This window comes from Nevskia sp. (genome assembly GCF_021732705.1).
Lineage (GTDB): Bacteria > Pseudomonadota > Gammaproteobacteria > Nevskiales > Nevskiaceae > Nevskia.
On record NZ_JAKFUM010000003.1, the window covers coordinates 55,999 to 113,669 of the forward strand.

Below are 57,671 nucleotides of genomic sequence, written 5' to 3' on the forward strand. Positions count from 1 at the left end.
AACGGCCAGACCTGGCTGTCGACGCCGCCGGTGCGCGAAGTCCGCGCGGCCGATGGCAGGACGCAGCAGCGTCCGGCCGGTCCGGAAGAAATCACCAATGTTGAATGGCAGGTGCGCGAACCGCTGAAGGTGGGTTCGACGCAGGCCTATCGGTACCGCGTCAAGGTGCTGGCCGTGCCGGGCTGAGCCGGGCCCGAGCACCGGGGTCCCACGAACAAGAACAGGCGCGCCGCGCGAGCGGTGCTCCCGCCCGAGTCAGGGCAATGGGTAGTCAAGAAGAGCTAGGGAAGGGAATGATGGGCATTTCAGCGTTTGCTGCTGCGGGTTTCCGCGCGTCCCGCGTCATGCTGGTTGGTGCTGCACTGCTGGCCGGGTTGTCGCTCACGGCGGACGCTGCTCCGCGCGCCGGTGCGGTGATCGGCAACCAGGCGACGGCGACCTACGTCGACCAGAACGGCGTGCCGCAGACGACCACGTCGAACCTCGTCGAGACGCTCGTCGCGCAGGTTGCCGGCGTCGACATCGAAGCCAATCAGACCCAGACGTCCGCGCCAGGCGCGACGATCTATTTCCCGCACACGGTGACCAACACCGGCAACGGCAACGACACCTACACGCTGACCACGGTCAACAACACCGGCACCTTCGATTTCACCAACATCGTCATCTACGCCGACGCCAACCAGGACGGCGTGCCTGACAACTTCACGCCGATCACGGTCACGCCGAGCCTGATCCCGGGTGGCGTCTACGGCATCATCGTCGCCGTCACGGTGCCGGGCACGGCCACGGCCGGCCAGACCGACAACGTCACGATCCGCTCGACCAGCGTGTTCAACGGCACCATCACCGATGCCAATACCGACACCGTCACGGTCACCAACAACGCCGTGATCGCGGTCACCAAGGCCGAAGACATCACCAGCGGCCCTCCGGGCACCGCACCGGTCACGATCACCCTGACCTACACCAACACCGGCAACACCGCGGCCACCGTCGTCAGCCTGACCGACGCGCTGCCGACCAACATGCTGTACGTGCCGGGCAGCGGTCGCTGGAGCGTGACCAACCCGGCGCCGTTGACCGACGCCGTCGGTGGTGATGCGGCCGGCATCGACTACTCGGTCACCGGCAACACCATCACCGCGGTCATCGCGACCGTGGGCCCGGGCCAGTCCGGCTTCATCCGCTTCCAGGTCTCGATCTCGCCGACGGCACCGGCCGGCCCGCTGCTGAACACGGCGGCGATCAGCTATGTCGACGGCGGTGGCAACACCGTGCCGGACAACACCAATACGGTCGTCTTCACGGTCACGCCGAATGTCGCGGTCGATCTGTCGGACACCGGCTCGACCACCGACAACGATGGCGCCAACAACGACATCATCACCCAGGGTCCGGTGCCGCAGGGCTCGACCTTGCGCTTCGACAACCGCGTGACCAACAACGGCAATGGCGTCGATACCTTCGACATCACGTTTGCCAACGGCACCTTCCCGGCGGGGACCAGCTTCCAGCTGCTGCAGGCCGATGGCCAGACGCCGCTGACCGATTCCAACGGCAACGGCATTCCGGATACCGGTCCGCTGAATCCGGGTGCGACGATCAGCGTGTTCCTCCGCGTGACGCTGCCATCCGGCGCCACCGGTGTCGGCCCGTTTGACGTGATCAAGACCGCGACCTCGGTCACCGACCCGACGGTCTCGAACACGACGACCGACCGCCTGACCGCGATCGCCACCAGCACGGTCGACCTGACCAACACCAGCGCCGGTGCCGGCGCGCCAGGTGCCGGCATCGGCCCTGAAGCGGCACCGGTCACCGCCGTCACCGTCACGCCGGGTGGCACCGCGACGTTTTCGCTGTTCGCCAACAACACCAGCGCCGTGCCGGACAGCTATCTGATCGCGGCCAGCACCGATCCGACGTTCGCGACCATCGCCCTGCCGCCGGGCTGGACCGTGACCTTCCGCAACGCGTCGAACGGCGTCATCACCAACACGCCGACGATCCTGGCCGGCGGCAACTTCGCATTCACTGCGCAGGTCACCGTGCCGGCGGGCAGCGCCCCGATCGCGGCGCCGGGCCAGAGCATCTATTTCCGCCTGGCGTCCGGCACCAGCGGCGCGCTCGACGTCAAGAACGATGCGGTGATCGTGGCCACCGTGCGCGAATTGGTGATCACTCCGAACAACACCGGGCAGGGTTTCCCGGGCGGCACGGTGCTGTACACGCACACGCTGACCATCGGCTCGAACGTGGCTGAAACCAATGCGCCGCTGACCACGACCAACAGCACGGCGCTGTGGACGTCGGTCATCTACTACGACGCCAACGGCAACGGCCAGATCGATCCGACCGATCCGGTGATCACCGACATCGCCGACATCGATGCGCTGGTTCCAGGCGCGGGACTGCCGCCGGGTTCGAGCTACCCGATCCTCGTGCAGGTGTTCGTGCCGGCTGGCGCCAGCCCGTCGTCGACCAACACCACGACGGTGACGGTCACGCCGGTTGCAGGCGAAATCAATGTTGCCAACAACACCGCCAACGACGTGACCACGGTTGTGACCGGCGACATCCGCCTGCTGAAGACCCAGGCGCTCGATGCCGCCTGCGACGGCGCGGCCGATGGCGCGTTCGTCACCACCCCGCTGGCCAATGCCGCACCGGGTGCCTGCATCGTCTACCGCGTGGTCGCGACCAACGCCGGCGCGACGCCGGTCACGGCACTGGTGATTTCCGACACCACGCCGGCGCTGACCACGTACACCACCTGTGCCGGGGCCTGCGCGGCCACGGCGACGGTCGGCACGGTCACGGCACCCGTCAGCGGCTCGACTGGGCAGGTCGTCAACACGGTCGGCCCGCTCGCGGCGGGCGGCACCGCGACGCTGACCTTCACGGTCCAGATCAACCAGTAAGCACGGACAACGGGAGGGCCTGCACGCGCCTCCCGAACCGGCCCGATCCCTGCGATGACCTTCTTCGAACCGACCGCTGACCGATGCCCGTCTCGCACGTCCACCCGTGCGGGCTGGCGCGTCGGCGTCGCTGCGCTGCGTCGGCTGCCGCTGGTGCTGGGCCTGTTGCTCGCGACGTTCGCGGCAGACGCCCAGATCGGTAACCCGCCGCCTGCCGGCAGCACCATCAGCAACACGGCGACCGCGACCTATCGCAACGACGCGGCCGGCATCACCGAGACCGTCACCTCGAACACGACGGTGATCACCGTGGCCCCGGTCGAAGGGATCGCGCTGGTTCCGAATCTCACCGTGTTCGTGCCGCCGGGCGGCACGGCGACATTCCCGCACACGCTGACCAACACCGGCAACGTCACCGAAACGGTGACTCTGACGCTGACCCCGCAGGCCGGTGACAACTACGACCTGAACAGCCTGCGTCTGTTCCTCGACGCCAACGGCAACGGCGTGATCGATCCGGGTGAGCAGGAAATCCCGAACGGTGGAACCGTCGTGCTGGCGCCCGGGCAGAGCATTTCGCTGATCGTCACCGGTGTCGTACCGTCGGTCGTGCTGCCGGATACGCAGGCGGTACAGATCCTCACGGCCACCACGGCGGGCGGCGCCACGGCGCGGGTCACCGACATCGCGATCACCCGCAGCGGCGGCGAACTGCAGCTCACCAAGAGCGTCGACAATCCGCTGGCCCGTGCCGGCGATACGGTGACCTACACGCTGTCGGCCGTGAACATCGGCAATACGCCGGTCGCACCGACGACGGTCACCGTCGACGGCGCGCTGCGCAACTTCGTGGTCATTCGCGACGTCATTCCGGTCAACACCCGCTTCGTCGGCGTCACGCAGACCGCGGGCGGCGTCGCGCTGTATCACCTGGTCGGGCAGGGGCTGCAGATCTACACGACGGTCGCGCCGGCCGACCTCGGTCAGGTCGATGCGATTGCCTTCGGCTACGGCGCAGTGCCGCCGTCCGGACGTCTCGAACCGTCGTTCCGCGTGCTGATCAACGCCATTGCCGGTGGCCGCATCACCAACGTCGCGGAGGTCTACGCTGACGATGGCAACGGCACCGAAACCCGCGTGATCTCGAATCCGGTGTCGATCGATCTGCCAGCGACCCCGGCGACGATCGACTACTACAACAACGCCAACTTCGGCACCGTCATCGGCGCCACGAGCGCCGGCAATCCGCTGTTCCTGCAGGCCTTTGCCGCGTCGTGCAACGTCGATTCGACGGTTGCCGAACGCTATCCGATCCGGCTGACCACGCAGAACTCGAACGACCTCGAAACCGGGTTCACCATCAGCGAGACCGGCGCGAACAGCGGCGTGTTCACCATCACCGGCATCCCGACGGCGCCGTGGCCGCAGAACGCGCAGGTCACGAACGACCAGATCGTGCAGGCCGGGCAGAGCGATGTCGTCACCGCTACGCTGATCTGCGGCGGCGCCACGCTGACCACGCAGATCATCATCGACCCGTCCGGCGTCGTGTACGACTCGCAGACCAACGTGCCGATCGCCGGCGCGACGGTGCAACTGTTCATCGTCAATGCCGACGGCTCGCTGACGCCGGCCACCGTGCTCGATGTCAACGGCAATCCGCGCCCGAACACCGTCGTCACCGGTGCCGACGGCGTCTTCCAGTTCCCGCAGCTCCCAGCGGGCAACTACCGGATCGTGGTCACGCCGCCAACTGGTTACAACTTCCCGTCGCAGTTCTCGCCGGCGCAGCAGCCGATCGGTCGTCGCATCAACGACGGCTCGTATGGCCGCAATTTCACGGTTTCGGCCGGCGGTGCCGTGGTGCTCGATGTGCCGCTCGATCCGGCCGCCGCTGCCGGTGCGTTCGCGCTCGAGAAGACCGCGTCGTCGACCTCGATCGGCATCGGCGAATCGCTGCGCTACACGCTGCGACTGCGCAATGACGCCGGCTTCCCGCTGACCAACACCCGCGTGCAGGACACGCTGCCGCGCGGCTTCCGCTACATCGCCGACAGCGTCCGCTACAACGGCGGTCCGGCGCCGGCACCGTCCGGCGCGCCGGGACCGAATCTGGTCTTCACCGTCGGCACCGTGAACGCGGGCCAGGTGTTCGAGATCACGTATCTGGTGACGGCCGGCGTCGGCTCGTCGGGCCGGGCGGTCAACTCCGCGCAGGCGATCAGCGATCAGGCGACGACCAATGTCGCCACCGCCACGGTCACGATCGATCCGGACGTGTTCCGCGACGAAGCCTTCATCCTCGGCAAGGTGTACACCGACTGCAATCACAGCCGGCTGCAGGATCCGGAAGAACTCGGCATCCCGGGGGTGCGCCTGTACCTCGACGACGGCACGTTCGCGATCACCGACGCCGAAGGCAAGTTCAGCTTCTACGGCGTGTCGCCGCGTACCCACGTGCTGAAGATCGATCCGATCACGCTGCCGCCGGGTTCGGAGTTGATCAATCTGGCCAATCGCAATGCCGGTGATCCGCACAGCCGCTTCATCGACCTGAAGCGGGGCGAACTGCACCGCGCCGACTTTGCCGAAGGCTCATGCAGCACCGACATCATCAAGGACGTCAAGGCGCGTCGCGCCAAGGGCGAAGTGTTCGGCGCCGAGATCCAGAAGCGTCTCGATGACCCGCTGAATCTCGATAGCTTGCGCATAGATCCGCGCACGCAGCCGGCCGCTGGCATCGTCGACCGCGATGGTCGCGTCTCGGCCTACACGCCGCTGCTGTTCGATCGTCCGGAGAACCGGGTGGACGGCCTGCCGTCGCTCGGAGCCACCGCGCGCAGCGCGCCGTCGCTGAGCCTGGAAACACAGCTGCCGAAGGAAACCAGCAACGAATTCGGGTTCATGGACCTGAATGACGGCGACACCGTGGCCGCGCGTGACGTGTCAGTGCGGCTGGTGGGTCGGGCTGGCGCCGAGTTCTCGTTGTCGGTCAACGGCGAGGAAATTCCGAAGGCGCGGGTCGGCCAGAAGGCCGTGCTGGCTTCGCGCGAGCTGCAGGCCTGGGAATACATCGCGGTTCGCCTGAAGCCGGGTGCGAACAAGCTGCGCGCCACCGCGGTCGACAATTTCGGCAACCCGCGCGGTACGGCCGAGATCACGTTGATCGCCCCGGGCGACCTCGGCGTGCTGAAGATCATTCCGCCACCAAGCGGCGCGGTTGCCGATGGACTGACGCCGGCACGGGTCATCGTCCGGCTCACCGACGACAAGGGCGTGAAGGTCACGGCACGCACGCCGGTGACGCTGGAAACCTCGATCGGGCGCTGGGATGCGACCGACCTCGATCCCAAGGAACCCGGTCTTCAGATCTTCGTCGAAGGCGGCGAAGCGCTGGTCGATCTGGTGCCGCTGTCCGAGCCGGGCGAAGCGCGTCTGCGCGCGACCAGCGGCCGACTGAAGGACGAGGTCAAGCTGCCGTTCCTGCCGTATCTGCGGCCGCTGATCGCATCCGGCGTGCTCGAAGGCGCATTCAATTTCTCGAAACTGAAGGCCGACGGCGTGCAGCCGGTGACGGCGGAAGACGGCTTCGAGGACGCCATCAAGGAAATCAATTTCGGCGGTGGCAGCTCGCAGGGCGGTATCCGCGGCTCGGCGTTCCTGAAGGGCAAGGTCAAGGGCAACCTGCTGCTGACCCTCGCCTATGACAGCGACAAAGACACCCGCGACCGGCTGTTCCGCGATATCGATCCGGAAAGCTTCTATCCGGTCTACGGCGATTCCGGCATCAAGGGCTTCGATGCGCAGTCGACGTCGAAGCTCTACGTGCGTGTCGACAAGGGTCGGTCGTACCTGCTGTACGGCGATTTCAACACCAACGGCAATTATCTGACCGGCGGCTCCGGCTACAACGCCAGCGGTGCCGGTGACGCCTCGGTGCTCGAGCGCCGTCTGGCGAACTACAACCGCAGCCTGACCGGTGCGCGCTATCACTACGAGAACGACCGAGCGAGCATCAGTCTGTTCGCCAGCTACGACCGCCGCCGTCAGCGCGTCGTCGAGCTGCCGGGTCAGGGCATTTCCGGCCCGTATCCGCTGAATGTGCTGGGTTTCGTGCGCAACAGCGAAAAGATCGAAGTGCTGACGCGTGACCGCAATCAGCCGTCGTTCATCATTTCGACCGTGGCGCTGACGCGGTTCACCGATTACTCGGTCAACGAGATCGATGGTTCGATCCTGTTCGGCCGGCCCATCCCGAGTGTTGACGGCAACTTGAACCCGGTGTCGATCCGGATCACGTTCGAGCTGGATACCGGCGGCGAGCGATTCTGGGTCTACGGTGCCGATGGCCAGTACAAGCTGACGGACTTCCTCGAAGTCGGCGCCAGTGTCGCCCGCGATGACGACCCGACTAATGCCTACAGCCTGTACGGCCTGAATGCCAACGTGAAGCTCGGCGCCGGCACGCACCTGGCACTGGAAGGCGCACGCTCGGAAAGCGACCTCAACGGCACCGGCTATGCCACGCGGGCCGAGCTGGTCCATCGTTCGACGACCGCGGAAGGCCGCGTCTTCTACGGCCAGACCGACGACAACTTCGAGAATGCCAACGCGGCAATCACGGCCGGCCGGCGAGAAGCCGGATTCAAGGGTGTGCTGAAGCTGACCGAGCGTCTGCGCGCCGGCGCGGAGGGCATCTACTCGAACGACCGCAGCGCCACCATTTCGGCGCGCAAGGGTGTGCTCGGCTACATCCAGTACTCGCTGACGCCGCAACTGGTGCTGGAAACCGGTTTGCGCCGCTCCGTCGGCGAAGAGTCCGGCACCGTCAACAACACGCCGACCACGCGCGAGATCAACAGCACCGCCGCGCGCGCCAAGCTCACCTACACGCCGGGCTTCCTGGCCAAGGCCAGCGTTTTCGGCGAGTACGAACAGGACATTCGCGATGCCGATCTTCGTCGTGCAGCCGTCGGCGGCGACTATCAGATCGGATCGCGTTCGCGCCTGTATGCGCGGCATGAATTCATCACCAGCCTGAATGGCGTCTACAACCTCGCCGAAAATTCCCGTGACCAGAATTCGACGGTCTTCGGCATCGACTGGGGCTACATCGACTCCGGCAGCGTGTTCAGCGAATACCGGGTGCGCGATGCCCTGAGTGGCCGCGAAGCGCAGGCGGCGCTGGGCCTGCGCAACACCTGGCACCCGGCCGACGACTTCAAGCTGTTCACGACCTTCGAGCGGATTCAGCCGGTCAACGACATCGGTCAGGAAACGACGGCAGCGACGATCGGCGGCGAGTACCTGATCAGCCCGCTGACGAAGGCCGCGGCGCGCATCGAGTACCGCACCAGCCAGTCGGAAGATTCGATCCTCAACACGCTGGCACTGGCGCGCAAGCTGAACCTCGACTGGACCGTGCTCGGCAAGAACACCATCGCCTGGAGCGACCGTGACGGCACCGGCCTGCTGGTCCGCGATCGCATCCGCCTGGGCTTCGCCTATCGCGACACCGATACCAACCGCTGGATCTGGCTCGGTCGCTACGAAGCGCGCTATGACCGCGACGAAGGGCAGGGCAGCCGCCGTCTGGTCCACATCGTGTCGACGAACCTGAACTACCAGCCGGTCAAGTCGCTGGTGCTGGCCGGCCGCTGGGCCTCGAAGTTCGTCGACGAGCGGTTCACCGAGCTGTCGGCCGACAGCAACACGCATCTGGTGTCGGCCCGCGCGACGTTCGATGTGACGGAAAAGATCGATATCGGGCTGCAGGCCTCGAACCTGTTCAGCGGTGGATTCGGCAGCAACCAGTACGGCGTCGGGGCGGAAGCGGGGTATCTGCTGACGTCGAACCTGTGGCTGTCCGGCGGTTACAACTTCTTCGGCTTCCGGGATGACGATCTGGAGGATCAGGACTACACGCGTCAGGGGCCGTACGTGCGTCTGCGCTTCAAGTTCGACGAAGACCTGTTCAAGTTCCTGGAGTGATGCACATGACCTGCGAAGACCGCCACAAGCCGCATTGGCCGCTCGCGCTGGCCTGTGCCGCCGTGCTCGCCCTGAGCGCCTGCGCGCGGACCATTGATGTTCAGGATCCGAAGACGCCAACCGGTGTCGAGCCAGTCAAGTCACGCATCACCGATCAGGTGATCGCGGCCGATCTGAGCTACATCCAGTCGCTGCGCGCCAGACTGAAAAAGCTCAACGACGCCGGCCGCCCGCTCGACGAGTACTCGATGTGCAAGGCGCAGGCCTGGGTCGATTTCGGGTACTCGGAATACACCGACAATGATCGCGGCGGCATCGTCGAGGAAGCGCTGGCGCAGGCCGCTGGCCTGATCGAGAAGATGGAAGCCGGCGGTGCCTACGGCTACTCCGACACGCCGGTGACTCCGCACAGCCAGCGGCTGCGCGAAGACCTGTGGACCTTCATTGCCGACACCAAGGAGAAGGTGCCGGTGGGCAGCAAGGACGAGCCCGGCTGTTCGGCCTGCGCGCTGGCCAAGCTCGAAGTCCAACTGGTCTGGATCGGCAACGAATATCGCGACCTCGGCTGGCGCCACGCCGATTCCGAGATCCGCGCGGCCGAGCGCTATCAGCGCACGGTGATCGACGACATCGCCAGCTGTCCGTACCGCGGGCCGAAGGCGCCGGATTCGCCGCTGTCGTGCCCGCCGGTGGAGCCGCAGAAGGCCTGCCCCGATGTCTCGGGGCCGCGCGGCCCGCTGGTCTTGCCGGTCACGGTCCACTTCGCGTTCGATCGGAGCGCCATCGCCAACAAGTCGGGCGCGATCCTGTCGCGGATTGCCGACGTGCTGCGCGAGCATCCGGAAGTCAGGGTGACCCTGGTCGGCAATACCGACGTCCGCGGCACCACCGAATACAACAAAGGGCTGTCGCGGCGGCGCGCCGAAGCGGTCAAGGTCTATCTGATGGCGGCTGGCATCGAAGGCGAACGTCTCAGCACCAAGGCCGCGGGCGAATATCCGTGGCCGGAACAGGGCCTGAAGCCGATCGACGCCTATGCGCGCGCCCGGCGCGTGACCTTCGTGTTCGAGAATCTGCCGGACATCAAGACCGAGCAGCAGCTGATCGACCTGCAGCCGGACCACTGAACCATTCCGCCACCACCGTCAAAGCCCCAGGACCGCCGCCTCGTCTGACATGACCTCGATCCACGCCACTCGCCGCATCGCCCGGAATTCCGTTGCCCTTCGGCTGCGGAAGCTCGCGGGACTGTGCGCACTGGCGCTGGGCCTTGGCGGCTTCGCGCTGCCCGCGAACGCGACGCTCGACGTCAACAAGTCGTTCCAGCCGATCAACATCAACCCGGGTCAAACCTCGGTGTTGCAGGTCGACCTGTTCAACAACGAGAACGTTGCCCTGACGGCCACGCAGTTCACCGACCTGCTTCCGGCCGGCATCACGATCGTCGCGCTGCCGGCGCCGACGACGACCTGCGGCGGGATCGTCACGGCGCCAGCGGGCGGCACCAGTTTCAGCCTTGCCAACGGCACCGTACCGGCCGGCAACGGCGTGATTTCGGGCACCTGCAACGTTCGGCTGACCGTCACCGGCAGCCTGTCCGGCACTTTCGTCAACACCATTCCCGTCGGCGGAGCCACCGGCGACAGCGGCCCCAACGGCGGTCTTGGTCCTCAAAGCAACCAGCAGCCCGCCAGCGCCACGTTGACCATCAGCCCGTATGTGCCGCTGACCGGCAACAAGACCTTCCCGAATGCCGACCCCGACTTCGTCAAGGGTGGCGGGGCGGTGCCGTTCAGCATCACGCTGAACAACCCGAACCTGTCGCCGGTGACCGGCGTCGCCTTTGTCGACAACTTCCCGGCTCGATTGCTCGCTAACGGTGTCGTCGTTTCGAACACCTGCGGCGGCACCCTGACCGATGCGGCTGGCAGTGCCATCAACGATGGCGATACCGGCATCCGCCTGACCGGCGGCACGATCGCGGCCAACGGCAGCTGCACGATCACGGCACAGGTTCGACCGGCCGCCCCGAACGATGCCTACAACGACGTCCAGACCAACACCATCGCGACCGGTGCCGTCACCAGCGTTCAGGGCGCCAGCAACTCGGCACCGCTGTCGGCGAGCATCGTGGTCCAGACGGGCGGCAGCATCGTCAAATCGTTCGATCTGCCTGCCGTCCTGAGCGACGGTGCCGAAGCGTCGACGCTGACCCTGCGACTGCGCAACTTCAATGTCACCGCGATCAACGGTGCTTCGCTGACCGACGCCTTGCCGGCCGGCGTCACCGTGGCGGCCGTCCCGAACATCACCGCGACCAACTGCGGTGCGCCGGCGATCACGGCCGCCCCGGGTGCAACCAGCATCAACATCGCCGGCGCCACGATTCCAGCCGCCGCCAATGCCATCGACGCCGCCGGCGAGTGCGTGGTGACCGTCGACGTGGTGACCACGGTGAACGGCAATGCGACGAACACGATTCCGGACGGCAGCTACGGCGCCGGCTTGCCGAGCTACACCGGCACCAGTGCCGCACTGTTCGGCAACAACTTCGCCGTGTCGGCAGACAAGGCGTTCTCGCCCAATGTCGTGCAGCGCGGCGGCACGACCACGCTGACCATTACGCTGTCGAATGCCAGCACGCTGCCCGCCACGATCACCAGCTTCACAGACGACCTGGCCACCGCTGGCGCAGGTGTCGTCATCGCACCGACACCTGCCGCGAGCACGACCTGCGTCGGCGGAACGGTCAGTGCGCCAGCGGGCGGCACGCTGATCACGCAGAACAACGGCGTGATCCCGGCCGGCGGCTCGTGCACGATCACCGTGCCGGTGTCCGTGCAGAACACGGCTGCGTTCGGCACCCACACCAACGTCATCCTGCCGAACGGCCTCGTCACCGATCGAGGCACCAACAACGGTGCCGCCTTTGCCGACTTCGTGATCCCGGCGGACGTCAGCGGCAACAAGTCATTCAGTCCGACATCGGTGGTCATCGGCAGCACGACCACGCTGACCATCACGCTGAACAACACCACGGCCGCGCCGGCCACGATCAGCAGCTTCACCGACAGCCTGATCACGATGGACCCGAACGGCAACGTCGTGGTCGCGGCCGCACCCGCCGCAACCACGACCTGCGGTGGCACGGTCACGGCGGTTCCGGGCAGCACGCAGATCACCAAGACCGACGGCGCCATCCCGGCGAACGGTTCGTGCACGATCACGGTGCCGATCACACCGCGCAACGGCGCGCCGCTGGCAGTCGTGCAGAACGTGGTCGAGATCGGAGGCCTGGTCACCAGTGTCGGCAGCAATGACGACATCTTCCAGGCTCAGCTGACGATCAACCCGGCGATCACCGGTGCCAAGGCATTCAGCCCGGCGACCGTCGCCCGCGGTCAGAGCAGCACGCTGACGATCACGCTGAACAATGCCAGCACGGCTCCGGCCACATCGCTCGCCCTGACCGACAATCTCGCCACGCTCGACGCTGGCGGTGCGTTCACCATCAGCGCCACGCCGGCCGCCAGCACCACGTGCGGCGGCACACTGACCGCGGCACCCGGCGCCACGACGATCTCGCTCGCCAGCGGCACGATTCCGGCGACCGGTGCCTGCGTCATCACGGTGCCGGTGACGCCGGGACCGACGGCCATCGCCGGCCTGCGCACGAACACGATTCCAGCCGGAGCGGTGCAGACGTCGCTTGGCGACAACCAGACGCCGATCACGGCGGACATCACGGTCAATCCTGCGGCTTCGATCAACAAGACCCTGCTGCCGGCGACGGTCGGCATCGGTCAGGTGTCGCGACTCACGATCACGATCAATCGTGATCCGGGCGCACCGGCGTTCACCGGCGTGGCCCTGTCCGATGACCTGACCACGCTCGGACCCGGGCACAGCATCGCGAATCCGGCGAATCTCACCAACACCTGCGGCGGCACCGTCAGCGCGGTGGTCGGTGGCACGTCGATCAGCCTGGCCGGCGGCAGCCTGTCCGGCGCCACGACCAGCTGCAGCTTCGCGGTCAATGTCCAGACACCGAACACCGTTGGCAGTGGCACCAACACGATTCCGGCCGGCGCGCTGGTCACGGCCGGCGGCTTCAGCAATGACGTATCGGCCACCGCCACGCTGAACCGCATCGACGCGATCACCGACCTGACGTTGAACAAGGCGTTCAACCCGACCAGCGTCAGCGGCAACACGTTCTCCGTGCTGTCGATCCTGATCAACAACAGCCAGAGCGGGGCGGTCAATCTCAGCAATGTCACGCTGACCGACAATCTGCCGAACGGCATGATCGTCTTCGCCACCCCGAATGCCAGCTTCACCGGCCCGGGTTGCGCGAACGCGACGATCACCGCCGTACCGGGCAGCTCGACCGTCGTCCTCAGCGGCGCCACGATCGATGCTGGGACTGTCTGCACGCTGGCGGTCAACACCACCGCGGTGGTCGATGGCAACCTGACCAACAGCATCCCGGTCGGTGCCGTCACGTCGACGCAAGGCATCACCAACAGCAACTCACCGTCTGCGACGTTGACGGTCCAGCGCAACATCTCGGTGCAGAAAGCCTTCACGCCGACGACCATCGTGGCGGGTGATGTCTCGACGCTCAGCCTGCTGTTCGTCAATGCGGAACCCGTGTCGCGAACCAACGGCGCGCTGATCGACAACTTCCCGCCCGGTCTGATCGTTGCCGGTCCGGCCACCGCCAACACCTGCCTCAACAGCACGCTTGCCGATGGCGCCGGCGGGCCGCTGGTCGCTGGCGCGACGTCGATCCGGGTCACCGGCATCACCTTCCCGCCGAATTCCAGCTGCCAGATCGATGTGCCGGTGACCTCGGCCACGCCGGGTGTCTACGTCAACACCATCCCGGCGAACGCGCTGACGACGACCGAAGGCAGCACGAACAACGCGCCGACCACCGGCACGCTGACCAATCTGGCGGCGCCGACGATCGTCAAGTCGTTCACACCCGACACCATTCCGGTCAATGGCACCAGCACGATCAGCTTCCTGCTGAGCAACCCGAACGACGGCACGCTGCTGCCGGGCGGCTTCACGGGCGCCAGCTTCACCGACACGCTGACCGGCATCAGCATCGCCGCGACCGGTTCAGCCGGCGGCACCTGCGTCGGCGCGGCCGGCAACACCTTCACGGCCGGCCAGACCGCGCTGAGCTTCACCGGCCTGTCGATCCCGGTCAGCGGCAGCTGCACGGTCACCGTCGTCGTCACGGCCGCGGCAGCCGGCACCTACCCGAACACCACGAGCGGCGTGGTGACGGCGCAGACGCCGACCAGCCCGGGCAACCCGAGCAACACGGTCAACCTCCTCGTGCTGGCACCGCCTCAGATCGCCAAGGCGTTCTCGCCGGCGGCCATCACGGCCGGTGGCACCAGCCGCCTGACCCTGACGCTGACCAACCCGAACGCGACCGTGCTGACGATCTCGAATCCGGGCCTGATCGATACCTTCCCGATCGTGCCGGGTGCGATGACGGTCGCCACGGTTCCGAATCTTGCGACCACCTGCGTCGGTGCAACGGTCAATGATTCGGCCAATGGTGCGCTGAACGGTGGCGATGTCGGGATCCGCGTCAACGGTGGCAGCATCCCCGCGAACGGCGCGTGCACGGTCAGCATCGACGTCACCGCCACCGTCACCGGCAGCTACGTCAACACCACCGGGCTGTTGAACACGGACAACGCCGGCAGCAGCGTGGCCGGTGGCACCGACACGCTGACCGTCAACGCGCCGGTCGGCGTCAGCCTCAGCGGCTTCGTCTACCGCGACGCCAACACCAACGGCACGCTCGACGGTGCCGAGGATTGGTCCTTGGGCGCGCCGGTCTTCGTCAACGTGGTCCAGAACGGCGTGGTCCTGTATTCGCAGGCGGTTCCTGCGGGTGGCGGTGCCTACAACTTCCCGAACGTGCCGTCCGGTACCTACTCGGTCATCGTCAGCGACAGTGCCGTCAGCCTCACGCCGGCGGCGCCGGATACATTCCGCTTCGTCTTCCCGAACGACGGCACGCAGCTGGTGACGGTGGCGACGACCCCCGTCAGCCTGGTGAATTTCGGCCTGATCGATGGCGGGCTCGTCAGCGGCCGCGTGTTCCGTGATTCCGGTCCGACCGCGAACGACGGCATCCAGCAGAGCCCGGTCGCCGAGCCCGGCCTGTCCGGCGTCACGGTTCGCCTGACCGACTGTGCCGGCACGACCTTCGGAACGACCACGACCAACGGGAATGGCGACTATTTCCTGCCGGTGCCGTCAACCGTCGCGAACGGCGCCACCGTTTGCGTCGAGGAAACGAACCCGCCGGGGTATCTGTCGACCGGCGCCAACGTCGCCGGAACGTCGACGCCGGACGGGGCCAGCACCACCATCGGCGGCACCACCTACACCTACACCCGGCAGACGCCGAGCGAGCGAACGCAGTTCGTGTATTCCACGACCGTCCGCAACTATCCGAACCTGAACTTCGGCGAGGTTCTGCCGCCGGTCTTCACCACCGACAACACGCAGACCGCGCTGCCCGGCACCACCGTCGACCATCCGCACACGTTCACGGCACAGACGGGCGGCAGCGTCGTGTTCAGCACGTCGGCCGTGCCGCGGCCGCAGGTTCCGGACTGGAGCGAGGTGCTGTATCTCGACAGCAACTGCAGTGGCGCGATCGACAGCGGCGAGTTGCCGATCACCGGACCGCTGACCCTGGTTGCCGGCCAGCAGATCTGCATCGTCAATCGCGAGTTCGTGCCGGCCGCAGCGCCGGTCGACGCCAGCAACGTGGTCACGGTGACTGCGACGTTCACCTATGCCAATGCTACGCCGGGCCTGACCACGGTGCTGACGCATACCGACACGACGATCGTCGGCGATGGCACCGGCGCGGCGCTGAATCTGGTCAAGACGGTCAGTACCGGCACGACTACGCCGGGCTCGATCCTGACCTACACGATCACCTACTCGAACCGCAGCTCTCAGCCCTTGTCGACCATCGTCATCAACGATGCCGTTCCGCCGTTCACGAGCTTCGTCTCGGCGGCAGCGGGACCATTGCCGGCCAGCCTGACCGCCTGCAGCAAGACGACGCCGTCGGGTGGCCCGGTCGATTGCGCCGCGGTGCAGGCTCCTGCGGCGCGCGGCGCCCTGCGCTGGACCTTCACCGGCATCCTGCAGCCGGGCAGCAGCGGCACGGTCACGTTCCAGGTGCAGGTCGACCCTTGATCCGGTCGCCGCGGTGACCGGTGCGGTCCGGCGCATGGACAGCGCCGGATCACGCCGCGACAATCGGGCGACCATGCTTCCCGATCCCTATCACCGCGTACACAGCTGGTTGTGGCTGCGCGAGCCGCAATCGGGCTGGGGTCGTCGACTGCTGACACCGGGCCGCTACGCGCTGGCGCTGCTGCGCGACCTGCTCGAAGGCGAACTGAGCCTGCGGGCGATGAGCCTCGTCTACACCACGCTGCTGTCGCTGGTGCCGCTGCTGGCGCTGGCGTTCTCGGTGCTGAAGGCCTTCGGCGTTCACAACTCGCTGGAGCCCGTGCTGGCGCAGGCGCTGCAGCCGTTGGGCGATCAGGCCAAGGTGGTCAGCGACAACATCATCGGCTTCGTCGACAACATTCAGGTCAGCGTGCTTGGCGGCATCGGCATCTTCCTGCTGCTGTACACCTCGGTATCGATGATTTCGAAGATCGAGGCCAGCTTCAATTTCATCTGGAAACTCAATCAAGAGCGTGGCTTCACCCAGCGCTTCGGCGAATACCTGTCGGTGCTGCTGATCGGCCCGGTGCTGGTGTTCACGGCGATCGCGCTGACCGCGTCGCTACGGTCGAGCACTGTGGTCACGACCCTGGCGCAGTACGAGCCGTTCGGCACCACGATCCTGCTGGTGACCAAGCTCGCACCGTATGTGCTGATCGTTGCCGCGCTGACCTTCATCTACAGCTTCATCCCGAACACGCGCGTGCTGTTCCGGGCCGCGGCGGCCGGCGGCCTGTTCGCCGGGATCGCGTGGGAAAGCGCCAGCATCGGTTTCGCCCGCTTCGTCGCCGGCGCCTCGAGCTACAGCGCGATCTACTCTGGCTTCGCGATCGTCATTATCCTGCTGATCTGGCTGTACGTCAGCTGGGTCATCGTGCTGTTCGGATGCCGGCTGGCGTTCTACATCCAGCATCCACGCCATCTGTCCGGGCCAGTCACGGCGGTGCCGCCGGCCAGCCGCGAATCGGAATTCCTGCCGCTGCGGGTGATGATGCTCGTCGTCCGACGGTTTCAGGCGGGCCAACCACCGCTGACCATCGATGAAGTTGAACGCGCGCTCGCCGTCAATGGCGACCGCTTGCAGCGGGCGCTGCAGCTGCTTGCGGATTGCGGCGTGCTGACCGAAGCGAGCCCGGGCCGCAAGCTGCTGCCGGCGCGCGATCCGGCGTCGTACACCGTCGCGGAGCTGTGGCTGTGGTGTCGCGGGCCGGCACCGGAAGTGCGCGGCGATGATGTCGACGATCGGCAACTGCTCGGCCTGCTTCGAGACGCGGAGCTGGCCGGCAGCCGGGTCGGCAGTCCGACTTTCGCGCAGTGGCTGGGCGTGCCTGACGCGGCCCGCTGACCGCAGCGGCACAGCCGGCATCGAGGACCCGGCCTTCAGCGTGGGCGCGGCCAGAGCCAAGGCTGGCGAACGGATGTTTCTGTAATCTTGTCGAATATGCAGCAGAAAGCCGCTGGTACGACGGCTGAACACTCACGGTGCGGACGGCAGAGGCATTGATCATGGCGAAGCGGACAGACTCGGCCGGCGCAGTCCGCGCGGACGTTGACGATCACTCGATGCCGCGAGTCTGGCTCGATCAGTACATGGCCGGCGTTCCATCGGACATCGATCCGACGGCTTTTCCATCGCTCGCCGCAGTGATCGACCGCGCCTGCGAACGGTTCCGGGAACTGCCCGCGTTCGAGAACATGGGCACGGTGCTGAGCTACGACGATGTCGACCGCCTGTCGCAGGATTTCGCGTCGTATCTGCAGAACGTCGTTGGCCTGAACATCGGCGACCGCGTCGCGGTGATGATGCCGAACCTGCTGCAGTACCCGGTTGCCGTCTTCGGCATCGTTCGCGCCGGGCTGGTCGTGGTCAACGTCAACCCGCTGTACACCCCGCGCGAGCTGGAGCACCAGCTCAAGGATTCCGGCGCGCGCGCGATCGTGATCATCGAGAACTACGCCCACACGCTGGATCAGGTGCTGGCCGCCACCCCACTGGAGGTGGTGATCACCACGCAGATCGGCGATCTGCTGCCGTTCCCGAAAAGCGCACTGACCAACTTCGTGGTCAAGCGCGTCAGGAAGCTGGTGCCGGCGTGGAAACTGCCGGGCAGCGTGCCGTTCCGCACGACGCTGGCCCGCGGCCGCGCCCAGCCCTATCACCGCGTTCAGCTGACGCAGGACGATGTCGCCTTCCTGCAATACACCGGCGGCACCACCGGCCTGTCGAAGGGCGCGACGCTGAGTCACGGCAACATGGTTGCCAATCTGCTGCAGATGCACGCGTGGATCGGCCCGAAGCTCGACGAAGGTTCGGACATCGTCATCACGGCGCTGCCGCTGTACCACATCTTCGCGCTGACCGTTAATTGCATGCTGTTCCTGCATGTTGGCGGCAAGAACATCCTGATCACCAACCCGCGCGACATGCCGGCCTTCGTTGCCGAACTGGCGCGCAGCCGCTTCACCGCCTTCACCGGCGTGAACACGCTGTTCAACGGGCTGCTGCACACGCCCGGCTTCGATCGCATCGATTTCTCGGGCCTGAAGTTCACCGTCGGTGGCGGTGCCGCCGTCCAGCAGAGCGTGGCCGAGCAGTGGAAGGCCGTCACCGGGGTCGGCCTGACTGAAGGCTACGGCCTGTCCGAAACCTCGCCGGCCGTCTGTTTCTCGCCGATGGACAAGCCGGACTGGAACGGCACGATCGGCGTGCCGATGCCGTCGACCTGGGTCTCGCTGCGCGACGACGATGGCCACGAGGTCGCCACCGGCGCGCCCGGCGAGTTGTGCGTGCGCGGTCCGCAGGTCATGCGCGGCTACTGGAACAAGCCGGACGAGAACCGGAAAGCGTTCACCGCCGACGGCTTCCTGAAAACCGGCGACATCGCCACGGTCGATGCGCGAGGCTACTTCCGCATCGTCGATCGCAAGAAGGACATGATCCTGGTGTCCGGCTTCAACGTCTTCCCGAACGAGATCGAGAACGTCGTCGCGTTGCACCCCGGCGTGCTCGAGTGCGCCTGCATCGGCATTCCGGATCCGAAGACCGGCGAAGCGGTGAAGGTGTTCGTCGTGCGCAAGGACCAGACGCTCGACGCCGAGACCCTGCGCGAGCACTGCAAGCGGAATCTGACCGGCTACAAGGTTCCGAAGGCGATCGAGTTCCGCGACGCATTACCGAAATCTAATGTTGGCAAGATCCTGCGGAAGGAACTGCGGGGCTGAGCCCCGCATGACTCCGACCGTGACCGTCAGCGCCGTCGTCGACGGCGCGGCGGGGAACGCCGGCAGGCCCAATGTTTGCCTGTGCATGACGCCGCACTTATGCTCGGGATCGGGCAGGAAGCGCCCGATAGCGTCGTTTTGACGTTATCATTCAATTTGTGACGGTTTTACCCTACACAAAAAACAAACAGGAGTTTTCGCAATGAGAAACATCGCTCTTGCGCTCGTGCTCGGTCTCGGAGTGTCGCAGGCCGTGGTGGCCGCTGACTTCTCGAAGAACGCATACGGCGCCGTACTTGGCACGTATGTGCTTCCGGATGATTCGCGCGATGCCAAGTACGGAATCGGCGGTTCGATCGTGTTCTACGGCAAGCCGATCGCTGAGCATCTGAACATCGAATTCGGCGGCTTCGGCAACACGCTGCGCCGCGACTCCGACCGAGGGACCGACACCCAGTTCGGCCTCGGCATCGATTTTCTCGTTCCGCTGGTCAAGGGCCCGATCAGCCCGTTCCTGCTGGCCGGTGCCGGCGGCGTGCGCGAGCAGCTGAACACCAGCGCCGACGTCGACAGCATCAACCCGTACCTGAACGTGGGTGGCGGCGTGCTGTTCGCGATCACCGATCGCCTGTCGGCCCGTGCCGAAGCCCGCTGGCTGAACGTGTTCAACAACGGCGCCTACCCGACCGAGGACAACCTCGGCGATGCCCGCTTCGGCCTCGGCATCCAGTACGCATTCGGCCAGCCGTACACTCCGCCGCCGCCGCCGGCTGCCCCGGTTCCGCCACCGCCGCCGCCGGTCGTGGCTCCGCCGGCCGACAGCGATGGTGACGGCGTGCCGGATACCCGCGACAAGTGCCCGAACACGCCGAAGGGCGTCAAGGTCGATGCCGACGGCTGCCCGCTCGACACCGATGGTGACGGCGTGCCGGATTACCTCGACAAGTGCCCGGGCACTCCGAAGGGCTTCAAGGTCGACGCCGAGGGCTGCATCATCGAGCAGACCATCGTCCTCCGCGGTGTGAACTTCGAGTACGACAAGGACCAGCTGACTGCGGAAGCGAAGGGCATTCTCGATGCCGTCGTCCCGGGCCTGACCTCGCAGCCGAAGCTGACGCTCGAAATCGGCGGTCACACCGACTCGCGCGGCACCGATGCCTACAACAAGTCGCTGTCGCAGCGCCGCGCCAACTCGGTCAAGGCCTACCTGATCGAGAAGGGCGTCAGCAGCGAGCGTCTGGCAGCCGTCGGTTACGGCGAAGCCAAGCCGATCGCCGACAACAAGACCGACGAAGGTCGCGCCGAGAACCGTCGCGTCGAGTTCCAGGTCCTGAACAAGCCGCTGACGGTGAAGGTCATCAAGAAGTAAGACCTTCCGCCTCCAGCGGTCGCTGAACCAGCGGCGCCGGACGAAAGTCCGGCGCCGTTTTTTTGTGCCCGACCGATGTACGACGCAACGGCGAACGCGCCGCCTCGCACGACGGCGGCCGGGCGGGGGCGCTGGACCGACGCCGTTCGGCACGGTGCGACTCGGTGCTGACTCGGTGCCGACTCGGGACGACGGCCTCAGGCCGGCAGGCCTTGCGCACGCCCGGCCGACGCTGGAGTCGCCGGGCTGCGGTGCTGCGCCAGCCTCAGCGAACGATGCGGGCGTCGAACCCGGCCAGCGCCTTCTGCGCCTGTCGGTAGCCGCGTTCGATCACTTCGTCGATCCGCTTCCAGTCGAACAGGCCGATGCCGGAGACCGGCATCCGCAGGTACAGATCGGCGCGCGCGGCGCGCGCGCGGGTGCCGCTTTCGCTGGTCAGCGTCGCGCTGCGAAACAGGATGTCGGCCAGGGTCAGCGACGGGCCATCGCGCGAGCTGCGGCGCAGCAGCGCTTCCGGATCCGGGCCTTCGACGCCGGGCATCGACAGTCCGCCTTCGGTCGAGACATCGGACGCGATGATCGGTCCTCGGCCGGCGGCCTGCATGATGTCGGTCGGCAGGCTGTTGGTGATCGCGCCATCGGCCAGCAGGTCACCGTTCCAGACCACCGGCGGCGCCACGCCGGGCACCGCCATGCTGGTACCGATCCACAGCGCCAGCGAACCTTCGCGGTGGACCACGGCCGCGCCACGCGTGAGATTGGTGCTGACGCAGAAATATGACAGCGGCAGTTCCTCGATCATCCGCTCGCCGAAGATCGCCCGCAGACGGGTGCTGAAGCGCCGGCCGCGGATCAGCGAGACGCGCGGCAGCACGAAATCATTCAGGAAGTTCTGCTGGACGAAGGTCTCGCCAGCGACGCGGCGCAGTTCGCGGCTGTCGGCGCCGCAGGCCAGCAGCGCACCGAAGAAGGCGCCCATGCTGGTGCCGCCGATCAGGTCGATCGGCAGCTTCGCTTCTTCCAGCGCCCGCACCAGTCCGATGTGCGCGAAGCCGCGCGCACCGCCACCGCCGAGCACGAGGCCGATCGCCCGCCCGCTGAGCAGCCGCGCCAGTCGCGCGTGATCGTCACTGCGCCACGGCTGGATGAAGTGATGGGCGTCGAGCTCGCAGTGCTGGCGCCAGTCGCGCAGCGTGCCGGCGGCGAGGGCAATGCCGTCGGCCTGCATCACCAGTTCCACCGGCGTGCGCAGATGCAGGTTGCGCAGCATCGACGGCACCGGGCTGTCGAGCATGCGTGAATCGGCGTCGGCCACGATCAGCACGCGATCGGCCTGACGCATGCAGCGTTCGCTCCAGGCGCTGGGCTGCGTCGACGCGCAGTACAGCAGACGATGGCCCTGCGCTTCCTGTTTCGACAGCCAGTCGAGCAGGCGCTGGTTGCCGTCGTCGTCGTCGATCGGCGTGTTCGCGGCCCCGGCGCCGAGGGCGTCATCGACGGCGGCCGCATCGATCAGCGTCGGCGTCTCGCCCTGCTTCTCCAGCGCGTCGGACAGGCGCTCGGCGAAGCGGCGCAGCGCGATGCCGGGGTGAGCCGGCACCAGCGCCAGCGCGGGACGGGTCGACACGGCATTGCCGCCTGCCGGTCGCTGGTTCTGGCGCAGCCGGCCGATCAGCACGCGGGTGATCGCCAGCATCGCCGATGGATGGGCCTTGATGAAATCGAGCAGGTCGTCGCGATGGATGCGCAGCAGCACGCTGTCGCGCAGCGCGTAGACCTCGCCGCTGCGCGGCTCGTCGGTCATCACGCTGATCTCGCCGATCGGCTCCAGTCGCGAGATGTCGCCGGCAACGGTGCCATCGGCGCGCAGCGCCCGCAGGCGGCCGGTGACGACGATGTACAGGCAATCGGCCGGGGCGCCGGCAACGAACAGCAACTCGCCGCCGGCGACATTCTGCCGGCGGAACCGGGTGGTAAGCTGCGCCAGCGCCGTCGGGTCGAGATCCGCGAACAGTCCGCACTGCGCCAGCGTTGCCGCTACGTCCATGAGCCCTCGTTCGTCATGACAGTCAGCGTGCCGGCATCGAGGTCGGCATCGCCTGCAAGACTAACGGGACGCGCAACAAAAAGGCGCGCCGAAGCGCGCCTCCTTGCCCGCCGCCAGACTCAGCGCGCGACGTACAGCAGCACGTTCGGCGAAGCCGCACCCGGCGACGTGACGATGCCGAGCGTGGCATCGCCCAGCAGGCGGTCGGTGACCGCAGCCGGGGTCAGCGTCGGGTTCGCGCCGCGGATGATCGCGGCGGCGCCGGCGACATGCGGCGACGACATCGAAGTGCCGCTGAGCACCACGGTGCCGGAGTTGCTGGTGCTCGATGCCGAGGTGATGCTGACGCCCGGGCCGAACAGGTCGACGCAGCTGCCGAAGTTCGAGAACGACGCGCGGGTGTCGGTATTGTCGGTCGCGCCGACGGTGATGCCGGCCGGCGTGCGGCCCGGCGACTGGCCGCAGGCATCGGCATTGTCGTTGCCGGCCGACAGGGCATAGACCACGCCGGCCGCTATCGAATTGCTGACCGCCGTGTCGAGCGCTGCCGATGCGCCGCCACCGAGCGACATGTTGGCCACGGCCGGGGCAATGTGGTTCGCCGTCACCCAGTCCACGCCTGCGATGACGCCGGCATTGGTGCCGCTGCCGTTGCAGCCGAGCACGCGCACCGGATGCAGCGTCGCCCGCTTGGCCACGCCATACAGCGTGCCGACGGCGGTGCCGGCGACATGCGTGCCGTGGCCGTTGCAGTCGGTCGTGTTCTCCGGATCGGTGCGACCGAACAGCCCGAGCAGCGTGCGGTTGTTCGGGGCGAAGTTCTGGCCCGGCGCCACGCGGCCGGCGAAATCGGTATGCGCGGCGTTCAGGCCGGTATCGATCACGTAGACATGGCTGCCGAGGCCGGCCGACGCCGGATAAATGTACAGGCCATCCATCGGGCGGCTGCGCTGGTCGACGCGGTCCAGCCCCCAGGTCGCATTGGTCTGGGTCGTGGTCTCGGCATTCGCCGTCATCACCTGATCCTGCTCGACCAGGGCCACGCCCGGCTGCGCGGCCAGCGCGTCGGCCTGCACGCGGGTCATGCGTGCGGCGAAGCCGAGCAGCGCATGTTCGTACTGCGCGACGATCTCGGCGCCGCCGACGCGGGTCACCAGCGTCTGCACCAGTGCGCCGAGCCCCTGACGACGGGCCGGCTCGGCCATCGTCGCGCGATCGAGCACGACGATGTACTGATTCGGAATGGCGACGGCGGCCGCCACCTGGGTCACCGGCGCGGCCGATGCCGCGCCTGCGGTCCCGAGCATGGCCAGCGCTGCGGCGAGCCGGATTCTTGAAGTCTTCATCCTGTCTTCTCCTTGGAACTGATCGCGTCCCGCGAGTGAACGAACGTTTCGCCCGCGTCGTGACCGTCGATGCTGCGCGATGGCTTCGGATCGAACAACTCAACAAAACCACGCATTGCGCGCGGGCTTGTTCCGGATCAATCGTGAAATATGGTGGCGATTGTCAGGTTTCAGTCAAAACAGGTGACAATCAGTCAATCATCCGCCCAACAACCTGCGGCGGTTCGCCAGCCCGGACGAGGGCAGGGTGACCGCCGGCCACTCCGGACCCGTCGCCATGCACGATCCCGCCCGCTACCGCCCGACCGAGCGCTTCGGCGACCGCGTCGACGACTACCGTCGCACTCGCCCCGGCTACCCGCCGGCGCTGACGCAATGGCTGATGCACGAAGCGGCACTTGCACCGGGCGCCGTGGTGGCCGACCTCGGCTCCGGTACCGGCCTGCTGACGCGCGATCTGCTCGCCGCCGGCCTGCGCGTGCACGCGGTGGAGCCGAATGCGCCGATGCGCGCTTCAGCCGAACAGGATCTCGGCCGCCACGCCGGCTTCAGTAGCCATGACGGCACGGCCGAGTCGACCGGGCTCGATACCGGCAGCGTCGACCTGATCACCGCCGCGCAGGCCTATCACTGGTTCGTGCCGGCCGAGGCCCGGCGCGAGGCGCAGCGCATCCTGAAGCCAGGCGGGCAGGCGGCGCTGATCTGGAATGTCCGCCGCATCGACACGCCGTTCGCGCAGGCCTACGAAGACCTGCTGATGACCCGCTGTCCGGACTACGCCGCCGGCCAGCCGCATCAGGCCTCGATCGGCGAGATCAGCCTGTTCTTCGGCACGACCGTGCCGCGCGAGGTCCGCTTCGACTACACGCAGCAGTTCGATTTCGACGGCCTGCGCGGCCGTCTGCTGTCATCGAGCTACACGCCGAAGGCCGGCGATCCGGCGCGTGAAACCGTGCTGACCGCGCTGCGCGCGGTCTTCGAGGCTCATCAGCAGGACGGCGTCGTCGCGTTCGACTACGACACCCGCGCTTATCTCGCCCCGATGCACGACCCCATGCACGACCCGATGCACGACTGAACCTCGGGGTAACGCGCGGTCGCGCGGGCGCTCAGTCCGCCGCCACCGCATGCAGCGCCAGGATGCGCTCGCGCAGCCAGCGGTTGGCCGGATCGCGGTGTGCCTTGGCATGCCAGAACAGGCTGATCGCGATGTCCGGAATCGTTGCCGGATGCCGGACGCTGACCAGCCCGAACGGCGCGCAGACGGTGTCGGCAAAGCGCTCCGGCACGGTCGCGATCATGTCGCTGCCGGCGAGGATGTGGCCGACGGCGACGAAATGCGGCAGCCGCAGCCGGATGGTGCGTGCCACGCCGTTGCGCTCGAGCAGCTCGTCGACCTTGCCGTGCCCGGTGCCGGCCGACATCACCACCACGTGCTCGGCAGACGAGAACTCCTTCAGCGTGATCGCGCGCTTGTCCAGCCGATGGCCGCGGCGCAGCAGGCAGACATAGCGCTGGCTGAACAGCTTGCGCTGGAAGAATCCGCCCTTGAGCTGCGGCAGCAGGCCCAGCGCTAGATCGACCTGACCGGCCTCCATCGCATCGCGCAGGTTCACCGCCGTATTGCGCACTGTGCTGATCGCAAGCTTCGGTGCTTCCCGCGCCAGCGCTTCCATCAGCCGTGGCAGGAAATAGATCTCGCCGATGTCGGTCATGCCGATGGTGAACGCGCGCTCGCTGGTGGCCGGATCGAACTGCGCGCGCTGGTTCACCGCCGAGTGCAGCAGGCCCAATGCGGTGGCCACCGGCTCCGCCAGCTGCTCGGCGAACGGCGTCGGTGCCATGCCGGAGGACGTGCGCAGGAACAGCTCGTCGCCCAGCAGCCGGCGCAGCCGCGCCAGGGCATTGCTGACCGCGGGCTGGGTCAGCCCGAGCGATTCCGCGGCGCGCGAGACACGACGCTCGATCAGCAGCTGGTTGAACACCACCAGCAGGTTCAGGTCGATGTCCTTCAACTGCATGGCCGCTCTCCCGTGCCCGGCGTCATTCACAGTGGTGATGCTTCGTATTCATCGAATTCTATTGGCTGATGGCCGGCTTGCGGCAATCATCGGCGCACTCCGCTGACGGGATTCCACCGGCATGTCGCTGTCCGCCACCGACGCCACCACGCTCGAACGCCGTCGCGCGTACTACGCGCGCATTGCCGAGCACGGCCTGACGCCGCTGTGGGAAGTGCTTGGCGCGCTGGTGCCGCCGCAGCCGCGACCGAAGGCGGTGGCGCAGCACTGGCGCTACGCGGAACTGCGCGAGCACGTGCTCGAAGCCGGCCGCGTGATCACGGCGGCCGAAGCCGAACGCCGCGTGCTGATTCTCGAGAACCCCGGTCTGCAGGGGCAGTCGTGCATCACGCCGTCGCTGTACGCGGGGCTGCAGCTGATCCTGCCCGGCGAGGTCGCGCCGGCGCACCGCCACACACAGTCCGCGTTGCGGCTGGTGCTCGACGGCGAGGGCGCCTACACCGCGGTCGACGGCGAACGCACGACGATGCGCCGTGGCGATTTCATCATCACCCCGGCCTGGACCTTCCACGATCACGGCAATCCGGGTGATCAGCCGGTGGTCTGGCTCGACGGCCTGGACATCCCGACCGTGCGCTTCTTCGACGCCGGCTTTGCCGAGAAGCTCGCCGCCGAAAGCCAGACCGCGATCCGCCCCGAAGGCGATGCGCTGGCCCGCTACGGCTCGAACCTGCTGCCGATGGACTACGCCCCGGCACCGGCCGCACCGACCAAGGTCTTCGTCTATCCGCATGCGAAGACCCGTGCCGCGATGCAGGCGATTGCCGCGGCCGGCCACCCGGACCCGCACCTGGCGCACAAGCTGCGCTACGTCAATCCGGCCACCGGCGCCTCGCCGATGCCGACGATCGGCGCCTGCACGCAATGGCTGCCGGCGGGCTTCGAGACGCAGCCGCTGCGCAGCACCGACGCCACCGTTCACGTCTGCCTCGAAGGCAGCGGCGAGGCGTATATCGACGAGCGGACGACGTTCCGCTTCGCCGAGAACGATGTCTTCGTCGTGCCGTCGTGGCAGTCGCTGCGCCTGCGCGCGAACCGCGACACGATGCTGTTCAGCTTTTCCGACCGCCCGATGCAGCAGGCGCTCGGCCTGTGGCGCGAACAGCGGCTCTGATCCCGCCACCGTCCCTCCTGACCATGTCCTACGTCATCCCGCCGCCTGCTCCGCGTTCGCTCGCCATTCACGGCAGCCGCGACCGTTTCCCGGTCAATCGCATCTTCTGCGTTGGCCGCAACTACGCCGCCCACGCCCGCGAGATGGGGCGCGATCCGGACCGCGAAGCGCCGTTCTTCTTCATGAAGCCGGCGCAGGCCGCGGTCGATGCCAGCGTGCCGGCGACCATCCCGTACCCGCCGCGCACGAACAACTTCCATCACGAGGTCGAACTGGTCGTGGCGATCGAGAAAGGCGGGGCCGACATCCGCGTCGAGACCGCGCTGAGCCACGTCTACGGCTACGCCATCGGCCTCGACATGACGCGCCGTGACCTGCAGCTCGAAGCGCGCGACAAGGGCCGGCCATGGGAGTTTGGCAAGGCTTTCGCCGCGTCGGCCCCGATCGGCGCGATCCACCGCGCGGCCGATATCGGCCATCCCGAACACGCGCAGATCGCGCTGACGGTCAACGGCCAGCCGCGGCAGTCCTCGGACATCGACAAGCTGATCTGGTCGGTCGCCGAATCGATCGCACAGCTGTCGATGTACGAGGCTCTGGAACCGGGCGATCTGATCATGACCGGCACGCCGGAAGGCGTGGGCCCGGTCAAGCCGGGCGATGTCATGGTCGGCAGCATCGCTGGCCTCGGCAGCATCGAAGTACGCGTCGCGAATTGATGGTCGGGCGAGCCCGCCTTCAGCCACAGCGTCGTTCCCGCCTGCGCGGGCGTGACGGCAATGAGAACGAGAGGAGAAAGCGATGGCCACCTACGTCCTGATCCACGGTGCCTGGCATGGCGGCTGGTGCTGGCGCGACGTCGCGAGGACGCTGCGTGCCGCCGGCCACACCGTGTTCACGCCGACCCTGACCGGCAACGGCGAAAGCCGTCACCTCGGTGGCGAGCGGATCACGCTCGAAACCCACACGCTCGACGCGCTCGGCGTGTTCGCGGCTGAAGAACTGGAGGAGGTGATTCTCGTCGGCCATTCCTACGGCGGCATGGTCATCACCGCGGCTGCGGATCGCATCGCGTCGAAGATCAGGCGTCTGGTCTATCTCGATGCCTTCGTGCCGGCGCACGGCGAGACCCTCGTCGACTGCATCCAGCGCAACCTGCCGCCGGAGGTCGCGGCGATCTATCGCCATCACTTCCATCAGGCGCGCGAGCACGGCGGACTGGTGCCGCCGATTCCGGGCGCGATGTTCGGCCAGACGCCGGCCACCACCGCGTGGATGGAACGCCAGTGCAATCCGCAGTCGCTCGCCACGTTCCAGTACCCAGCTTTGCTGACCGGTGCCGCCGCGGCGATTCCGCGCACCTACATCTCGGCCGATGGCTGGCAGCCGAGCCCGTTTCAGGCGCAGGCCGCGGCGATCGACGGCCAGCCGGGCTGGCAGCTCGAACGCCTGCCCGGCGGGCACTGCCTGATGATGGACATGCCGGCGGAGCTGTCCGCGCTGCTTGCGGCGCTGGCCTGAGCAAGCGCCGGGATCGCCCGAGAGACCGCCCGATGAACGCGTCCATCCCGCTGTCCGATCTGGTGTCGACCGCAAGCCCGCCGCTGAACTGGGAAAGCGGCACCAGTCGCATTCCGTTCGCGGTGTACAACGACCCGGCGCTGCACGCGCGGGAGTTGCAGCGCTTCTTCTACGAGCAGCACTGGTGCTATGTCGGGCTGGAAGCGGAAATCCCGAATCCGGGCGACTACAAGCGCACGGAAATCGGCGAACGCTCGGTGATCCTCGTGCGGGCGCTCGATGGCGCCATTCACGTGGTCGAGAACGCCTGCGCCCATCGCGGGGTCGCGTTCTGCCGCGCGCGCAGCGGCAATGCGCAGGCCTTCGTTTGCCCGTACCACCAGTGGAACTACGCGCTCGATGGCCGCCTGCGCGGCGTGCCGATGCGCCACGGCGTGAAGCGCGATGGCGTGGCGCAGGGCGGCATGCCGGTCGACTTCAACCTGGCCGATCACGGCCTGACCCGGCTCAAGGTCGCCACCCGCGGCGGGGTCGTGTTCGCGTCGTTCGATCACGACATCGAGCCGTTCGAGGATTTCCTCGGGCCCGACATCCTGCGCTACTTCGATCGGCTGTTCGACGGCCGGCGCCTGACCATCCTCGGCTACAACCGCCAGCGGATTCCGGGCAACTGGAAGCTGATGCAGGAGAACATCAAGGACCCGTATCACCCGGGCCTGCTGCACACCTGGTTCGTGACCTTCGGGCTGTGGCGCGCCGACAACGAATCGCGCCTGGTGATGGACCGCCACCACCGCCATGCGGCAATGATTTCGACGCGCGGCAATGCCGGCAAGGTGTCGGAAGTGTCGCAGGTGTCGAGCTTCAAGCAGACCATGCGCCTGCACGACCCGCGCTTTCTCGACATCGTTCCGGAGCCCTGGTGGAACGGGCCGACGGCGGTGATGACCACGCTGTTCCCGAGCGTGATCCTGCAGCAGCAGGTCAACAGTGTCTCGACCCGGCAGATCGTGCCGGATGACCACGGCCACTTCGACTTCGTCTGGACCCACTTCGGCTTCGAGGACGACACGCCGGAGATGACCGAGCGCCGGCTGCGGCAAGCCAACCTGTTCGGCCCGGCCGGTTTTGTCTCGGCCGACGATGGCGAAGTGATCGAATTCTCGCAGCAGACCTTCGAAGCGAAGCGTGGCCACCGCACCGTGGCCGAACTCGGCGGCCGTGACGTCGGCAACACCGACCACATGGTCACCGAGACGCTGATTCGCGGCATGTACCGCTACTGGCGCGCGGTGATCGAACGATGAGCGCGCTCGGCTTCGACGACTGGTACGCGCTGACCCAACTCTACGCCGACTACGCCAGCGCCGTCGATTCCGGCGACTGGGACTTGTGGCCGGAATTCTTCACCGACGATTGCGTCTATCGCCTGCAGCCGCGCGAGAACTTTGAGCGCGGCCTGCCGCTCGCGACCCTACGTTTCGAAAGCAAGGGCATGCTGAAGGACCGCGTCTACGGCATCCGCGAAACCCTGTTCCACGATCCGTACTACCAGCGCCACATCGTCGGCACGCCGGTGATCCGCAAGCTCGACGGCGATCGCATTCACGCCGAAGCGAACTACGCGGTGATCCGCACCAAGCTGTCCGCGCTGTCGACCGTGTTCAACGCCGGCCGCACGCTCGACGAGATCGTCCGCACGCCGGCCGGCTTCAAGTTCGCGTCGCGGCTGGTGATCTACGACAGCGAGATGATTCCAAACTCGATCATCTATCCGATCTGAACGCTGAGTTGGGTGGCTGACAGGGCCGCTGCCCGCGCTTGGCCGTTCGGCGGCATCATCGGCCTTCCGTTCATTGCCTCGTCACCGGTCCCGATCATGGAACGCACGCTCCACACCTATTTCCGCAGCTCGGCGTCGTATCGCGTGCGCATCGCGCTGAACCTGAAGGGGCTTGCGCCACATCTGGTGCCGGTGCACCTGACGCGCAACGGTGGCGAGCAGTTCGGCACGGACTATCGCGCGCTGAATCCGCAGGCACTGGTGCCGACCTATGCGGAAGGCGATTTCCAGATCAGCCAGTCGCTGGCGATTCTCGAATACCTCGACGAACGTCACCCGCTGCCGCCGCTGCTGCCGGACAGCGCCGAGGGTCGCGCCACCGTGCGGCAGTTGGCGCTGACCATCGCCTGCGACATTCACCCGCTGAACAACCTGCGGGTGCTGAAGTATCTGACCGGTACTCTGAAGGTCAGCGAAGACGCGAAGACGCAGTGGATCCAGCACTGGATCGCGCTCGGCTTCGAAGCGCTCGAGACGCAGCTTGCGGCGTCGTCGACGCGCGGCACGTTCTGCCACGGCGAGTCCCCGACGATCGCCGACTGCTGTCTGGTGCCGCAGATCTTCAATGCCCAGCGCTTCGGCGTTGATCTGACGCCGTATCCGACGTTGCGGGCGATCGACGCGGCCTGCGCGCAGCTCGCGGCATTCCGCAACGCCCACCCGGCCGTGCAGCCGGACGCCGAGTGAGCGTCAGGCGGCTGGCCGCACCGGCTCAGTTGCCGCTGCCGCCGACGATGTTCGGACAGACGCCGATGGCCGCCGTGCAGACCTCGATGGCATAGCGGCCATCCGCCGGCAGCACCACGACCGCGGGCTTGCCGAGTTCGATCTCGCGCGGCTCGCTCGCCACCGTGGTGCGCGTCTGCCGGCCCGCGCCATCGACGCCTTCGCGCGTGTGGCGGATGGTCAGCCGTCGATGCTGGTCATCGCTCGCCGGCTCCAGCAGCACTTCATAGCTGCCGCTGCGCGTCACGAACACCGAGCGCGCCAGCAGCGCCTCGCTGCCAACGCGCATGTCGCCGGTGGCGACCGTTGCCGTCGCAAGCGCCGTAGTCACGGCTTCGGGCGAGCGCTGGTAGCCGATGTCGAGCTGCCGGAAGGTCAGCTGTTGCGGCACGGCGGCCACCGTCGTGCCGGTGATCAGCACGAGCGTGGTGACAAGGCTCGCGCACCGCGCCCGACGCCAGCTGTCGACCGACATCGCCACGGCGCCTACTTCAACTGCTTCCAGAAGAACGTGTACGCCAGCGCATTCATGTACGCCTGCTGCTGGTTGTTCGCCGCACCGCCATGGCCGCCTTCGATGTTCTCGTAGTAAAGGAAATCATGGCCCTGCTCGGCCATGCGCGCGGCCATCTTGCGAGCGTGGCCGGGGTGGACGCGGTCATCGCGGGTGGAGGTCGTGAACAGCGCGCGCGGGTACTTCACGCCTTTCCTGACGTTCTGGTACGGCGAGTACTTCGAGATCCACGCCCACTCTTCCGGCAGGTCCGGATTGCCGTATTCGCCCATCCACGAGGCCCCGGCCAGCAGATGGCTGTAGCGTTTCATGTCGAGCAGCGGCACCTGGCAGACCACGGCACCGAACAGGTCAGGCCGCTGCGTCAGCATCACGCCCATCAGCAGGCCGCCGTTGCTGCCGCCCTGAATGCCGAGGTGCTTCGGGCTGGTGACCTTGCGCTTGCTCAGGTCCTCCGCAATGGCGATGAAGTCGTCGTAGGCGCGCTGGCGGTTCGCCTTCAGCGCGGCCTGGTGCCAATCCGGCCCGAACTCGCCGCCGCCGCGGATGTTGGCCAGCACGTAGACGCCGCCGCGTTCCAGCCACGACGCGCCCATGCCGGCGCTGTACGCCGGCTGCAGCGAAATCTCGAAGCCGCCGTAGCCGTACAGCAGCGTCGGATTGCTGCCGTCGAGCTTCACGTCCTTCTTCGACACCTGAAAGTACGGCACCCGGGTGCCGTCTTTCGAGATTGCCTCGAACTGCGCGATCTGCAGGCCGTCGGTGTTGAAGAACGCCGGCAGCGACTTCAGCAGCTCGCGGCCCGGCTTGTCGGCGGACGCGAGGTAGAGGCTGGTCGGCGTCAGGAAATCGGTCACCGTCAGCCAGTAGTCGTCGGATTCATCGGGATCGACCGCGCTGACGCCGAGCGCACCAAATGCCGGCGCCTCGATCGCGGCGCGGGTCCAGCGGCCGTCGACCTTCTGCAGCTTGAACAGGCGATTGCGCACGTTGTCGAGCTCGTTGACGATCAGCGCGGACTTGAGGCCGGCGAAGCTGTCGAGCGATTTCCGAGGGCCCGGCGTGAACAGCGACGCGAACTCGCGCTTGCCGGCGAGGAAGCCGGCGATGTCGGTGATCAGCAGCGAGCCGCCGGGATGCACGGTGCCGCCGATGGCCCAGTCGGTCCGCAGCTTGACCGTCATCTGGTCCTGCCAGATGTCGACTTCGGCATCGAGCGGCACGTTCAGCGTGACGAACTCGTCGCCGACGCGCAGCAGCGTTTCGCCGCTGTAGAACGTGATGCTGCGGCGGATCAGCTCGTAGTGATGGCTGCCGGTATCGGCCACGAACAGGGCGACGCCGACATCGTCCTTCGCACCGCCGAACACTTCCGGCGCATCGTCGAGCGGCGTGCCGCGCTTCCACTCGCGCACGGTGCGGGCGTAGCCGCTGTCGGTCAGCGAGCCGGGGCCGAAGTCGGTGCCGACGTAGAGCCGGTCGCGCCCGGCCCAGGCAATGTCGATCTTCGCTTCCGGCAGCGTGAAACCGCCTTCGACGAAGCGGCGTTCGTTCAGGTCGAACTCGCGCACGACCACGGCATCGCCGCCGCCGCGCGACAGCTTCAGCAGGCAGCGGTCGTAGGTCGGATGCAGGCAGTCGGCGCCCTTCCAGACCCAGTTCTCCTTCTCGATCGCGGCCAGCGCGTCGAGATCGAGCACGGTTTCCCAGCTTGGGTCCTTCTTGCGGTATTCGTCGAGCGTGGTGCGGCGCCAGACGCCGCGCACCGAGCGCGCATCGCGCCAGAAGTTGTAGTAGTGCGCGCCGATCTTGGTCGCGAACGGAATTCGCGCATTGGAGTCGAGGATCGCGAGCAGCCGCTCATGGATCGGCTTGAAATCGGGCGAGGCTTCCAGTTCCTTCTGCGACACGCTGTTTCGGGCGCGGACCCAGTCCAGCGCTTTGGAATCGTCGACCGCTTCGAGCCACAGGTAAGGATCGTCGGCCGCGGTCGGTGCACCGCCGGCGGACGCGGGACCGGCGAGGCCGGCGGCAGCGGTGAACAGCATTGCGGCTCCTGTGATCAGCAGCTTGAATGGAAGATTGAACGGGGGCGTCATGGCATCAGGCTCTGGCCCGGCACGGGCCGTCTAGGGATGGGCTGCACGCTAACGCCGCCGCACGGACGATGCCAGTGCCGCGCGGTTGCGCTTGATTCGGAACATCGGTTGCGCCGGTGCGGCCGTGTCGAGCATCAGATCGCCGGCCGGCGCTGTGCCCACGGCGCTGCCTGTTCCAGCTGCGAGGCCAGGCGAATCAGCAGCCCTTCGCCGCCGGACGCGGCGATGAACTGCACGCCGACCGGCATGCCGTTGCGATCCATGTGCAGCGGCACCGACATGCTCGGCGTGAACGTCAGGTTCGACAGCTGCGTGAACGGCACGCGGCCGAGACTCTTGTCGGTGATCTGGTCGATCAGGCCGCTTTTCAGCACGGCGCGACCGGCGCCGAGCTTCAGGATCGCCTGCAGCGCGAGGCGCTCGGCCAGCGGCGGATCCTGCTCGCCAATGCCGGCGGCCGGCTGCGCGACGGTGGGGGTCAGGTACAGGTCGTACTGGCGGTGGAAGCGCCCCAGCGCGCGCTGGAAAGTGTTCCATTCCTTGCGCCGCGACACGTATTCGCCCGCGTTGAGGCTGCGGCCGAACAGTGCCAGTGCCCGCGTTTCGAGCTCGAACTCCTTCTCGCTGGCGCCGACCTTGGCCTGCGCGTCGGCGACCGAGGCGGCGGTCTGGCCGTAGTACATCGTCAGGTAGCAGCGGGCCAGCGCCCGGCCGTCGATGTCCGGCGCGGCTTCCTCGACATGGTGGCCGAGGCTTGCCAGCAGGGCCGCGGCATTGCGCACGGCCAGCACGGAATCGGCATCGATCGGCTGGCCGATCGGGTTGGCGATGCTGAAGCCGATGCGCAGCCGGCCCGGATCGCGGCCGACCTCGTTGGCGTACGGGCGCTCCGGCGGGGCAATGCGGAACGAGCAGCCTTCGTCCGGACCGTTGATGGCATCGAGCATCCGCGCCGAATCGCGGACCGAGACGGTCAGCACGTGCTCGCTCGACGCGCCTTCCCAGAACTCGTCGTGCGTCGGCCCCGGCGGCACGCGGCCGCGACCCGGGCGCAGGCCGAACAGGCCGCAGTACGAGGCCGGAATGCGGATCGAGCCGCCGCCGTCGGACGCGCTGGCCATCGGCACGATGCCGGCCGCGACGGCCGCCGCCGCGCCGCCGGACGAGCCACCCGGCGTGCGCTCGGGGTTCCACGGATTGCGGGTCGGCCCGAACAGCAGCGATTCGGTGCAGCCCTTCAGCGCCAGCTCCGGCGTCGTGGTCTTGCCGAAGATCACGGTGCCGGCGCGCAGGAAGCGCAGCACCACTTCCGACGTGACCGCCGGCACCCAATTGCGCAGCGCCCGGCTGCCGGCGGTCGTCGGCACGCCGGCGTAGTGCTGGGCGATGTCCTTGATCAGGAACGGCACGCCGGCGAACGGGCCGGACAGCGGCTCGTGCAGACGCCGTTCGGCGATCTCGTCCATCGGTATGCCGATGGTGTTCAGGCGCGGCTCGACTTCCGCCGCGCGGGCCTGTGCCGCGGCCAGCAGCTCGGCCGGGCTGACGTCGCCGCGGGCGACCAGTTCGGCCAGACCGGTGCCATCGTATTGCCGATATTCCTGGAACAAGGGGTTGGATTCCGTCGTTAGAAGTTGTTCGAGAGTGTAGCGGGCGGGCAGTACGTCACGCTTCGCGCCGGCAGCGTGAGGCCGTTCAAGGTTCCCGCGCCGGCGACGGTCTATCGTCATGGGCATTCGTGCCGGAAACCGCGCCGTTGCGGGGGCAAAGGAGCACTACGATGACGCTGTTTCACCCGCGATGGCCGGCGCTTTCGGCAACTCGTCCCCTGCTGGCGAGCCTGTTCGCCGTGCTGTTCGCGCTGCCGATCGCGACCCTGCCGCCGCCCGCCGGCGCGGCCGACGGTGCGGCCAACGCTGCGGTCGGAGTCGAACAGGCCTGGCTGCGCGCGCGCACCGCGATGCTGCCCGGCCCGCAGACCATCCTGCTGCAGGATCAGGCGCGACTCGAACTGCCGGATGGCCACGGCTTCGTCGCGGCGGACGAGGCCACGGCGCTGATGGCGGCGCTCGGCAATGACACCGGCTCCGGCCTGATCGGCCTGATCCTGCCGATGGGCGAACCGGCGTGGATGATGACGGTGGACTACATCGCCGCGGGCCATGTCGACGACAACGATGCCCGCGGCTGGCAGCCGGATGCCCTGCTGGCGGCGCTGAAGCGTGGCACGGCTGCCGGCAATGCCCGGCGCACGGTCCTGGGCCTGCCGCCGCTGGCGGTCAGCGGCTGGCTCGACGTGCCGACCTACGATGCCGCGACGCAGCGCCTGTCATGGTCGGCCGCGACCACGGCGGACACGGCGACCGATGCCGCGACGATCAACCTGAACACGGTGATCCTCGGGCGCGAGGGTTATCTCGCGCTGAACCTGATCGCGAACGCGGCGCAGCTGGCAACAGCGCGACATGCGGCCGAGGCGCTGGTCGCGCGGATCCGCTTCAACGCCGGTCGCCGGCACCAGGATTTCGAGCGGGGCCATGACCGCGTGGCGCGCTACGGGCTGTCGGCGCTGGTTGACGGCACGGCCGGTCAGATGACGCCGCCGCCGCCGTCGTTCGCGCGCTGGCTGAGCCTGTTCGCGGTGTTTGGCGCCCTGTCGTTCACGCTGCTGGCGGTGCGCACCGGCGGCCGCACCGTTCGGGCGATTCGCACCACGCCGCAGCCGGCCGTGGCCAAGCCGCCGGCTCAGCGGAAAATGAAGTAGACCGCGCCGCACATGCACAACGCGGCCCACAGGAAATCCAGCTTCAGCGGCTGCTTCATGAAGATCAACGCGAACGGCACGAACACCGCCAGCGTGATCACTTCCTGCAGGATCTTGAGCTGGGCCAGGCTCAAGCTGCCGAAGCCGATGCGATTCGCCGGCACCATCAGCGCATATTCGAACAGCGCGATGCCCCAGCTGAGCAGCACCGCGATGTAGATCGGCTTGTCGTGCAGCGTCTTCAGATGCCCGTACCAGGCATAGGTCATGAACAGGTTCGACAGCAGCAGCAGACCGGCGGTCTGCGCGAGGATCACGAGGTTCATCCGGAAGGTTCCGACAGCGGGTGAAAGGGCGGCGCCCAAAAGAAAACCCCGCGCGAGGCGGGGTTTTCATTGGACCACGGTCGCGATCAATCGTCGCGATTGGCGAAGCCCAGGATGCTCAGCAGGCTCATGAACACGTTGTAGATGTTCAGGTACAGGCCGACGGTGGCGCTGATGTAGTTGGTCTCGCCGCCATCGAGGATGCGACCCGTGTCATAGAGCATGAAGCCCGAGAACACGACCATCGCCGCCGCCGACACGGCCAGTTGCAGGCCGGCGATGTGCAGGAAGATGTTGGCGATCGACGCCACCATCAGCACCACCGCGCCGATCACGAGGAAGCTGCCCATCCGCGAGAAATCGCGGCGACTGATCATCGCGTAGGCCGACAGCGCGAGGAAGATCGCGCCGGTGCCGCCGAGCGCGGTCATCACCAGCTCGCTGCCGTTCGGGAAGGCGCGGGCATACATCGACACGATCGGGCCGGTGATGAAGCCGACGAAGCCGGTGAACGCGAACACGGCGACCAGACCCATCGCGCTGTTGCGGGCAGCCTGCACCCAGAACAGCAGGCCGATCATGCCGGCGAAGCTCAGCAGCGGGTTGATCCGGCCGACGTTCAGCATCGTCGCCAGTCCGGCCATCAGCGCCGAGAACACCAGCGTGGCCGACAGCAGCAGATAGGTGTTGCGCAGGACGGTGTGCGTGGCCAGCAGTTCCGACACCGAGCCGCGCCGCGTGGCGCTGCCGGTGACGGGCAGACCGGGGAACTTGTTCGGGGTGTTCATCGCTCGCTCCTTGTAAAATAAAAGTAAAATCAGCTACTTGGGAACCATCGAAGCTGCGGGGACTATAGCAGCAGCATCGATCAGACCACAGACGGGCGCGCTCGTTCGGTGCGCGGGCCGGCGGCGTCATCGGCGGACGACCGGCGGGAGGCCGCGACGGAACGTGTCATCGGGAGCCGCGACCAGCGGGTACCGAGTACCCGCGGTATTTGCAGCCGCTGCCGCGGAACGCGAGACTGCGGAGCACCTGGAGATTCCCATGTCCGACATCCTCGAAATCACCAGCGCCGATGGCCGCATCGTCGCCGAAACCTGGCTGATCCGCGCCGAATCGGTGCATCGGCAATTGCGGCCGCAGCTGATGCCGGACTACTACGGCCAGATGCGCCGCGTGTTCGCCAGCGGCGGCCGGATGATCGTCGCCACCGACGGCAACGCGGTGCAGGGACTGGCGGTCTGGCGCATTCTCGAAAAGACCTTCTCCCGCAGCGAGCTGTACATCGACGATCTGGTCACCGATTCCGCCTGCCGCTCGACCGGTGTCGGCAAGGCGCTGCTCGGCTGGTGCGAGTCGCGGGCGCGCGAGGCCGGCTGCACGCAGCTGACGCTCGATTCCGGCACGCCGCGGCTGATGGCGCACAAGTTTTATTTCCGCGAGGGCGTGCAGATCACGTCGTTCCATTTCGTGAAGTCGCTGTAGCCCGCCGCTCACCTCCCCATCCCATGAACCATTCCTGGAAGCTGCACTTTTCGCGATTCCTCACGGCCCGGCCGCAGCGCCTGCATGTCTCGGCGCACAGCCATCATCCGTGGCCCGATGTCAGCTTCGACGCCCAGATGCAGGCCTGGCTCGACGCCGCCGAGCTGATCGACGGCAAGTGGGATCGCATCTTCGGCGAGGTCATTCCGGCGGCGCAGGCGCACGTCGCGAACGTCCTGCATCTGCCGAAGCCGGACACGATCTGCTTCGCCGGCAATACCCACGAGCTGTTCATGCGGGTGATGTCGACGATCGAGCGCAAGCCGATCCGCGTGCTGACCACCGACGCTGAGTTCCACAGTTTCAATCGCCAGATGCAGCGCTTCGAGGAAGCCGGCATGGTGACGGTAGAACGCATCGCCGCCGAGCCGTTCGCGAGCTTCGCCGAGCGCTTCTCGGCTGCCGCCGCCCGCGGTGGCCACGACCTCGTCTACTTCAGCCAGTGCTTCTTCAACAGCGGCTGGCTGGTGCACGAGCTGGCGTCGATCGTCGCCGCCGTGCGCGATCCGGAGACGCTGATCCTGATCGACGGCTATCACGGCTACATGGCGGTGCACACCGACCTGTCGGCGATCGCCCATCGCGCCTTCTATCTCAGCGGTGGCTACAAGTACGCGATGACCGGCGAGGGCAACGCCTTCATCCATTGTCCGGACGGGCAGGCGATGCGACCGGTCGACACCGGCTGGTTCGCCGGCTTTGCCGAACTGAGCACCGGGCCGGTCCAGGTCGGCTATGCCGATGGCGGGCTTCGCATGCTCGGAGCGACATACGACGCGACCGCGCTGTACCGGCTGAATGCCGTGATGGACTGGCTGCACGCGCAGAAGCTGACGCCGGCGCGCATCCACGCTCGCGTGGCGGCGCTGCAGGACCTGTTTCTCGACGGTCTGGCCAAGCTGCAGCTGCCGGTCCTGAATGTTGCCCAGCTGATTCCGGGCCGCGGCCAGCCTCGCGGCAACTTCCTGACCTTTCGCACGCCGGCCGCCGGCGCGATCAACGCGAAGCTCAAGGCGCGCGAAGTGATTGCCGACTATCGCGACGATCGTCTGCGGATCGGTTTCGGGCTGTACCACGACGAAAGCGATGTCGCCGAACTGCTGCAGCGCGTCGCCATCGCGCTGGCCTGAGGCCTGGTAGCGCGCAACAAAAAAGCCGCCGCTGCGAGCGCAGCGGCGGCTTTTTCGGTCCGGAAGCCGCCGATCAGAACGGGTTCAGCGTCTTTTCGCGGGTGTAGCTCAGGTAGCCGACATTGGCACCGGCGCGCAGGCCGACACCGGTACGGATCGGCGCCAGCGTGATGCCGGAGGCGCGCTGATAGTTCAGGCCGACGCCGGCGACGATGTACAGGCTGCCGTCGACACCCGGGAAGCGCTGGTACAGATCCTTGGTCCAGTGCAGGTCATAGACCAGCGTGAACACCTTCGAGGCATTGCCGCCGATGTCCCAGCCGACCGACGGACCCTGCCAGTACACCTTGGTCGAGCCACCGCCCTTGTAGACGAGATTGCCTTCGCCGTAGCGCAGGCCGACGACGAAGGCGCCCGAGCCTTCATTGCCGATGATGTAGCCGACCGGGCGGCCGAGTTTCGAGAAAGCCTTCTCGATCGCCTTCGCCAGGCCGCTGCTGGTGCCGCCGAAGAACTTCTCGGCCGCCGCGACGGTTTCTTCCTGGGTGAAGGTTTCCTGCGGCACGTCGCCGCCGGCCTTGCCCTGTTCGATGGCGGGCTCGCTGGTCTCGTTCTGCGCGTGGGCGGCCGGAATCAGGCCGGCGCCGAGCGTCAGCATCATCGAGCCTGCGACTGCGATCAGTTTCTTGAGCGTCATGGTTCACCTTTTGTTTTTGGCGGACGGGGGCGTCCGGATCAGACCGCGGCAGCCGGCGCGTGTTCGCGGGCCGTCAGCAACCTGATGCCGAAGGATAGACGCTGAACATGAACGCGGCCTGAGCGATACCGTACCGAGCGCGGCAAGGCCTTGTTGGCGAACGAATTCCGCCGTCCGCACGGGTGACGGCGCGCGGCCGCCCGGTTCAGGTGCCGGCGGCCGGAGCCACGGCGAGGTTGGCGCGCCGGTAGACGTGTGCCAGCAGCCACAGCGGCCCGATCATCAGGAACTGCACGTCCTTGAAGAACGACGGCTTCTTGCCTTCGACCTGATGGCCGACGAACTGGCCGACCCAGGCCAGCACGAACACGGCCGCCATCACGGGCACGAAGGCGCCGCCGAGCGCGTCGAAACTGGTCTCGACGATCAGCAGCACCGCCGCCAGCACCGGCACCATGCCGAGCGCCAGCCGCCACGACAGCAGCGCGTAGTAGACGAGCGTCAGCACCATGGCCACGGTGCAGGCATTGACCAGCGCATCGCCCACCGGCACGGCCCGCAGGAACGCGAACACCGCAAGCACGATCGGCGGCACGCACAGCCAGTGCAGACGCTTGTTGACCGGGTTGCGATGGCTGTCGCTGTACTCGGCCAGCCAGGTGTGGATCGATTTCATGAACGGTTGCGGATGCAGCGTTGGGCTTGACGGGGCATCAGGTTATGCTCGGGCCGCCACCAGACAGGATGGTAAATGCGGCCCAGCCTTGTGCGAGGCGGGTCGGCGACGATCGCCGACCGCCGCAGTTCATCGTCCACCGCCCGCTTCAACCGCCGACCGACGAACGCCGAATGGAGGATCCGCTAGCTCGCGACGATGTCGACCCGGCCACGGACAGCGTCGATCCGTTCGATCGCTTCATCGGCCGGCTGTATCGCGCCGGGTTGGCGCTGCCGTCCGGCGGCTTCCGCGCCTGGGCGCTGCAGCAGCTGCGCCAGTGCATCCCGTTCGACGCCGCGATCTGGGGCACCGGCACGGTCCGTACGATGCGCTTCCACACCTGCAGCATCATCGACCTGCCGGGCGATTTCCCGCAGCGTCTGGAAGCGACGCACGCGATCAACCCGATCGTGCCGGCGCTGCTGCGGCAGCTCGGGCGGCCGGTCGACATGCAGTCCGTGCTCGATGACGAGCGCTTCTTCAGCTCCGACATCTACCGCCGCACGTTCGCGCCGTACGGGATCCAGCGCATCCTGAGCACCGGTCATGTCGATGCCCGCAGCGGCCTTTACTCGCTGGTCTCGCTGTACCGCTTCGATCGCGGCCGGCCGTTCAGCAGCGACGAGCACGCGCGGCAGGCGCGGGTGATGTTCCACCTGTTCAACGCCGCGTCGCACGCCTTTTTCCTGCATCTGTCGCGAGCCACCAGCGAGCGGCCGATCGAAAGCGCCGCCGCGGCGGTCGATCGCACGGGCGCGCTGCACGAGGTCATGCCGCGTTTCGTCGAACTGCTCGACGAACATTTCCCGCATCGGCTGGCCCACGAGCTGCCGTTCGAGCTGCCGCCGCCGGGCGAAACCCGCGTGATCGACGGCCTGTGCATCCGCACGGAGCCGTTCGACGAGTTGCGCTGCGTCTACCTGTGGCAGGCCGGCCCGCTCGATCGCCTGACCCGCCGCGAACGCGAGATCGTCTACGCCATCGCCCACGGACTGAGCTTCAAGCAGGCGGCGAAGCGCATCGGCATCGCTCCGTCGACGGTCGCGAATCACCTGTACCGCGTCTATCGCAAGCTCGGGGTCTACAGCCGCAGCGCGCTTGCCGGGCTGGTCTACCCCGGCTCGCAGTAGCCCCTCGACGTGCGCGCGACGGGCTACGCGTAAAGCTCGGCAAAGCTGAACGGAAAGCCGGGAAATTCAGCGCAGACAAGGCTTTGACGCGTGCTAACCTGCGCCCGTCCCGCGGCCTCAGGCTGCCTTGCCGACTCGTTCGAACCCCATGCGCAACCTCGACACCGCCAGTTTCAAGGCCTTGCTCGACAGCGGCACGGCCGTGCTGCTGGACGTGCGGATGCCGGAAGAGCTCGAAATCGCCGCGCTGCCCGATGCCGTCAACATCCCGCTGCCGGAACTGGGCGCGCGCCTGGGCGAATTAAACCCGCAGGCGCCGATCGCCGTCCTATGTCATCACGGGGTGCGCAGCGAGATGGCCGGCCGCTTTCTCGAGCGCAACGGTTTCGTCGACGTCGCGCATCTAAGCGGTGGGATCGATGCGTGGTCGCTCGAGATCGACGATTCCGTGCCGCGCTACTGACACCGACCATTCCTATCCTCGCCGGCCGCTCGCTGCTCCGGCCATCGCCCGAAACCCAGGAAGATTCATGCGCCGTTCCACTGCCCGCGCCCTGCTTGCTTCATTCTTTCTGCTGCCGACGTTCGCGCCGAGCGCCGCGCTGGCCAATGACCTGCTCGAGACCTACCGCAAGGCGCTTGATCAGGACACCACGCTGCGCGCCGCGAAGTTCGCGCGCGATGCGTCGATCGAAGCGCGCCCGCAGGCCCTGTCGGCATTCCTGCCGCAGCTGAATGCCCAGGCCAGCGGAGCCCGCAGCCGCACCCGGGTCGAGCAGCAGAACGTCATCATCTTCGATCCGGGCCAGCCGCCGCCGACTACCGAGAACGGCGTCAACACCTTCGGCAACGACGCGCTGTCGTATCAGGTGACGCTGTCGCAGACGATCTGGAGTTTCGAGGCCTGGCGCCGGCTCAAGCAGTCCGACTCGCAGGTCGCGCTCGCCGAAGCCACGTATCGCAGCGCCCAGCAGGCGCTGATCCTCCGCGTCGCGCAGGCCTATTTCGCGGTGCTGTCGGCCAGCGATGCCGTGCGCACCAATACGGCCGAGCGCGACGCCAACGAGCGCCAGATGCTGCAGGCGAAGAAGCGCTTCGAAGTCGGCCTTGCCGCGATCACCGACGTGCAGGAAGCGCAGGCGGCGTTCGACGCCAGCGTGGCGACCCTGATCGGCGCCGAGCGCACGCTGTCGAACGCGCGTCGAGCGCTGGGCGAGATCACCGGCGGCTACGCCGAAACGGCGGAAGGGCTGACCGAGGAAATCCCGCTGGCGAGTCCGGATCCGGTGTCGGTCGACGACTGGCTCAAGGTCGCGCACGACAGCAATTTCGACCTGCAGATCGCCGAGCTCAATGCCGAGGTTGCCAAGAAGGCCGTCGGCGTTGCCTACGCCCGCCACTATCCGACCCTGAGCATCGATGGCAGCTACGGCGAGAACCAGAACTCGTTCCAGAGCAACCCGAACACCTCGCGCAGCAGCATCGGCATCAGCGTCAACGTGCCGATCTTCAGCGGCGGCCTGACCCAGTCGCAGGTCCGCCAGGCCGCAGCGACGCGCGATCAGTCGCTGGCGCAGGTTGAAGGCTCGAAGCGCTCGATCGAACGCCAGACCCGCGACGCCTATCAGGGCGTGATCTCCGGCATCGCCAGCGTCAAGGCGAATCTGCAGGCGGTGAAGTCGAACCGGACGGCGCTGGAATCGAGCCAGGTCGGTCTGCAGGTCGGCACCCGCACCGAAGTCGACGTGCTGAACACGCTGCGCAACCTGTACATCGCCCAGCGCACGTACTACCAGAGCCGCTACGACTACCTGCTGAGCGTGCTGACCCTGAAGCAGCAGGCCGGCCGGCTGACCGAAGCCGATCTGGCCGACATCGACCGACTGCTGCTCGTGCCCGCGACCCGATAGACCGATCGGCTTTCCGGAAGCCGCCGTGCCCCGCGCCCGGCGGCTTTCGCGTTTCCGGGGCCTGCGTCTGAATTCCGCCGCCTGCGTGGCACAATCGGCGATCCTTCGATTCCGGCCCGAATGCGCGGCGGATCGTCCCGAAATCCTGCCGAGACCGCCATGAGCGCAGTTGCTCCCGTTCCCCAATTGACCGTCCGCGCCGTCGTGCTGTCGGTCATCCTCGCGATGATCCTCGCCGCGGCCAACGCCTATCTCGGCCTGTTCGCCGGCCTGACCATCGCCACCGCGATTCCGGCGGCGGTGGTGTCGATGGCGGTGCTGCGCACGCTCGGTGGCGGCACGATCCTCGAAAACAACATCGTGCAGACCGGCGCCTCGGCCGGATCGTCGATCGCCGCGGGCGTGATCTTCACCATCCCGGCGCTGATCATCCTCGGCTACTGGCAGGACTTCCGCTACTCCTGGGTGCTGGCCATCGCCGGCCTTGGCGGCCTTCTCGGCGTGCTGTTCTCGGTACCGCTGCGCCGCACGATGATCGTCGAGGAGCCGCTGGCATTCCCCGAAGGCAAGGCAGCAGCGGAAGTGCTGAAGGCGGGCGAGAACCCGGGGCAGGGCGTGAAGACCTTGGCCTTTGCCGGAGGCCTCGGTGCCTTCATCAAGCTCGCCGCAGCCAGCGGCCTGAAACTGATTCCGGATACCGCGATCGGAGCGACCTTCATCGGCAAGTTCTTCGCGTTCATGGGCACCAACCTGTCGCCGGCGCTGCTCGGCGTCGGCTACATCGTGGGCTTGAATGTCGGCATCGTCGTCGTCGGTGGCAGCGTGCTGAGCTGGCAGTTCGCGATCCCGATCTACCACGCGTTCTTCCTCGACACCGATCCGGCGCTGGCGGCGAAGGTTGCGACCCTCGGCGCCGAAGACCTCGGCTATGCGATCTGGTCGGCGAAGATCCGCTATCTCGGCGTCGGCGCAATGCTGATCGGCGGCATCTGGACCCTGTTCAGCCTGCGCAAGTCGCTGGCCTCCGGCATCAAGTCCGGCTTGGCCGCCGCGCGCAAGAACACCACGGGCACGGTGATCGCCGAAGTCGACCGCGATCTGCCGATGAAGTGGATGCTGATCGCGCTCGTCGTGTTCACCATTCCGCTGGCGCTGCTGTATCAGGCCATCGTCAACGACTGGCTGGTCAGCATTCCGATGACCCTGATCATGATCGTTGCCGGCTTCCTGTTCGTGTCGGTGTCGGGCTATCTCGCCGGGCTGGTCGGCTCGTCGAACAATCCGGTGTCCGGCATCACCATCGCCACGATCCTGTTCGCCTCGCTGGTCCTGATCCTGCTGCTCGGCAAGAACTCGCCGATCGGCGCGGTCGCCGCGATCATGATCGGCGCGGTGGTCTGCTGTGCCGCCTCGGTCGGTGGCGACAACCTGCAGGACCTGAAGGCCGGCTATCTGGTCGGCGCCACGCCGTGGAAGCAGCAGCTGATGCTCGGCATCGGCGCGTTTTCCTGTGCGCTGGTGATGGCGCCGGTGCTGAACCTGCTGGCCACGGCCTACGGCATCGGCGCGCCGACGCCGGAGCATCCGAACGCGCTGGCCGCACCGCAGGCGAACCTGATGGCCTCGGTCGCCAAGGGCATGTTCGGCGGCGAGCTGCCGTGGAACTTCATCGCGATCGGTGCGGCGGTCGGCGCGGTGATCATCGCGCTCGATTCATGGCTCAAGGCGCGCGGCTCGCACTTCCGCGTGCCGGTGCTGGGCGCGGCGATCGGCATCTACCTGCCGCTGGAACTGATGGTGCCGATCTTCCTCGGCGGTCTGCTGTCGCATCTGGTCGAGCGCCACCACAAGGTCGACGCTCAGGACGAGGAAGCGCGCGACCGCATCCATCGTCCGGGCACGCTGTTCTCGGCCGGCCTGATCACCGGAGAGGCGCTGATGGGCATCATCATCGCGATACCGATCGTCATTTCCGGCCGTGGCGACATCCTCGCGCTGCCGGCCCCGTTCCAGTTCGGCCAGTTCGTCGGTCTGGTCGTGCTCGCCGTCGTTGGCGGGCTGCTGTACCGCGCCGCCACGGCGTCCGGCGGGGCAACGGCGCAAGCCTGATCCTGCTTCCTGCCTTCTTTTGAATGGAGTCTGAAATGTCCCGTCCCCACACGCCGGCGCTCGCCCGACTCGCGCTGGCTGCCTTGAGTCTCACTGCCCTGATGACCACCACGCCCGCCGCTGCCGCCGCGCCGACACCGTTCACTGCCGAGGCGCTGGTGCGTCTGGAGCGCGTGTCCGACCCGCGGGTCGCGCCGAATGGCCGGCTGATCGCCTACACCTTGCGCACGACCGACTACGACGCCAACAAGGGCGTGCAGGCGATCTGGCTGCACGATCTGGAATCGAACACCACGCGCCGGTTGACCGGCGGCACTGGCTCGTCGCACAGCCCGCGCTGGGCCGCGAATGGCGATCTCTATTTCCTGTCGACCCGCAGCGGCAGCCAGCAGGTGTGGAAGCTCGACCTGTCCGGCGGCGAAGCGCAGGCCGTCACCGCGCTGCCGCTCGATGTCGGCACCTTCGTGCTGTCGCCGACCGGGGATCGCATCGCGATCGCGGCCGACGTCTTCCCGGAACTCGGCACCGATCTGGCGGCGACCAAGCAGCGTCTCGACGCGGTCAACGCGCAGAAGAACACCGGCGTGCTGTACGACAAGCTGTTCATCCGCCACTGGGACACGTGGAAGGACGGCACCCGTTCGCAGCTGTTCGCCTATCAGCTTACCGAGCGCGGCATCGCCACCGGCAATGCCCAGTGGTTGAGCCGCGGCATCGATGGCGACGTACCGTCGAAGCCGTTCGGCGGCGACGAGGAAATCACCTTCACGCCGGACGGCCGGCAGGTGATCTACAGCGCCCGCATCGCCGGCAAGACCGAGCCGTGGAGCACGAACTTCGACCTGTTCCGCGTCGCCGCCGATGGTTCGACGACGCCGGAAAACCTGACCGCCGACAACCCGGCCTGGGACACCGGCCCGGTCGTGTCGCCGGACGGCAAGCTGCTGGCCTATCGCGCGATGAAGCGCCCGGGCTTCGAGGCCGATCGCTTCGGCATCATCGTCCGCGACATCGGCAAGACCGGCGAACTTGGTCCGGCGCGCGAACTGGCGCCGAAGTGGGATCGTTCGGCCGACAGCCTCGTGTTCTCGCCGGATGGTCGCAAGCTCTACACCGCCGCCGACGACCTCGGCCAGCACCGCGTGTTCTCGGTCGAAGTCTCGTCCGGCAAGGTCAAGGCGCTGACCGGCGAAGGCTGGGTCGAAGGGTTCGCGCTGGCCCGCGATGCCGTGATCATCGCGTCGAACACGCTGGCCGGGCCGACGCAGCTGTACAAGGTCAAGCTGTCCGGCAGCGCGCCGCTGGCGCTGACCCAGCACAACGCGCAGACGCTGGAAAATCTCGCATTCGGCAGCTTCGAGCAGTTCAGTTTCAAGGGCTGGAACAACGAAACCGTCTATGGCCACGTGGTCAAGCCGGTGGGCTATGAAGCGGGCAAGAAGTACCCGGTGGCGTTCATCATCCACGGTGGCCCGCAGGGCAGCATGGGCAACCACTTCCACTACCGCTGGAACCCGCAGACCTACGCCGGCGCCGGCTTCGCCGTCGTGTTCATCGACTTCCACGGTTCCACCGGCTACGGCCAGGCGTTCACCGACGCGATCTCCGGCCACTGGGGCGACCGTCCGCTGGAGGATCTGCAGAAGGGTTATGCCGCAGCCCTCGCCAAGTACGATTTCCTCGACGAAACCCGCGCCGCCGCGCTCGGCGCCAGCTATGGCGGCTACATGATCAACTGGATCGCCGGCAACTGGAGCCAGCCGTGGAAGGCGCTGGTCAACCACGACGGCGTGTTCGACAACCGCTCGATGGCCTATTCGACCGAAGAACTGTGGTTCGACGAATGGGAGCACGGCGGCACGCAGTACGAGCAGCCGTCGCACTACGAGCAGTTCAATCCGGTCAACCACGTCGCCAAGTGGCGCGTGCCGATGCTGGTCATCCAGGGCGGCAAGGACTTCCGCATTCCGCTCGAACAGGGCATCGCCACGTTCACGGCGCTGCAGCGGCGCGGCATCCCGAGCCAGTTGCTGCACTTCCCGGACGAGAACCACTGGGTGCTCAAGCCGCAGAACTCGGTGCAGTGGCACAACACCGTGCTCGACTGGATCAAGCGCTGGACGGCCGCGAACTGATCGTGCGCTCGCCGCCGGGGACCCTCGCATCCCCGGCGGCGGCTCCGAGGCAAAGACCCATGCGCACGATCGACTGGTACTTCGATGTCATCTCGCCGTACGCCTACTTCGCGTTCCTGAAGCTGGACGCGCTGCCGGCCGAGACTCGGCTGAAGCCGGTGCTGTTTGCCGGCCTGCTGAATCACTGGGGCCAGAAGGGCCCGGCCGAGATCCCGGCCAAGCGCGTCTGGACCTATCGCTGGTGCCTGTGGCACGCGCGGCAGCACGGCATTCCGTTCGAGGCGCCTGCCGCGCACCCGTTCAACCCGCTGCCGTACCTGCGGCTGGCGCTCGCCGCCGGCGTGACCCGCGAAGCCGTGGCCGCGATCTTCGAGACGGTCTGGACCTCCGGTGCCGATCTCGCCGATCCGGCCGTGATCGCGGCACTGGCCGAGCGCCTGTCGATCCCGCTTTCCGCCCTCGATGCCCCGGCCGTGAAGCAGGCCTTGCGTGCGAACACCGAAAGCGCCGTCGCTGCCGGCGTATTCGGCGTGCCGACGCTCGTGATCGACGGCGAAGCCTTCTGGGGCGTCGACGGCATGGCTTTCGCCCGCGCCTGCCTCGATGATCCCGCTCTCCTCGCCCGCGACGACATGCAGCGCATCGCGCGGCTGCCGGTCGGCGCGTCGCGAACCTGAAGCCGCTGTCGCACTGCCGCCACCCGACCCGGACCTGCCCGATGAACCATGCCGCCCTGATCACCGTATTGACGATGTTCCTGCTGCTCGCCGTGATGATCGGCGTCGGTCGTGCCCGCGGTCGCTACGGCGTGAAGGCGCCCGCCACCACCGGGCCGGAAGGCTTCGAGCGGGCCCTGCGCGTACAGGTCAACACGCTCGAGGGCGCCTTGATGTTCCTGCCGTCGCTGTGGCTGTTCGCGATCTATGTCAGCGACGTCTGGGCGGGCATCGTCGGCGCGGTCTGGCTGGTTGGCCGCATCGCGTATGCCATCGGCTATTACCAGGCGGCGGCCAAGCGCAGCGCCGGCTTCCTGATCGGCTTCATCGCGACGGCCATCCTGATGGTCGGCAGCCTCGTCGGCGTGGTGCAGGTGCTGCTCGGCTGAAGCCGGTCGCCGCGCCGGCTCAGGCCTGCGCGGCGCTCAGTTCCTTCAGCATCGCCTCGCGGATCAGGTACTTCTGCACCTTGCCGGTCACCGTCATCGGAAAGGCCTCGACGAAGCGCAAGTGGCGCGGAATCTTGTGGTGCGAGATCTGGCCGCGGCAGTGCGCGCGGATGTCCGCTTCGCTGGCCGTCATCCCCGGGCGCAGGATGATCCAGGCGCACAATTCCTCGCCGTAGCGCGCGTCCGGCACGCCGACGACCTGCACGTCGGCCACGGCCGGGTGGCGATGCAGGAATTCCTCGATTTCGCGCGGATACAGGTTCTCGCCGCCGCGGATGACCATGTCCTTGATCCGCCCGGTGATCCGGCCATAGCCGTCGTCGTCGATCGACGCCAGATCGCCGGTATGCATCCAGCCATCGGCGTCGATCGCGTCGCGGGTCTTCGCGTCGTCGCCCCAGTAGCCGAGCATCACCGAGTAGCCGCGCGTGCACAGCTCGCCGGTCACGCCGCGCGGCACGGTGCGGCCATCGGCATCGACGATCTTGACCTCGCAGTGCGGATGGACGCGGCCGACGGTGGCCACGCGACAGTCGATCGGATCGTCGAGCGCGGTCTGGAACGAGACCGGCGAAGTCTCGGTCATGCCGTAGGCGATGGTGATGCCGCGCAGGTGCATGCGCTCGATCACCGCCTGCATCACCGCCACCGGGCACGGGCTGCCGGCCATGATGCCGGTGCGCAGGGTGCCGAGATCGTGTTCGGCGAAGGACGGATGCTCGAGCTGCGCGATGAACATCGTCGGCACGCCGTACAGCGCGGTGCAGCGTTCCGCTGCCACGCAGCGCAAGGTCGCCAGCGGATCGAAGGCATCGGACGGGTAGACCATCGTCGCGCCGTGGGTCAGCGCCCCGAGGTTGCCCATGACCATGCCGAAGCAGTGATACAGCGGCACCGGGATGCAGACCCGATCGCCCGGCACCAGGCCGATGCCTTCGCCGGTGAAGTAGCCGTTGTTCAGGATGTTGTGATGCGACAGCGTCGCGCCTTTCGGGCTGCCGGTGGTGCCGGACGTGAACTGGATGTTGATCGGGTCCTGCGCCTGCAGCCGCTCGCCGAGCGTCTGCAGCGCGGCGCGTTCGGCCGCGCTCGGGGCGGTCAGCAGCGCCTCGAAGTTCAGCGTGCCCGGTGTCGGCTCGGGCCCGAGCCGGATCACCGTGCGCAGCGCCGGCAGCCGCGCCGACTGCAGCGCGCCGGGCGCACAGTGCGCAAGTTCCGGTGCCAGCGCGGCGAGCATCGCCAGATAGTCGCCGCCCTTGAACGACGGCGCGGTGACCAGCGCCTGACAGCCGACCTTGTTCAGCGCGTATTCCAGCTCGCCGAGCCGGTACGCCGGGTTGATGGTGACCAGAACCAGCCCGGCTTTCGCCGTCGCGAACTGGGTGATCGCCCACTCCAGATTGTTCGGGCTCCACAGCGCCACGCGGTCGCCCGGCTGCAGGCCAAGGCGCAGCAGGGCGCAGGCCAGTGCGTCAACCGTCTCGCGCAGCTCGGCATAGCGCAGGCGCCGCCGCTGATGCGCGCTGACGATCGCCTCGCGCGCCGCGTGACGGGCGCAGGCCTCGTCGAACCGCTGGCCGATGGTCTGCGCCAGGCGCGGCGTCGCGGTGGCGCCGCGGACATGGCTCGGAGCCGACATCGGCCTGCCGCCGTCAGCGGTGGCGATACAGCGTGGCTTCGAACTCGCCGAGTGCGGCGGCCACCTTCGCGTCGTAGAACGGCAGGATCTGGGCCGCGATCACCGCGGTGACGCCGGAGGCGGGGTCGATCCAGAAATAGGCGTTCGGCAGGCCGGCCCAGGTCAGGCTGCCGGCGGCGCGGCCGCCGGGGACGGGCTCGGGGTTGATCAGGAAGCTCAGGCCCCATTGGCAGGCCATGCCGGGGAACGGCGTGAAGTCGTTCGTCAGTTGCGGCAGGTGAGTCTTGAGCGGCGGGATGGTCAGGCTGCCGATGTGGTTCTGGCGCATCAGCGCCACCGTGTCGGCCTTCAGCACGCGGTTGCCGTCGAGCACGCCGCCGTTGAGGATCGCACGCAGGAAGCGCAGATAGTCCGGCAAGCGACCGGACAGCGCATGGCCCCCCATGTCGACTTCCGCATTCGGCGGAATGCCGAACGGGATCGTCCGCAGGCTGCCGTCCGGCAGGCGCGCATGCATGGCGCTGGCGCGCGAGAGCTGCTCCGCATTCAGCGCGAAGCTGACGTCGTGCATACCGAGCGGCTCGAACAGATGGCGGGCGCAGTAGTCGCGCAGCCGGAGGCCGCTGACCGCTTCGACCATCCGGCCGGCCCAGTCGAGGCCGATGCCGTAATGCCATTCGCGGCCGGGATCGGCGACCAGCGCGCGGTCCATCGTCGCGAACGTGCCGGAGACGACACCGCTCTTGCCGGCCGCAGTCAGTTCGCGGTCGACATCGGCGTGGAAGAACTCGTAGGCGAAGCCGCAGGTGTGGGTCAGCAGGTTGCGCAAGGTGATCGGCGCCTGCGGTGCACGCAGCAGCGGCGTGCCGTCCGCGGCCCAGCCGGTGCGGACCTGCACGCGGCCGAGTTCCGGCAGCACCGTGCCGGCCGGCGCATCGAGATCGAGCCGGCCCTGTTCGACCAGCTGCATCGCGGCGCTGGCGGTGATCGCCTTGGTCATCGACGCGAACCACAGGATGGTGTCGAGCGTCATCGCGGTACTGCCGCCGTGACTGCGGACACCGGCCGCGCCTTCGTAGATCACGCCGCTGCGGTCGGCGACCAGCGCCACGAGGCCCGGAACGCCGTGGTCTTCGGTGGCACGCCGCAGCACGGCATCCAGCGCCGGAATCAGGCTCATCGCAGTCTCCCCTGTGTTGGTTCTTGGTTATGGCCGGTCTGCTGCGGGCAGCCGACATCCGATTATCACCACGAGGTCTGTCCGCGACCAGATCGGCCGGCGCGCCGCCGGTCGGACGCGGCACAAGAAAATGCCCGCACGGGGCGGGCATCGTTGCAGCGACCGTGGCGGCGTGCGGCTAGCCGCCCGTGCCGGCCCGCTTCTTCGGCGCCGCGGCGGCGCGGCTGCGGCGCACCGGCTTCTTCAGCGCATCGATCCTCAGCAGCAGGTTCGGGTCCGGGCAGCGGGCAAGCCAGGTCGCTTTCTCCGACGCGCGGCAGACGCCCGGATAGTCGCCTTCGCGGCCATCCAGCTCGCGGATGATCTGGAAGTGCAGGTGCGGCGCCCAGCCGACGTTCTCGTGCGGCTGGCCGAGCCAGCCGATCGGCTCGCCGATCGCCACCTCGCGGCCGCGCTTGCACAGCTGCAGCGACTGCCGCGACAGATGGCCGTACAGCGTGTGGAAGCGGTAGCCGCCGATCTCGTGCTCGAAGATCACGGTCGGGCCGTAGTCGCCGAACTCCTTGTTGTCGCGCGTCGAATGCACGACGCCCGGCAGCACGGCGTGGACCACGGTGCCGGCCGACAGCCACAGGTCGAGGCCGAGGTGGATCGTGCGCGGCTCTTCCGAGCCGGTGCCGTAGAGATCGCTCATCCGGTACAGCGCGCGGTCTTCGCCATAGCCGCCGGCGGCGAAGTCGGCATTGGCGGCGCGCAGCCGGCGCAGGATCCAGCGGTGGAACGCGGCCGCATCGGCCGGGTCGGTGCCTTCGAGCGCGTCAACCCCCGGGCCGAGGCTCAACGGCAGGCAGCGCCGCGTGTTCAACGCAAACGACAGCGGGCTCGCGGCCGGCGTCACCGCCAGTAACTTGCTGAAGTTGTCGCGTGCCATCGTCATCAGGCCCTGTCTCAAGATCGATCGAACAATCCGCCGCCATCCGGACCGCGCGACCGGCGTGCCGGGCAGGCGGACCGCCGAACGGCGGGAAAACCAACATTGTGCCGCGCCCTGCGCCTCAAGTCGCCCTTTTTGACGCCCGGACGGCTCAAAACGTGCGAAGGGTCATGCTCGCGGGTCGTAATTCGGGAACAAGACCCGCATCTGCGTGTAAATCTGCCGCTGGGCATCCGTTTCCGGCGCCGGCGTGTTGATCTGGATGGTGACGAACTGGTCGCCGGCCGGCGAGCCGGGCAGGCCGCGGCCTTTCAGCCGCAACCGTCGTCCAGACAGCGTGCCGGGCGGCAGGTTCAGTTCGACCGTGCCGCCAAGCGTCGTCACCGGCACGGCGCTGCCGAGCGCCGCTTCCCACGGTGCCACGTTCAGGGTCATGTGCAGGTCCTTGCCTTCCGGCCGGAACACCGGATGCGGCGAGAAGCTCAGTTCCAGCAGCACGTCGCCACCGCGCGGCGCCTGTCCGCTCAGGCGGATGCTCTGGCCGGCGGCCACGCCTTTCGGAATCCGCACGCTCAGGGTGCGGGTGCCGAGCGTCACGCTGCGCGTGGCGCCGTTGAACGAATCTTCGAGCGAGATCGCCAGCCGCGCCTGCTGGTCGCGGGCGCCGCCGAAGCTGCTGCTGACGTCCTCGAAGCCGCCGCCGTAGCCCGCCGGTCCGCCGGCATTGCCGAACAGCGTCGAGAAGAAGTCGGAAAAGCCGCCGCTGTCGCCACCGAAGCCGGCTCGCGCGCCGCCCCAGCCCGGCGGCGGCGTGAAGCGCTGGCCGTTCTGCCAGTTGGGACCGAGCTGATCGTAGGCCGCGCGCTTCTTCGGATCGCCGAGCACTTCGTTGGCCTCGTTGATCGTCTTGAACCGCTCCTCGGCGTCCTTCGCCTGGTTCTTGTCCGGGTGAAACTCGCGCGCCAGCTTGCGATAGGCGCGCTTGATCTCCGCCTCGCTGGCGGTGCGGGGCACGCCGAGAATCTTGTAGTAATCCTTGTATTCCATTGCGTCCGTCAAAACAGGTGCGGGGCATCGCGGCAGGTTGCGCCGCGATGCCCCGCAATGTACTTCACGGCAACCCGTTGACGAAGATCAATGGGCAATCAGTGGGTCACGGCGATCCGGCGCGGCTGGGCCGCCGGCCGCTTCGGGATCACCACTTCCAGCACGCCGTTGTTGCCGCGGGCGCTGACCGAGTCGGAATCGACCGTGTCCGGCAGCGAGAAGCGGCGGAAGAAGCGTCCGGTCGCGCGCTCGCTGCGGCGGCGCTCGACGCCGGCCGGATCGACCGGCTTCTCGCGCGAGCCGCTGAGGCTCAGCACGCCCTTGTCGAGCGTGACTTCGATCGACGCCGGGTCGATGCCCGGCACGTCGGCGTACAGCACGAAGCGGTCGGCGTATTCCTCGATGTCGACGGCCGGCGCCCAGTCGGCGGTGGCGGCGCTCGAGGCGTCGTTGGCGGTGGCGACATCGCCGCTGACGTAGCGGTTCAGTTCGTTCAGCAGTTCCCGGTGCAGAGCCCAGGGCGCAAAGTGGCGTTCGCGGATCATGGTGGTCATGAGAGTCTCCTGTCGGTCGGGGTCATGGGCATTTCGCCCTTGCCGCAACGCTAGGGTCGACGTGTCGCGGTTCAAGACCCGTCCGGCGCGCGTCATGCGGCCGGCGCCAGCAGGCGGCTGATGCGCCGCTCGATCGCCGCCAGATCCGGAATCAGCGTTTCCTGGCTGGCGACGCGGGCGCGATTCAGCACCAGCTCCGCGTCGTCGCCCGGTCGCAGCCCGGTGGCGCGGATCGCCGCGCGGTTCAGGGTCAGCAGGTGCGGGTAGCCTTCGCAGATCACGCCGAAGCGGCGTGCCGCGCCGCCAGTGCTGCCGTGACCGACGGCATTGAGGATCACCACGCGCGTGCGCCGGCCCGGGCCTTCGAGCCCGCCGCCGTTCAGGCGTTCGAAGCGCACCACGGGCACTTCAATGCCGGACCAGGTCAGGCTGCCGGCGTACCAGTCGGCTTCGGCGCCGGGATCGCTGAACGCCGGCACCTTCAGCGCGTCCGGCGACACCACTTCGGCAATCGCCAGATTCGGCAGCAGCAGCGTGTCGTTGAGCACCGAGATCAGCACCGCGTACAGCTGATCGCCGGCGACGACGGGCGCTGCGCCCGGATTCGCATCAACCATGGCGACGCGCCTCCGCATGGCCGATCAGCGTGCGCACTTCGCCCAGCAGCTGGTCTTCCTGATACGGCTTGATCAGGTAGCGATCGACCCCGAGCACGCGGGCCCGCTCGCGATGCTTGTCGCCCGAACGCGATGTGATCATGACGATCGGCACCGCCTTCAGCCGTTCGCTGTTGCGCATGAACGCGGCCACTTCGAAGCCATCGGCACGCGGCATCTCGATGTCCAGCAGCACGCTGGCCGGCACTTCGGTCTGCAGCAGCGCCATGGCGTCGAGGCCGTCCTTCGCGGTCAGCACGCGGTAGCCGTGGCGAACCAGCAGCCGCTCGGCGACGCGGCGCATCGTGATCGAGTCATCGACCACCAGCACCGTCGCGCGTTCGTCGCGGGCGCGCGTCTCGATCCGCTGCACCGCTTCGGCCAGCAGCGCGCGGCGATCGCGTTCGGCGACCAGCGCCGGCACGTCGAGAATCAGCACCACGCGGCCATCGGCGAGGATCGTGGCACCGGTGATGCCGGTGATCGCGCTGATCTGCGGTCCGGCGGCCTTGGTCACGATCTCGCGGTTGCCGATCAGGCTGTCGACCACGAGAGCCACGCGCCGCTCGGCACCGCTGCCGAGGCCGTCGCCGAGGCGCACGAGGATGGTGCTGAGCGAGCGGCTGTCGCCATCGGCCGGGCGCGGCACGTCGACGTAGTCGCCGAGATAGCGAACCTTGTAGGCGCGGTCCCCATAGCGATACAGCGGGCCGTCATCACGATAGAAGTTGGCCAGTTCGGTGCGCGGAATGCGTCCGATGCCTTCGATCGACGGCAGCGGCACGGCGTAGATTTCCTGGCCGATCGTCACCAGCAGCGCCTGCGACACCGCGAGGCTCAGCGGCAGGCGCACGAGGAAACGGGTGCCGAGGCCGACCTGCGAGCGCAGCTCCAGCGTGCCGCCGAGCTGCTTGACCTGATTGGCGACGACATCCATGCCGATGCCGCGGCCGGCGTCCTGCGTCAGCCGGCTGGCGGTGGAGAAGCCGGGCTCGAAGATGAAGCGGGCGAGGGCGTCGTCGCTCAGCTCGGTTTCGGGCGCCATCAGGCCGCGTTCGATCGCCTTGCCGCGGATCGCCGCGAAATCGAGCCCGCCGCCATCGTCCGACACCTCGACCAGCAGCTGCGAGCCATCGCGCGACAGGATCACGCGGATCGCGCCGGTGGCCGGCTTGCCGAGCGCCAGGCGCCGCGCCGCCGGTTCGATGCCGTGGACCACGGCATTGCGCAGCAGATGCTCGAGCGGCGCGGTCATCCGTTCGAGCACGTTGCGATCGAGTTCCGCTTCGGCGCCGGCAAAGCTCAGGTCGGCCTGCTTGCCGTTCTCCTGCGCCGTCTGCCGCACCACGCGCAGCAGGCGCTGCATCTGGCGCGCGAACGGCACCATCAGCGTGCCCATCAGGCCCTGCTGGACATCGGTGGTGATCCGGCTCTGCTGCTGCAGCAGCGCTTCGGCACCGCCGACGGCTTCATCCATCGTCGCGTGCAGCGAACCGAGGTCGCCGATCGACTCGGCCAGCGCCCGAGACAGCTCCTGCATGCGCGAGTAGCGATCCATCTCCAAAGGATCGAAATCGGCGGCGTAGCGGTCATCCGGCCGTTCGCCGCTGCCCGGCGTCAGGCCGCGCGCGGCGATCTGCGCTTCAGTCTCGATGTCCATCATCCGCAACTGCTCGCGCACGCGGCTGATGGTCTGCGTCATTTCCGCGAGCTGGTTCTTCAGCGCCGCGTTGTGTTCTTCGAGCCGCGAGCGGTAGATCGAGATCTCGCCGGCTTCGTTCAGCAGCGTGTCGAGCAGATCGACCGGCACGCGCGCCGATTCGCGCCGGGCGACGGCCGCTTCGGCCTCGTCCTCTGGCTGCCAGTACAGCGCGGGCGCGAACTGGGTCGGGCGCGCTGCCGGCGCTGGTGGGAACGGATCCGCCGCAGGCGGCACCACCGC

General features: G+C 67.4%; 42 protein-coding genes (2 of these 42 only partly in view). 25 read left to right on the forward strand and 17 right to left on the reverse strand.

Annotation, left to right across the window (positions count from 1 at the left end; all coding sequences use genetic code 11):
- From QZ951_RS02640 to QZ951_RS02675, 8 genes are all read left to right on the forward strand, one after another.
- On the forward strand, window positions 1-186 hold the final stretch of the coding sequence (locus QZ951_RS02640) for a hypothetical protein (RefSeq protein WP_292998266.1). 321 nt of this gene lie to the left of the window's left edge; 186 of the gene's 507 nt are visible here — the last part of the coding sequence; its start codon lies beyond the left edge, outside the window; its stop codon occupies window positions 184-186.
- A gap of 158 nt (window positions 187-344) precedes the next feature.
- Entirely contained in the window at window positions 345-2,924 is a 2,580-nt protein-coding gene (locus tag QZ951_RS02645) for a hypothetical protein (protein WP_292998268.1), read from the forward strand.
- 54 nt (window positions 2,925-2,978) lie between these two features.
- Window positions 2,979-8,915: a SpaA isopeptide-forming pilin-related protein gene (locus tag QZ951_RS02650; RefSeq protein ID WP_292998270.1), complete on the forward strand. Its 5,937-nt coding sequence runs from the start codon at window positions 2,979-2,981 to the stop codon at window positions 8,913-8,915.
- Between the two features lie 5 nt (window positions 8,916-8,920).
- Complete coding sequence (locus QZ951_RS02655; RefSeq protein ID WP_292998272.1) at window positions 8,921-10,042, forward strand: OmpA family protein; 1,122 nt, start codon at window positions 8,921-8,923, stop codon at window positions 10,040-10,042.
- Window positions 10,043-10,091: 49 nt separating this feature from the next.
- On the forward strand, window positions 10,092-16,166 hold the full coding sequence (locus QZ951_RS02660) for an SdrD B-like domain-containing protein (RefSeq protein WP_292998274.1): 6,075 nt from the start codon (window positions 10,092-10,094) through the stop codon (window positions 16,164-16,166).
- Window positions 16,167-16,239: 73 nt separating this feature from the next.
- Window positions 16,240-17,550 (forward strand): YihY/virulence factor BrkB family protein, encoded by a 1,311-nt coding sequence (locus QZ951_RS02665; protein ID WP_292998276.1) that lies wholly within the window; start codon window positions 16,240-16,242, stop codon window positions 17,548-17,550.
- 218 nt (window positions 17,551-17,768) lie between these two features.
- Window positions 17,769-19,427: an AMP-binding protein gene (locus QZ951_RS02670; RefSeq protein ID WP_292998278.1), complete on the forward strand. Its 1,659-nt coding sequence runs from the start codon at window positions 17,769-17,771 to the stop codon at window positions 19,425-19,427.
- Window positions 19,428-19,629: 202 nt separating this feature from the next.
- On the forward strand, window positions 19,630-20,796 hold the full coding sequence (locus tag QZ951_RS02675) for an OmpA family protein (protein WP_292998280.1): 1,167 nt from the start codon (window positions 19,630-19,632) through the stop codon (window positions 20,794-20,796).
- A 265-nt stretch (window positions 20,797-21,061) separates the two neighbouring features.
- Here the strand turns inward: QZ951_RS02675 and QZ951_RS02680 are convergent, their stop codons facing one another.
- Window positions 21,062-22,843, reverse strand: a complete 1,782-nt coding sequence (locus QZ951_RS02680; RefSeq protein ID WP_292998282.1) for a patatin-like phospholipase family protein — start codon at window positions 22,841-22,843, stop codon at window positions 21,062-21,064.
- Window positions 22,844-22,962: 119 nt separating this feature from the next.
- The gene (locus tag QZ951_RS02685; RefSeq protein WP_292998284.1) at window positions 22,963-24,189 is read right to left on the reverse strand and encodes a S8 family peptidase; all 1,227 of its coding nucleotides are present in this window, start codon (window positions 24,187-24,189) and stop codon (window positions 22,963-22,965) included.
- Window positions 24,190-24,466: 277 nt separating this feature from the next.
- Between QZ951_RS02685 and QZ951_RS02690 the strand changes: the two genes are divergently transcribed.
- On the forward strand, window positions 24,467-25,267 hold the full coding sequence (locus QZ951_RS02690; protein WP_292998286.1) for a methyltransferase domain-containing protein: 801 nt from the start codon (window positions 24,467-24,469) through the stop codon (window positions 25,265-25,267).
- A 31-nt stretch (window positions 25,268-25,298) separates the two neighbouring features.
- Here the strand turns inward: QZ951_RS02690 and QZ951_RS02695 are convergent, their stop codons facing one another.
- Window positions 25,299-26,210 (reverse strand): LysR family transcriptional regulator, encoded by a 912-nt coding sequence (locus QZ951_RS02695; protein WP_292998288.1) that lies wholly within the window; start codon window positions 26,208-26,210, stop codon window positions 25,299-25,301.
- 121 nt (window positions 26,211-26,331) lie between these two features.
- Between QZ951_RS02695 and gtdA the strand changes: the two genes are divergently transcribed.
- The 6 genes from gtdA to maiA all read left to right on the forward strand — a co-directional run bounded on the left by gtdA (window position 26,332) and on the right by maiA (window position 31,435).
- Window positions 26,332-27,384, forward strand: a complete 1,053-nt coding sequence (gene gtdA, locus QZ951_RS02700; protein WP_292998290.1) for a gentisate 1,2-dioxygenase — start codon at window positions 26,332-26,334, stop codon at window positions 27,382-27,384.
- Window positions 27,385-27,407: 23 nt separating this feature from the next.
- Window positions 27,408-28,103 carry a fumarylacetoacetate hydrolase family protein gene (locus QZ951_RS02705; RefSeq protein ID WP_292998292.1) on the forward strand — a complete coding sequence of 232 codons (696 nt, stop codon included), beginning with the start codon at window positions 27,408-27,410 and terminating at the stop codon, window positions 28,101-28,103.
- Window positions 28,104-28,185: 82 nt separating this feature from the next.
- Window positions 28,186-28,905, forward strand: coding sequence for an alpha/beta fold hydrolase (locus QZ951_RS02710; protein ID WP_292998294.1), 720 nt, complete (start codon window positions 28,186-28,188; stop codon window positions 28,903-28,905).
- 32 nt (window positions 28,906-28,937) lie between these two features.
- The gene (locus tag QZ951_RS02715) at window positions 28,938-30,212 is read left to right on the forward strand and encodes an aromatic ring-hydroxylating dioxygenase subunit alpha (protein WP_292998296.1); all 1,275 of its coding nucleotides are present in this window, start codon (window positions 28,938-28,940) and stop codon (window positions 30,210-30,212) included.
- Window positions 30,209-30,688: an aromatic-ring-hydroxylating dioxygenase subunit beta gene (locus tag QZ951_RS02720; protein ID WP_292998298.1), complete on the forward strand. Its 480-nt coding sequence runs from the start codon at window positions 30,209-30,211 to the stop codon at window positions 30,686-30,688. The genes QZ951_RS02715 and QZ951_RS02720 overlap by 4 nt, the downstream gene beginning before the upstream one ends.
- A 96-nt stretch (window positions 30,689-30,784) precedes the next feature.
- Window positions 30,785-31,435, forward strand: a complete 651-nt coding sequence (maiA, locus tag QZ951_RS02725; protein ID WP_292998300.1) for a maleylacetoacetate isomerase — start codon at window positions 30,785-30,787, stop codon at window positions 31,433-31,435.
- A gap of 25 nt (window positions 31,436-31,460) precedes the next feature.
- On the opposite strand, the gene QZ951_RS02730 is transcribed toward maiA, so the two are convergent.
- The 3 genes from QZ951_RS02730 to QZ951_RS02740 form a co-directional block, all read right to left on the reverse strand.
- Entirely contained in the window at window positions 31,461-31,955 is a 495-nt protein-coding gene (locus QZ951_RS02730) for a hypothetical protein (RefSeq protein WP_292998302.1), read from the reverse strand.
- Window positions 31,956-31,960: 5 nt separating this feature from the next.
- A complete protein-coding gene (locus QZ951_RS02735) occupies window positions 31,961-34,036 on the reverse strand; it encodes a prolyl oligopeptidase family serine peptidase (RefSeq protein ID WP_292998304.1) in 2,076 nt (691 codons plus the stop codon).
- Window positions 34,037-34,221: 185 nt separating this feature from the next.
- Window positions 34,222-35,697 carry an amidase gene (locus QZ951_RS02740; protein WP_292998306.1) on the reverse strand — a complete coding sequence of 492 codons (1,476 nt, stop codon included), beginning with the start codon at window positions 35,695-35,697 and terminating at the stop codon, window positions 34,222-34,224.
- A 170-nt stretch (window positions 35,698-35,867) separates the two neighbouring features.
- On the opposite strand from QZ951_RS02740, the gene QZ951_RS02745 reads away from it, so the two are divergent.
- On the forward strand, window positions 35,868-36,851 hold the full coding sequence (locus QZ951_RS02745; protein WP_292998308.1) for a DUF2167 domain-containing protein: 984 nt from the start codon (window positions 35,868-35,870) through the stop codon (window positions 36,849-36,851).
- Here the strand turns inward: QZ951_RS02745 and QZ951_RS02750 are convergent.
- Together QZ951_RS02750 and QZ951_RS02755 are read right to left on the reverse strand one after the other, a co-directional pair.
- Window positions 36,833-37,177 (reverse strand): DMT family protein, encoded by a 345-nt coding sequence (locus QZ951_RS02750; protein ID WP_292998310.1) that lies wholly within the window; start codon window positions 37,175-37,177, stop codon window positions 36,833-36,835. The two genes, QZ951_RS02745 and QZ951_RS02750, sit on opposite strands and share 19 nt — an antisense overlap.
- A gap of 86 nt (window positions 37,178-37,263) precedes the next feature.
- Window positions 37,264-37,965, reverse strand: coding sequence for a Bax inhibitor-1/YccA family protein (locus QZ951_RS02755; RefSeq protein WP_292998312.1), 702 nt, complete (start codon window positions 37,963-37,965; stop codon window positions 37,264-37,266).
- 259 nt (window positions 37,966-38,224) lie between these two features.
- Here QZ951_RS02755 and QZ951_RS02760 point away from each other — a divergent pair, with 259 nt between their 5' ends.
- Window positions 38,225-38,665, forward strand: coding sequence for a GNAT family N-acetyltransferase (locus QZ951_RS02760; protein ID WP_292998314.1), 441 nt, complete (start codon window positions 38,225-38,227; stop codon window positions 38,663-38,665).
- A 23-nt stretch (window positions 38,666-38,688) separates the two neighbouring features.
- A complete protein-coding gene (locus tag QZ951_RS02765; protein WP_292998316.1) occupies window positions 38,689-39,855 on the forward strand; it encodes an aminotransferase class V-fold PLP-dependent enzyme in 1,167 nt (388 codons plus the stop codon).
- Between the two features lie 73 nt (window positions 39,856-39,928).
- Here QZ951_RS02765 and QZ951_RS02770 read toward each other — a convergent pair whose 3' ends face one another.
- Together QZ951_RS02770 and QZ951_RS02775 are read right to left on the reverse strand one after the other, a co-directional pair.
- The gene (locus QZ951_RS02770) at window positions 39,929-40,552 is read right to left on the reverse strand and encodes a DUF1134 domain-containing protein (RefSeq protein ID WP_292998318.1); all 624 of its coding nucleotides are present in this window, start codon (window positions 40,550-40,552) and stop codon (window positions 39,929-39,931) included.
- A gap of 205 nt (window positions 40,553-40,757) precedes the next feature.
- Complete coding sequence (locus QZ951_RS02775) at window positions 40,758-41,228, reverse strand: Mpo1-like protein (RefSeq protein WP_292998320.1); 471 nt, start codon at window positions 41,226-41,228, stop codon at window positions 40,758-40,760.
- A 173-nt stretch (window positions 41,229-41,401) separates the two neighbouring features.
- On the opposite strand from QZ951_RS02775, the gene QZ951_RS02780 reads away from it, so the two are divergent.
- From QZ951_RS02780 to QZ951_RS02810, 7 genes are all read left to right on the forward strand, one after another.
- A complete protein-coding gene (locus QZ951_RS02780) occupies window positions 41,402-42,400 on the forward strand; it encodes a helix-turn-helix transcriptional regulator (protein ID WP_292998322.1) in 999 nt (332 codons plus the stop codon).
- A 148-nt stretch (window positions 42,401-42,548) separates the two neighbouring features.
- Window positions 42,549-42,863: a rhodanese-like domain-containing protein gene (locus QZ951_RS02785; RefSeq protein WP_292998324.1), complete on the forward strand. Its 315-nt coding sequence runs from the start codon at window positions 42,549-42,551 to the stop codon at window positions 42,861-42,863.
- A 67-nt stretch (window positions 42,864-42,930) separates the two neighbouring features.
- On the forward strand, window positions 42,931-44,310 hold the full coding sequence (locus QZ951_RS02790; RefSeq protein WP_292998326.1) for a TolC family outer membrane protein: 1,380 nt from the start codon (window positions 42,931-42,933) through the stop codon (window positions 44,308-44,310).
- Between the two features lie 159 nt (window positions 44,311-44,469).
- The gene (locus tag QZ951_RS02795) at window positions 44,470-46,419 is read left to right on the forward strand and encodes an OPT family oligopeptide transporter (RefSeq protein WP_292998328.1); all 1,950 of its coding nucleotides are present in this window, start codon (window positions 44,470-44,472) and stop codon (window positions 46,417-46,419) included.
- A 35-nt stretch (window positions 46,420-46,454) separates the two neighbouring features.
- Complete coding sequence (locus QZ951_RS02800; protein ID WP_292998330.1) at window positions 46,455-48,554, forward strand: S9 family peptidase; 2,100 nt, start codon at window positions 46,455-46,457, stop codon at window positions 48,552-48,554.
- Between the two features lie 59 nt (window positions 48,555-48,613).
- Window positions 48,614-49,231, forward strand: a complete 618-nt coding sequence (locus QZ951_RS02805) for a 2-hydroxychromene-2-carboxylate isomerase (RefSeq protein ID WP_292998332.1) — start codon at window positions 48,614-48,616, stop codon at window positions 49,229-49,231.
- 41 nt (window positions 49,232-49,272) lie between these two features.
- Entirely contained in the window at window positions 49,273-49,659 is a 387-nt protein-coding gene (locus QZ951_RS02810; protein WP_292998334.1) for an MAPEG family protein, read from the forward strand.
- A 19-nt stretch (window positions 49,660-49,678) separates the two neighbouring features.
- Here the strand turns inward: QZ951_RS02810 and QZ951_RS02815 are convergent, their stop codons facing one another.
- The 7 genes from QZ951_RS02815 to QZ951_RS02845 all read right to left on the reverse strand — a co-directional run.
- The gene (locus QZ951_RS02815) at window positions 49,679-51,358 is read right to left on the reverse strand and encodes an AMP-binding protein (protein WP_292998336.1); all 1,680 of its coding nucleotides are present in this window, start codon (window positions 51,356-51,358) and stop codon (window positions 49,679-49,681) included.
- Between the two features lie 13 nt (window positions 51,359-51,371).
- Entirely contained in the window at window positions 51,372-52,538 is a 1,167-nt protein-coding gene (locus tag QZ951_RS02820) for a serine hydrolase (protein ID WP_292998338.1), read from the reverse strand.
- Window positions 52,539-52,716: 178 nt separating this feature from the next.
- Window positions 52,717-53,475, reverse strand: coding sequence for a peptidoglycan DD-metalloendopeptidase family protein (locus QZ951_RS02825; protein WP_292998339.1), 759 nt, complete (start codon window positions 53,473-53,475; stop codon window positions 52,717-52,719).
- 165 nt (window positions 53,476-53,640) lie between these two features.
- Complete coding sequence (locus QZ951_RS02830) at window positions 53,641-54,519, reverse strand: DnaJ C-terminal domain-containing protein (protein WP_292998341.1); 879 nt, start codon at window positions 54,517-54,519, stop codon at window positions 53,641-53,643.
- 98 nt (window positions 54,520-54,617) lie between these two features.
- Window positions 54,618-55,064 (reverse strand): Hsp20/alpha crystallin family protein, encoded by a 447-nt coding sequence (locus QZ951_RS02835; protein ID WP_366943788.1) that lies wholly within the window; start codon window positions 55,062-55,064, stop codon window positions 54,618-54,620.
- A gap of 101 nt (window positions 55,065-55,165) precedes the next feature.
- Window positions 55,166-55,690 (reverse strand): chemotaxis protein CheW, encoded by a 525-nt coding sequence (locus tag QZ951_RS02840; RefSeq protein ID WP_292998345.1) that lies wholly within the window; start codon window positions 55,688-55,690, stop codon window positions 55,166-55,168.
- Window positions 55,683-57,671: the end of an Hpt domain-containing protein gene (locus tag QZ951_RS02845; RefSeq protein WP_292998347.1), read on the reverse strand. 4,776 nt of this gene lie beyond the right edge of the window; the window shows 1,989 of its 6,765 coding nt (coding positions 4,777-6,765); its start codon lies beyond the right edge, outside the window; its stop codon occupies window positions 55,683-55,685. Before QZ951_RS02845 ends, QZ951_RS02840 begins: the two co-directional genes overlap by 8 nt.

What these genes read in the sequence shown, in the direction of transcription:
- QZ951_RS02645 (WP_292998268.1), top strand. Translation starts at nt 345, where the DNA reads ATGCTGGTTGGTGCTGCACTGCTGGCCGGGTTGTCGCTCACGGCGGAC.
- QZ951_RS02665 (WP_292998276.1), top strand. Translation starts at nt 16,240, where the DNA reads ATGCTTCCCGATCCCTATCACCGCGTACACAGCTGGTTGTGGCTGCGC.
- QZ951_RS02720 (WP_292998298.1), top strand. Translation starts at nt 30,209, where the DNA reads ATGAGCGCGCTCGGCTTCGACGACTGGTACGCGCTGACCCAACTCTAC.
- QZ951_RS02840 (WP_292998345.1), bottom strand. Translation starts at nt 55,690, where the DNA reads ATGGTTGATGCGAATCCGGGCGCAGCGCCCGTCGTCGCCGGCGATCAG.
- QZ951_RS02760 (WP_292998314.1), top strand. Translation starts at nt 38,225, where the DNA reads ATGTCCGACATCCTCGAAATCACCAGCGCCGATGGCCGCATCGTCGCC.
- QZ951_RS02650 (WP_292998270.1), top strand. Translation starts at nt 2,979, where the DNA reads ATGACCTTCTTCGAACCGACCGCTGACCGATGCCCGTCTCGCACGTCC.
- QZ951_RS02815 (WP_292998336.1), bottom strand. Translation starts at nt 51,358, where the DNA reads ATGTCGGCTCCGAGCCATGTCCGCGGCGCCACCGCGACGCCGCGCCTG.
- QZ951_RS02830 (WP_292998341.1), bottom strand. Translation starts at nt 54,519, where the DNA reads ATGGAATACAAGGATTACTACAAGATTCTCGGCGTGCCCCGCACCGCC.
- QZ951_RS02735 (WP_292998304.1), bottom strand. Translation starts at nt 34,036, where the DNA reads ATGCTGTTCACCGCTGCCGCCGGCCTCGCCGGTCCCGCGTCCGCCGGC.
- QZ951_RS02780 (WP_292998322.1), top strand. Translation starts at nt 41,402, where the DNA reads ATGGAGGATCCGCTAGCTCGCGACGATGTCGACCCGGCCACGGACAGC.
- QZ951_RS02745 (WP_292998308.1), top strand. Translation starts at nt 35,868, where the DNA reads ATGACGCTGTTTCACCCGCGATGGCCGGCGCTTTCGGCAACTCGTCCC.
- QZ951_RS02670 (WP_292998278.1), top strand. Translation starts at nt 17,769, where the DNA reads ATGCCGCGAGTCTGGCTCGATCAGTACATGGCCGGCGTTCCATCGGAC.
- QZ951_RS02750 (WP_292998310.1), bottom strand. Translation starts at nt 37,177, where the DNA reads ATGAACCTCGTGATCCTCGCGCAGACCGCCGGTCTGCTGCTGCTGTCG.
- QZ951_RS02710 (WP_292998294.1), top strand. Translation starts at nt 28,186, where the DNA reads ATGGCCACCTACGTCCTGATCCACGGTGCCTGGCATGGCGGCTGGTGC.
- QZ951_RS02775 (WP_292998320.1), bottom strand. Translation starts at nt 41,228, where the DNA reads ATGAAATCGATCCACACCTGGCTGGCCGAGTACAGCGACAGCCATCGC.
- maiA (WP_292998300.1), top strand. Translation starts at nt 30,785, where the DNA reads ATGGAACGCACGCTCCACACCTATTTCCGCAGCTCGGCGTCGTATCGC.
- QZ951_RS02785 (WP_292998324.1), top strand. Translation starts at nt 42,549, where the DNA reads ATGCGCAACCTCGACACCGCCAGTTTCAAGGCCTTGCTCGACAGCGGC.
- QZ951_RS02690 (WP_292998286.1), top strand. Translation starts at nt 24,467, where the DNA reads ATGCACGATCCCGCCCGCTACCGCCCGACCGAGCGCTTCGGCGACCGC.
- QZ951_RS02695 (WP_292998288.1), bottom strand. Translation starts at nt 26,210, where the DNA reads ATGCAGTTGAAGGACATCGACCTGAACCTGCTGGTGGTGTTCAACCAG.
- QZ951_RS02715 (WP_292998296.1), top strand. Translation starts at nt 28,938, where the DNA reads ATGAACGCGTCCATCCCGCTGTCCGATCTGGTGTCGACCGCAAGCCCG.
- QZ951_RS02835 (WP_366943788.1), bottom strand. Translation starts at nt 55,064, where the DNA reads ATGATCCGCGAACGCCACTTTGCGCCCTGGGCTCTGCACCGGGAACTG.
- QZ951_RS02770 (WP_292998318.1), bottom strand. Translation starts at nt 40,552, where the DNA reads ATGACGCTCAAGAAACTGATCGCAGTCGCAGGCTCGATGATGCTGACG.
- QZ951_RS02685 (WP_292998284.1), bottom strand. Translation starts at nt 24,189, where the DNA reads ATGAAGACTTCAAGAATCCGGCTCGCCGCAGCGCTGGCCATGCTCGGG.
- QZ951_RS02820 (WP_292998338.1), bottom strand. Translation starts at nt 52,538, where the DNA reads ATGAGCCTGATTCCGGCGCTGGATGCCGTGCTGCGGCGTGCCACCGAA.
- QZ951_RS02825 (WP_292998339.1), bottom strand. Translation starts at nt 53,475, where the DNA reads ATGACGATGGCACGCGACAACTTCAGCAAGTTACTGGCGGTGACGCCG.
- QZ951_RS02655 (WP_292998272.1), top strand. Translation starts at nt 8,921, where the DNA reads ATGACCTGCGAAGACCGCCACAAGCCGCATTGGCCGCTCGCGCTGGCC.
- gtdA (WP_292998290.1), top strand. Translation starts at nt 26,332, where the DNA reads ATGTCGCTGTCCGCCACCGACGCCACCACGCTCGAACGCCGTCGCGCG.
- QZ951_RS02660 (WP_292998274.1), top strand. Translation starts at nt 10,092, where the DNA reads ATGACCTCGATCCACGCCACTCGCCGCATCGCCCGGAATTCCGTTGCC.
- QZ951_RS02805 (WP_292998332.1), top strand. Translation starts at nt 48,614, where the DNA reads ATGCGCACGATCGACTGGTACTTCGATGTCATCTCGCCGTACGCCTAC.
- QZ951_RS02795 (WP_292998328.1), top strand. Translation starts at nt 44,470, where the DNA reads ATGAGCGCAGTTGCTCCCGTTCCCCAATTGACCGTCCGCGCCGTCGTG.
- QZ951_RS02790 (WP_292998326.1), top strand. Translation starts at nt 42,931, where the DNA reads ATGCGCCGTTCCACTGCCCGCGCCCTGCTTGCTTCATTCTTTCTGCTG.
- QZ951_RS02675 (WP_292998280.1), top strand. Translation starts at nt 19,630, where the DNA reads ATGAGAAACATCGCTCTTGCGCTCGTGCTCGGTCTCGGAGTGTCGCAG.
- QZ951_RS02680 (WP_292998282.1), bottom strand. Translation starts at nt 22,843, where the DNA reads ATGGACGTAGCGGCAACGCTGGCGCAGTGCGGACTGTTCGCGGATCTC.
- QZ951_RS02800 (WP_292998330.1), top strand. Translation starts at nt 46,455, where the DNA reads ATGTCCCGTCCCCACACGCCGGCGCTCGCCCGACTCGCGCTGGCTGCC.
- QZ951_RS02765 (WP_292998316.1), top strand. Translation starts at nt 38,689, where the DNA reads ATGAACCATTCCTGGAAGCTGCACTTTTCGCGATTCCTCACGGCCCGG.
- QZ951_RS02810 (WP_292998334.1), top strand. Translation starts at nt 49,273, where the DNA reads ATGAACCATGCCGCCCTGATCACCGTATTGACGATGTTCCTGCTGCTC.
- QZ951_RS02705 (WP_292998292.1), top strand. Translation starts at nt 27,408, where the DNA reads ATGTCCTACGTCATCCCGCCGCCTGCTCCGCGTTCGCTCGCCATTCAC.
- QZ951_RS02755 (WP_292998312.1), bottom strand. Translation starts at nt 37,965, where the DNA reads ATGAACACCCCGAACAAGTTCCCCGGTCTGCCCGTCACCGGCAGCGCC.